This is a genomic window from Bradyrhizobium sp. AUGA SZCCT0182, assembly GCF_018130185.1.
GTDB lineage: Bacteria > Pseudomonadota > Alphaproteobacteria > Rhizobiales > Xanthobacteraceae > Bradyrhizobium.
The window spans coordinates 1-56,434 of sequence record NZ_JAFCLY010000042.1; the positions used below are offsets into that span (position 1 = coordinate 1).

The 56,434-nt window shown below is 61.7% G+C and carries 55 protein-coding genes (1 of these 55 cut by a window edge); 31 read left to right on the forward strand and 24 right to left on the reverse strand.

From position 1 onward, the window contains the following. Positions 1-632: 632 nt before the first annotated feature. The 3 genes from JQ611_RS32265 to JQ611_RS32275 form a co-directional block, all read right to left on the reverse strand. Entirely contained in the window at positions 633-1,385 is a 753-nt protein-coding gene (locus JQ611_RS32265; RefSeq protein WP_212467735.1) for a hypothetical protein, read from the reverse strand. Between the two features lie 137 nt (positions 1,386-1,522). Next, positions 1,523-2,329 (reverse strand): lytic transglycosylase domain-containing protein, encoded by an 807-nt coding sequence (locus tag JQ611_RS32270; RefSeq protein WP_212263093.1) that lies wholly within the window; start codon positions 2,327-2,329, stop codon positions 1,523-1,525. A 249-nt stretch (positions 2,330-2,578) separates the two neighbouring features. Then, complete coding sequence (locus tag JQ611_RS32275; RefSeq protein ID WP_212467736.1) at positions 2,579-3,382, reverse strand: lytic transglycosylase domain-containing protein; 804 nt, start codon at positions 3,380-3,382, stop codon at positions 2,579-2,581. A gap of 128 nt (positions 3,383-3,510) precedes the next feature. Between JQ611_RS32275 and JQ611_RS32280 the strand changes: the two genes are divergently transcribed. From JQ611_RS32280 to JQ611_RS32290, 3 genes are all read left to right on the forward strand, one after another. Beyond that, on the forward strand, positions 3,511-4,452 hold the full coding sequence (locus JQ611_RS32280; RefSeq protein ID WP_212467737.1) for an OmpA family protein: 942 nt from the start codon (positions 3,511-3,513) through the stop codon (positions 4,450-4,452). Between the two features lie 148 nt (positions 4,453-4,600). Further along, positions 4,601-5,329: a hypothetical protein gene (locus tag JQ611_RS32285; RefSeq protein ID WP_212467738.1), complete on the forward strand. Its 729-nt coding sequence runs from the start codon at positions 4,601-4,603 to the stop codon at positions 5,327-5,329. Positions 5,330-5,609: 280 nt separating this feature from the next. Beyond that, positions 5,610-5,846, forward strand: a complete 237-nt coding sequence (locus tag JQ611_RS32290) for a hypothetical protein (RefSeq protein ID WP_192736715.1) — start codon at positions 5,610-5,612, stop codon at positions 5,844-5,846. A 346-nt stretch (positions 5,847-6,192) separates the two neighbouring features. On the opposite strand, the gene rpoD is transcribed toward JQ611_RS32290, so the two are convergent. After that, positions 6,193-8,322, reverse strand: a complete 2,130-nt coding sequence (gene rpoD, locus JQ611_RS32295; protein WP_192736716.1) for an RNA polymerase sigma factor RpoD — start codon at positions 8,320-8,322, stop codon at positions 6,193-6,195. A 251-nt stretch (positions 8,323-8,573) separates the two neighbouring features. Then, positions 8,574-10,610, reverse strand: coding sequence for a DNA primase (gene dnaG / locus JQ611_RS32300; RefSeq protein WP_212467739.1), 2,037 nt, complete (start codon positions 10,608-10,610; stop codon positions 8,574-8,576). Positions 10,611-10,862: 252 nt separating this feature from the next. Between dnaG and JQ611_RS32305 the strand changes: the two genes are divergently transcribed. Next, complete coding sequence (locus JQ611_RS32305; RefSeq protein WP_212467740.1) at positions 10,863-11,429, forward strand: chlorite dismutase family protein; 567 nt, start codon at positions 10,863-10,865, stop codon at positions 11,427-11,429. 52 nt (positions 11,430-11,481) lie between these two features. Here the strand turns inward: JQ611_RS32305 and JQ611_RS32310 are convergent, their stop codons facing one another. From JQ611_RS32310 to JQ611_RS32320, 3 genes are all read right to left on the reverse strand, one after another. Then, a complete protein-coding gene (locus JQ611_RS32310) occupies positions 11,482-11,880 on the reverse strand; it encodes a gamma-glutamylcyclotransferase (RefSeq protein WP_212390176.1) in 399 nt (132 codons plus the stop codon). Between the two features lie 133 nt (positions 11,881-12,013). Next, positions 12,014-12,826: a transglutaminase family protein gene (locus JQ611_RS32315; RefSeq protein ID WP_212467741.1), complete on the reverse strand. Its 813-nt coding sequence runs from the start codon at positions 12,824-12,826 to the stop codon at positions 12,014-12,016. A 2-nt stretch (positions 12,827-12,828) separates the two neighbouring features. Then, positions 12,829-13,728: a transglutaminase family protein gene (locus JQ611_RS32320; protein ID WP_212263103.1), complete on the reverse strand. Its 900-nt coding sequence runs from the start codon at positions 13,726-13,728 to the stop codon at positions 12,829-12,831. Positions 13,729-13,827: 99 nt separating this feature from the next. Here JQ611_RS32320 and JQ611_RS32325 point away from each other — a divergent pair, with 99 nt between their 5' ends. Further along, the gene (locus tag JQ611_RS32325) at positions 13,828-14,631 is read left to right on the forward strand and encodes an N-formylglutamate amidohydrolase (protein ID WP_212390178.1); all 804 of its coding nucleotides are present in this window, start codon (positions 13,828-13,830) and stop codon (positions 14,629-14,631) included. Positions 14,632-14,732: 101 nt separating this feature from the next. Here the strand turns inward: JQ611_RS32325 and JQ611_RS32330 are convergent, their stop codons facing one another. The 3 genes from JQ611_RS32330 to JQ611_RS32340 all read right to left on the reverse strand — a co-directional run bounded on the left by JQ611_RS32330 (position 14,733) and on the right by JQ611_RS32340 (position 17,230). Continuing rightward, complete coding sequence (locus tag JQ611_RS32330) at positions 14,733-15,461, reverse strand: tetratricopeptide repeat protein (protein ID WP_212390179.1); 729 nt, start codon at positions 15,459-15,461, stop codon at positions 14,733-14,735. A 110-nt stretch (positions 15,462-15,571) separates the two neighbouring features. Beyond that, positions 15,572-16,546, reverse strand: a complete 975-nt coding sequence (locus JQ611_RS32335; protein ID WP_312012298.1) for a DUF3592 domain-containing protein — start codon at positions 16,544-16,546, stop codon at positions 15,572-15,574. A gap of 66 nt (positions 16,547-16,612) precedes the next feature. Next, positions 16,613-17,230: a LysE family translocator gene (locus tag JQ611_RS32340; protein WP_192736723.1), complete on the reverse strand. Its 618-nt coding sequence runs from the start codon at positions 17,228-17,230 to the stop codon at positions 16,613-16,615. 198 nt (positions 17,231-17,428) lie between these two features. Here JQ611_RS32340 and JQ611_RS32345 point away from each other — a divergent pair, with 198 nt between their 5' ends. The 3 genes from JQ611_RS32345 to JQ611_RS32355 all read left to right on the forward strand — a co-directional run bounded on the left by JQ611_RS32345 (position 17,429) and on the right by JQ611_RS32355 (position 20,930). After that, positions 17,429-17,743 carry a helix-turn-helix transcriptional regulator gene (locus JQ611_RS32345; RefSeq protein ID WP_212263105.1) on the forward strand — a complete coding sequence of 105 codons (315 nt, stop codon included), beginning with the start codon at positions 17,429-17,431 and terminating at the stop codon, positions 17,741-17,743. A gap of 39 nt (positions 17,744-17,782) precedes the next feature. Next, the gene (locus JQ611_RS32350) at positions 17,783-18,295 is read left to right on the forward strand and encodes an SRPBCC family protein (protein WP_212467742.1); all 513 of its coding nucleotides are present in this window, start codon (positions 17,783-17,785) and stop codon (positions 18,293-18,295) included. A gap of 409 nt (positions 18,296-18,704) precedes the next feature. Further along, complete coding sequence (locus JQ611_RS32355; RefSeq protein WP_212467743.1) at positions 18,705-20,930, forward strand: ATP-binding protein; 2,226 nt, start codon at positions 18,705-18,707, stop codon at positions 20,928-20,930. Between the two features lie 130 nt (positions 20,931-21,060). Here JQ611_RS32355 and JQ611_RS32360 read toward each other — a convergent pair whose 3' ends face one another. From JQ611_RS32360 to JQ611_RS32385, 6 genes are all read right to left on the reverse strand, one after another. Beyond that, a complete protein-coding gene (locus JQ611_RS32360) occupies positions 21,061-21,498 on the reverse strand; it encodes a hypothetical protein (protein ID WP_212414987.1) in 438 nt (145 codons plus the stop codon). Between the two features lie 19 nt (positions 21,499-21,517). Continuing rightward, positions 21,518-21,871, reverse strand: a complete 354-nt coding sequence (locus JQ611_RS32365) for a nuclear transport factor 2 family protein (protein ID WP_212467763.1) — start codon at positions 21,869-21,871, stop codon at positions 21,518-21,520. 94 nt (positions 21,872-21,965) lie between these two features. After that, positions 21,966-22,436 carry a MarR family winged helix-turn-helix transcriptional regulator gene (locus JQ611_RS32370; RefSeq protein ID WP_212467744.1) on the reverse strand — a complete coding sequence of 157 codons (471 nt, stop codon included), beginning with the start codon at positions 22,434-22,436 and terminating at the stop codon, positions 21,966-21,968. Between the two features lie 31 nt (positions 22,437-22,467). After that, positions 22,468-24,078: an acyl-CoA synthetase gene (locus tag JQ611_RS32375; RefSeq protein WP_212467745.1), complete on the reverse strand. Its 1,611-nt coding sequence runs from the start codon at positions 24,076-24,078 to the stop codon at positions 22,468-22,470. 161 nt (positions 24,079-24,239) lie between these two features. Then, entirely contained in the window at positions 24,240-24,695 is a 456-nt protein-coding gene (locus JQ611_RS32380; protein WP_192736730.1) for a GatB/YqeY domain-containing protein, read from the reverse strand. A 120-nt stretch (positions 24,696-24,815) separates the two neighbouring features. Next, on the reverse strand, positions 24,816-25,517 hold the full coding sequence (locus tag JQ611_RS32385; RefSeq protein WP_211998758.1) for an alpha/beta fold hydrolase: 702 nt from the start codon (positions 25,515-25,517) through the stop codon (positions 24,816-24,818). 222 nt (positions 25,518-25,739) lie between these two features. Between JQ611_RS32385 and carA the strand changes: the two genes are divergently transcribed. The 3 genes from carA to JQ611_RS32400 all read left to right on the forward strand — a co-directional run bounded on the left by carA (position 25,740) and on the right by JQ611_RS32400 (position 28,189). After that, complete coding sequence (gene carA / locus JQ611_RS32390) at positions 25,740-26,930, forward strand: glutamine-hydrolyzing carbamoyl-phosphate synthase small subunit (protein ID WP_212467746.1); 1,191 nt, start codon at positions 25,740-25,742, stop codon at positions 26,928-26,930. 168 nt (positions 26,931-27,098) lie between these two features. Next, positions 27,099-27,593, forward strand: a complete 495-nt coding sequence (locus tag JQ611_RS32395) for a PaaI family thioesterase (RefSeq protein ID WP_212467747.1) — start codon at positions 27,099-27,101, stop codon at positions 27,591-27,593. 68 nt (positions 27,594-27,661) lie between these two features. Beyond that, positions 27,662-28,189 (forward strand): hypothetical protein, encoded by a 528-nt coding sequence (locus JQ611_RS32400; RefSeq protein WP_212467748.1) that lies wholly within the window; start codon positions 27,662-27,664, stop codon positions 28,187-28,189. Between the two features lie 117 nt (positions 28,190-28,306). On the opposite strand, the gene JQ611_RS32405 is transcribed toward JQ611_RS32400, so the two are convergent. Next, a complete protein-coding gene (locus JQ611_RS32405; RefSeq protein ID WP_212467749.1) occupies positions 28,307-29,416 on the reverse strand; it encodes an HlyD family secretion protein in 1,110 nt (369 codons plus the stop codon). 236 nt (positions 29,417-29,652) lie between these two features. On the opposite strand from JQ611_RS32405, the gene JQ611_RS32410 reads away from it, so the two are divergent. The 7 genes from JQ611_RS32410 to JQ611_RS32440 all read left to right on the forward strand — a co-directional run bounded on the left by JQ611_RS32410 (position 29,653) and on the right by JQ611_RS32440 (position 39,621). Further along, the gene (locus tag JQ611_RS32410) at positions 29,653-31,095 is read left to right on the forward strand and encodes a DUF1254 domain-containing protein (protein ID WP_212390188.1); all 1,443 of its coding nucleotides are present in this window, start codon (positions 29,653-29,655) and stop codon (positions 31,093-31,095) included. A 99-nt stretch (positions 31,096-31,194) separates the two neighbouring features. Beyond that, positions 31,195-32,637: a DUF1254 domain-containing protein gene (locus tag JQ611_RS32415; protein ID WP_212467750.1), complete on the forward strand. Its 1,443-nt coding sequence runs from the start codon at positions 31,195-31,197 to the stop codon at positions 32,635-32,637. A gap of 105 nt (positions 32,638-32,742) precedes the next feature. After that, positions 32,743-34,185, forward strand: a complete 1,443-nt coding sequence (locus JQ611_RS32420) for a DUF1254 domain-containing protein (RefSeq protein ID WP_211998751.1) — start codon at positions 32,743-32,745, stop codon at positions 34,183-34,185. A 108-nt stretch (positions 34,186-34,293) separates the two neighbouring features. Next, the gene (locus JQ611_RS32425) at positions 34,294-35,724 is read left to right on the forward strand and encodes a DUF1254 domain-containing protein (RefSeq protein ID WP_212467751.1); all 1,431 of its coding nucleotides are present in this window, start codon (positions 34,294-34,296) and stop codon (positions 35,722-35,724) included. 124 nt (positions 35,725-35,848) lie between these two features. Then, positions 35,849-36,772: a formylglycine-generating enzyme family protein gene (locus JQ611_RS32430; protein WP_212467764.1), complete on the forward strand. Its 924-nt coding sequence runs from the start codon at positions 35,849-35,851 to the stop codon at positions 36,770-36,772. Further along, positions 36,769-38,484 (forward strand): arylsulfatase, encoded by a 1,716-nt coding sequence (locus tag JQ611_RS32435; RefSeq protein ID WP_249133630.1) that lies wholly within the window; start codon positions 36,769-36,771, stop codon positions 38,482-38,484. Before JQ611_RS32430 ends, JQ611_RS32435 begins: the two co-directional genes overlap by 4 nt. Positions 38,485-38,577: 93 nt before the next feature. After that, positions 38,578-39,621: an HAD family hydrolase gene (locus JQ611_RS32440; RefSeq protein ID WP_212263120.1), complete on the forward strand. Its 1,044-nt coding sequence runs from the start codon at positions 38,578-38,580 to the stop codon at positions 39,619-39,621. 78 nt (positions 39,622-39,699) lie between these two features. Here the strand turns inward: JQ611_RS32440 and JQ611_RS32445 are convergent, their stop codons facing one another. Beyond that, entirely contained in the window at positions 39,700-40,002 is a 303-nt protein-coding gene (locus JQ611_RS32445; protein WP_212263121.1) for a hypothetical protein, read from the reverse strand. A gap of 278 nt (positions 40,003-40,280) precedes the next feature. Between JQ611_RS32445 and JQ611_RS32450 the strand changes: the two genes are divergently transcribed. Continuing rightward, positions 40,281-41,378 (forward strand): mandelate racemase/muconate lactonizing enzyme family protein, encoded by a 1,098-nt coding sequence (locus tag JQ611_RS32450; RefSeq protein ID WP_212467752.1) that lies wholly within the window; start codon positions 40,281-40,283, stop codon positions 41,376-41,378. A gap of 159 nt (positions 41,379-41,537) precedes the next feature. On the opposite strand, the gene JQ611_RS32455 is transcribed toward JQ611_RS32450, so the two are convergent. Further along, positions 41,538-42,068, reverse strand: coding sequence for a Dps family protein (locus JQ611_RS32455; RefSeq protein WP_212467753.1), 531 nt, complete (start codon positions 42,066-42,068; stop codon positions 41,538-41,540). A gap of 125 nt (positions 42,069-42,193) precedes the next feature. Here JQ611_RS32455 and JQ611_RS32460 point away from each other — a divergent pair, with 125 nt between their 5' ends. From JQ611_RS32460 to JQ611_RS32485, 6 genes are all read left to right on the forward strand, one after another. Next, entirely contained in the window at positions 42,194-42,895 is a 702-nt protein-coding gene (locus JQ611_RS32460; RefSeq protein ID WP_212467765.1) for a class I SAM-dependent methyltransferase, read from the forward strand. Positions 42,896-43,316: 421 nt separating this feature from the next. Next, complete coding sequence (gene carB / locus JQ611_RS32465) at positions 43,317-46,781, forward strand: carbamoyl-phosphate synthase large subunit (protein WP_212467754.1); 3,465 nt, start codon at positions 43,317-43,319, stop codon at positions 46,779-46,781. Between the two features lie 222 nt (positions 46,782-47,003). Beyond that, positions 47,004-47,477 carry a transcription elongation factor GreA gene (greA, locus tag JQ611_RS32470; protein ID WP_192736743.1) on the forward strand — a complete coding sequence of 158 codons (474 nt, stop codon included), beginning with the start codon at positions 47,004-47,006 and terminating at the stop codon, positions 47,475-47,477. A gap of 130 nt (positions 47,478-47,607) precedes the next feature. Next, on the forward strand, positions 47,608-47,889 hold the full coding sequence (locus JQ611_RS32475; RefSeq protein ID WP_249133631.1) for a hypothetical protein: 282 nt from the start codon (positions 47,608-47,610) through the stop codon (positions 47,887-47,889). A gap of 298 nt (positions 47,890-48,187) precedes the next feature. Beyond that, entirely contained in the window at positions 48,188-48,583 is a 396-nt protein-coding gene (locus JQ611_RS32480; protein WP_212265653.1) for a DoxX family protein, read from the forward strand. Between the two features lie 11 nt (positions 48,584-48,594). Continuing rightward, entirely contained in the window at positions 48,595-49,002 is a 408-nt protein-coding gene (locus tag JQ611_RS32485) for a DoxX family protein (protein ID WP_249133632.1), read from the forward strand. 160 nt (positions 49,003-49,162) lie between these two features. Here JQ611_RS32485 and JQ611_RS32490 read toward each other — a convergent pair whose 3' ends face one another. Next, complete coding sequence (locus JQ611_RS32490; protein WP_212467755.1) at positions 49,163-49,642, reverse strand: Lrp/AsnC family transcriptional regulator; 480 nt, start codon at positions 49,640-49,642, stop codon at positions 49,163-49,165. Between the two features lie 310 nt (positions 49,643-49,952). Here JQ611_RS32490 and trxB point away from each other — a divergent pair, with 310 nt between their 5' ends. The 5 genes from trxB to JQ611_RS42595 all read left to right on the forward strand — a co-directional run bounded on the left by trxB (position 49,953) and on the right by JQ611_RS42595 (position 54,269). After that, on the forward strand, positions 49,953-50,918 hold the full coding sequence (gene trxB, locus JQ611_RS32495; protein ID WP_212265652.1) for a thioredoxin-disulfide reductase: 966 nt from the start codon (positions 49,953-49,955) through the stop codon (positions 50,916-50,918). A gap of 32 nt (positions 50,919-50,950) precedes the next feature. Then, complete coding sequence (locus JQ611_RS32500; RefSeq protein ID WP_212032642.1) at positions 50,951-51,844, forward strand: LysR family transcriptional regulator; 894 nt, start codon at positions 50,951-50,953, stop codon at positions 51,842-51,844. Positions 51,845-52,548: 704 nt separating this feature from the next. Next, positions 52,549-53,469: a 4-hydroxy-tetrahydrodipicolinate synthase gene (dapA, locus tag JQ611_RS32505; protein ID WP_212467756.1), complete on the forward strand. Its 921-nt coding sequence runs from the start codon at positions 52,549-52,551 to the stop codon at positions 53,467-53,469. Between the two features lie 382 nt (positions 53,470-53,851). After that, positions 53,852-54,001 (forward strand): hypothetical protein, encoded by a 150-nt coding sequence (locus JQ611_RS32510; RefSeq protein ID WP_212265650.1) that lies wholly within the window; start codon positions 53,852-53,854, stop codon positions 53,999-54,001. 133 nt (positions 54,002-54,134) lie between these two features. Continuing rightward, complete coding sequence (locus JQ611_RS42595) at positions 54,135-54,269, forward strand: hypothetical protein (protein WP_283813432.1); 135 nt, start codon at positions 54,135-54,137, stop codon at positions 54,267-54,269. Positions 54,270-54,433: 164 nt separating this feature from the next. Here the strand turns inward: JQ611_RS42595 and JQ611_RS32515 are convergent, their stop codons facing one another. The 3 genes from JQ611_RS32515 to JQ611_RS32525 form a co-directional block, all read right to left on the reverse strand. Further along, positions 54,434-55,114 (reverse strand): ParA family protein, encoded by a 681-nt coding sequence (locus JQ611_RS32515; RefSeq protein WP_212265649.1) that lies wholly within the window; start codon positions 55,112-55,114, stop codon positions 54,434-54,436. Positions 55,115-55,305: 191 nt separating this feature from the next. Further along, complete coding sequence (locus JQ611_RS32520; protein WP_409363320.1) at positions 55,306-55,599, reverse strand: hypothetical protein; 294 nt, start codon at positions 55,597-55,599, stop codon at positions 55,306-55,308. Positions 55,600-55,713: 114 nt separating this feature from the next. Continuing rightward, the gene (locus JQ611_RS32525; protein ID WP_249133633.1) at positions 55,714-56,076 is read right to left on the reverse strand and encodes a hypothetical protein; all 363 of its coding nucleotides are present in this window, start codon (positions 56,074-56,076) and stop codon (positions 55,714-55,716) included. 35 nt (positions 56,077-56,111) lie between these two features. Between JQ611_RS32525 and JQ611_RS32530 the strand changes: the two genes are divergently transcribed. Then, positions 56,112-56,434, forward strand: partial view of a hypothetical protein gene (locus JQ611_RS32530; RefSeq protein WP_212467757.1) — the 5' end (the start) only. The gene runs 628 nt beyond the window's last position; the window shows 323 of its 951 coding nt (coding positions 1-323); its start codon is at positions 56,112-56,114; its stop codon lies off the right edge, out of view.

Genomic DNA, 56,434 nt, shown 5'->3' on the forward strand with positions numbered 1-56,434 from the left:
CGCCAATGCCGTAATCAGGTCCGGACAGCCTTGGAAAGGCGCTAACGCCTCTTGACAGCTAACACGGTAGATCCCGGATCGCGCTTCGCTTGTCCGGGACGACGACTAAGAACACACCTTCGCGATCTCGCGACGCGATGCGCCCGAGGTTTGCAAGAAATCTCTTCCGCCCCAATTCAGAGGGCGCAGGGAATGCCGGATGCGCGCTGCACCCGCGGTCTCATGTGCGACTGTGCATAAGAATGCTGCACATGAGCATACAGGGCAGCGGAGAACATCCGACATTCCCTGCGCAGTGGCTTTACGGCTTATGACGCGCTCTCCCCGGTGAGACGGCCTCTATTGCCACCGTCGCCCCTCGGAAGCGTTGGCTCCCGAAAGACTTGACGCCGTTACGGGCGCCAGGACCACACGCTTTCGCCGTACGCTTCAGCCGCGACCGTCAATCGCCACATCAGCGTCCACCGCATCCCCGCCCCTCGTCATGACGACGGCCGACGCCCCTCTGAGTGGGACGGGATGAGTGAGAATGTGCCGGTGATTTGGCTCGAAGGAAAGGGAAAAGTTTTTGATTTTCGGAAATTTCTGACTTGACACGATTTCTGACAATCAGAACTGATTTGCCCGTCGGGTTATTTTGTCGCGGGATCGGATTGAAGCGCGTCCGCCGCCATGATCGCCGCGGCGGCAACCAACACGATGCACGCGCCGGCCAGCACGACGGAGAGCGAGAGTGCACCGTGCAGCCCGCCCGCCATGATGCCCCAACTGGGCCGCGGCGGCTCTAGGCCGAGGCCGATCGCGTCCAACGCGCTGACCGGCACGATGAGCCAGCCGAGCAGCAGCAAGCCGAGGCGTGCGAGCGATGGCGGGGCCGTAACCCGCAGATAGGCTACGGCGACGGAAAACATCATTCCGAAGCCGACGATGCTCCTGCCGTGTCCGGGACCGAGCCAGGCGATGCCAGCGATGACAGCAAGAAAGCCCGGCAACAACGATGCAGCGCCGAGAGCTGCGAGCATGATATGGCCGATGGGCGAACGCCCGAGCAGGAATTTCGGCGCCACGAACAGGGCGCGCGCGAGAACAATGACGACGCGTTCGAACCGCCGCGTCAGGAGACGCACCATCAGGCCGGTCGCCAGAGCGAACGCTGCCGTCGCCAAGGTTTGCCCCAGCGTATAGGTTGCGCCGGCGAGCAGTCGGCTGAGCGTATCGCGGCCGAGCTCATCGCGGCCGAGCCAGTTGGCGAAGTCGGGCACGGCGAACCGCATGGGAAGGTTGACGCCCAAATAAGCGTCCGGAGACCGCAGCGCGCCGCCGATCGCCATTGCCGCACCGGTCACGAGGATAGTTGCGCCGACAGTCAAGCGGATTGAAGCCACGGCACCCACCCTTTGCTTTCATGGAGTCGGGTAGTCGCGTCCAGGCCGCGTTGCGTTCAGGGGCACGGTGCCACTTCACGGAAGCGGTGGGTTACGCTGCGCTAACCCACCCTACGCAGTTGCGATTGCCGATGGACTCAGCGCCCCGCCAGCTGATCCGCAAAATAGCCGATCGTCTTGCGATAGATCGTGGCTCTGTTCCACTCGCGCATCGCCTCGAAATTCGGCGTGCCTTCGCTGTAGGGCGCGCCGGGCTTGAAGCCGGAGACGTGCAGCAGATTGGCGGTCGAGGCGAGCACGTCGGGGACGCTGTGGCGCAGATCGACGTGGCCGTTGCCGTCGAAATCGACGCCGTATTTGATGTAGGACGACGGCAGGAATTGCGTCTGGCCGATCTCGCCGGCGAAGGCGCCGATCATATCGCGCAGCGGCAGGTCGCCGCGCTGCACGATCTTGAGCGCCGCGATCAGCTCGCCCTGGAACAGTTCGGTGCGGCGGCAATCATGCGCCATGGTGGCGAGCGTGCGGACGACCGGCATCTTGCCGACGTCGCCCTTGCCGAAATCGGATTCCAGCCCCCAGATCGCGACGATGATCTCCGGCGGCACGCCGTACTGCTTCTCGATCCGCGACAGCAGCGAGGCGTGCTTCAGCAGCATCTGGCGTCCCATCTTGATCCGCCCGGGCCCGACGCGGGTCGAGACATATTGCTCGAACGTCTTGTTGAAGGTGCCGCGCTGGCGCCGGTCAAAGGCCAGCACCGCGGGATCCTGCGTCACCCCCGACAACGCCTGCGAAATCACGCCCTGCGAAACGCCGGCGGCGGCGGCCTCCTGCGAAATCGCCGCCACGAAGGCATTGAAATCGCCGCCGCAGCGGGCGGCGTGAGCGGGGCTGGCGGCGATGACGGCGCCGAACAATACGGCCAAACAAAGCTTACGCATGCGAATCCCTTGTAACGTCCAGGTTGTGTCGATCATGCCATGAGATGAGGGCGCGGAGCTAATTTTCGTCGTCCCGGCCTTGAGCCGGGACCCATACGCCGCGGCTCCCGTTGTAGGAAAAGGAAGATAACGACTGGCGTGTAACCCAACTATCGCCTGTGGTTATGGGTCCCGGGTCAAGCCCGGGACGACAGTTTGTTGTGGCTCAAGCCCGGGACGGCTTTATTTGTGGTTCACACCACACCAACCTCACTCGCTCCCTCCGTCGATCTGCCGCCCCATCAGCGCGATCGCCTTCTGGTAAACGCCGGCGGCGTTCCAGGCCTGGATGGCGGCGAAGTTGGGTTCGCCGGGCTGGTAGCCGGCGCCGGCGCGCCAGCCATGGGCTTTGAGGAAATTCGCGGCCGAGCTCAGCGCGTTGGCGGAGTTCTCGAGATTACCGGTGCCGTAGGCCAGGATGGCCTTGGGCATGAACTGGGTCTGGCCGACTTCGCCGTGCATGGAGCCGCGCTGGTTCGGCGACAGCACGCCGCGATCGATCAATTGCAACGCCGCGTAAAGGTGCTCGGTGAAATAGGCGGTGCGCCGGCAGTCATAGGCCAGCGTCGTGATCGAGGAGAGCATGTTCTGGTTGCCGCGCACGGCGCCGAAGCCGGTTTCCATGCCCCAGATCGCGAGCAGCGGCCCCGGCGGCACGCCGTAACGCTGCTGGATGGAGGAAAACAGCGCGGCCTGCGAATTCTTCAATTGACGCCCCTTGGCGACGATCGCATTGGCTCCGCGCTTGGCGAGGAATTGATCGAGCGACAGCTGAAAGCTGCGCTGGCCGCGATCGGCGTTGATGGTCGCCTGCGCGTAATTCGTCGCCATCATGGCCTGGATGGTCGCGGCGCTGATGCCCTTGGCCCGCGCCTCGCCGGCGAACGACTGCTTCCAGGCCTCAAAGCCGGCGGCGGAGTTGCCGCATTGCGCGGCATTGGCTTGCGGGAGGGACGTGAAGAAAACGGCAAGAACAAGGGAGCAGAAGGCAAAGGCATGGCGAAAGAAGTGCATGGGGAAACCATCTTCAGTGTGGGTGCCGGAATATCAGGTCTGCTTCTAGCACGTCTGCCGCCGCGCTTCGAGCGTTGCGGCAAGGCCGCTTGGCCGGTATCTTTCCTAAAAATGCAGAGATTTTCCGAATGGCCCTTCCCCACGCGATCATCAAGCCGCTCCTCGTCCTGCTCGCCTTGTCGCTCATCCCGGCCGCGGCCCTGGCGCAGACCCGCGATGTCGTGGGCTCAAAGGATTTTCCCGGCATCGGCCGTTTCGCCGGCAGCGTGATATCGGGACATCAGGTGAAGAATTTCGATGTCGCGCGGATGCAGGCAGCCGTCTTCAAGGACGGCAAGCCATCGGATACGCCGCGCCTCGAAGGCCGCATCACCCGCATCGCCTATCGCACCAGTCCCGGCCCCTCGATCACGGAGGTATCACGGAATTTCGAGACGCAGCTGACAAAGGCCGGATTCGAGACGCTGCTGAGCTGCGACACCGAAGCCTGCGGTGGCATTCCCTTCACCGAGGCGATCGAGGCGCTGCCGATCCCGCAGATGTGGGTGGACGGTTTCAACTATCGTTACTTTTCGGCGCACAAGCGCGAGAACGGACGCGAGACCTATGCCAGCGTCATCGTCAGCGAGAACAACCGCGATATCTACGCGCAGCTCACGATCGCCGAACTCGGCGCGATCGAGAACAAGATGGTGGATGCCACTGTCATGGAAAAGGGCCTGCGCGAGACCGGCCGCGTCGCGCTCTACGGCATCTACTTCGACACCGACAAGGCGATCATCCGGCCCGAGAGCCGCCCCACCCTCGAACAGATCGCAAAGCTGCTGGCCTCGCAGGTCGCGCTCAGCGTCTTCATCGTCGGCCACACCGACAGCCAGGGCCCCTACACCTACAACCTCGACCTCTCGCGCCGCCGCGCCGAAGCGATCGCCGAAGAGCTGGTGAAGAACTATCATATCGGTGCGCCGCGGCTGCGCACCGCGGGCGTAGCGCATCTGGCGCCGGTGGGGTCGAATGCGAGTGAGGCTGGGCGGGCGTTGAATAGAAGGGTGGAGTTGGTGGCGCCGTAGGGGGGAGCCACGTTAACGATAAGTTAATATCTTGGGTTCTCAACGTCGGAAATAGACGCCCCCACCTTGCCCGCAACAGTTGAGTTGGGCAGAGTGAGTGGTGGGGGAACACATGGCATCGAGTTGGAGGAAGGCTCGGATTAAGCCGTTGGACATCGCACTTGATCGCGACAACCCGCGCATCAACGTCGAGCCCAACGACAAAGAATCCGACATCATTCGCAAACTAATCAAATACGAAGACGTATTGGATTTGGCGCGCAAGATCGCGAAAGTCGGGCTGCTGCCAGGCGAGCGCATCATAACCGTGCAAGAAAGCGGCCAGTGGGTTGTCTTGGAAGGCAACCGCCGAATCTGCGCGTGCAAGTTGCTGCTCAGCCCTAACCTTGTCCCGGCAGAATACCGCAAGACATTTCCGAAGATAACCACGGCCTCTGAAATCGCATTGATAGAAAAGGTCGACGCCGATGTAGCGCCCGATCGAAGGTCAGCTGAACCGATCCTTACGCTGCGGCATACCGAGTCCGGTGTCCGCAAGTGGAAGCCGGTCGCTAGGATGCGCCGAGTTCGTCGGCTTCTAGACGAGGGCTTTTCGGTAGAGCAAATAGCCACCGAAACGAATTCGTCAGTCGGCGGAATTCGAAAGACAATCCGTGAGTATCGCTTGCTGCAGCTGGCCATAGATTTGGCGGGCTTGACGGTTGCGGAACAAGCGAAGCTTGAGGATCCTGACCTAAAGACAAACCCTTACCCCCATGAGCATTTGTTTGCACCCGTACTTCAAGATGCGGGCAACCCAAATACTCGGCCTCAGTTTCGAATCGAACATAGCCATTTGGGTCGCAGAGTGCGCCGGGAAATCGCTCCAAGCGATTAAACCAGGTGCCATCGCGATGATAGAAGGCCTGCGCGGCACCAATTCCCCATTCTTCGTTACGAATGCGTCCTATCGGTGCTGCCATTGCCACCTCCCAATCATCTAGGAATCACCAAAAATTACGCGATCAGGGCGGATGCTTCAACTTCCGCAGCGATTTCGCCCTGAAGCTGCCTGATGCGTTCTCTGGTCACCGAGAACTGCCGGCGAGCGCAAAGCAAGCCGCTTCAAGACCCGCAATTTTCTTTGACTCCAGCCCCCTTATCGACCAAAAGCCCGCATGGCCAAGAAACCCGGGACCAATCCCAAAGGCGAGTTTGCCTTTTTCAACGTCGTCTATGAGGACGACTCGCAGCGCTCCAACCGGCGCGTGCCTGCCGAATTGCTCGGCGGGCTCGACGGCGACGAGCCGGCGCGTGCGTTCATCCTCGAGCAGGACCGCGAGATCGCCGAGAAATCCGGCCGCACGCCGCTGGAGATCAAGAGCATCAGCCGGGTCGGGGCGAAGAAGAAGTAGGGTTTTCGTCATGGCCGGGCTCGTCCCGGCCATCCACGTCTTTCTTGATTATTTGAAGCCAAGACGTGGATGCCCGGGTCAAGCCCGGGCATGACGATTGTGAATGCTGGACGAGCTTGACTCGTGGCGACACCCCCACCCCGCCCTCCCCCGCAAGCGGGAGAGGGAGCGCACCGCTGGCGCGGAGGCAGCGTGATCCGGTCTCATCGCGGCGGCAGCTTAATTCGAGGCGCATGCACGCGCGATCGCACACTAAACAAAAACGGCGAGCCTTGGCCCGCCGCTTTGTTTTTGGATGGATTGCCGGGTCAAGCCCGGCAATGACAGTCAATACTGACTTACGAAATCAATTATCCAGGAAGCTCCGCAGCTTCCTTGACCGGCTCGGATGCTTCAGCTTGCGCAGCGCCTTGGCTTCGATCTGACGGATACGTTCGCGGGTGACCGAGAACTGCTGGCCGACTTCTTCCAGCGTGTGGTCGGTGTTCATGCCGATGCCGAAGCGCATGCGGAGCACGCGTTCTTCGCGGGGCGTCAGCGAGGCCAGCACGCGGGTGGTGGTTTCGCGCAGGTTGGACTGGATCGCCGCGTCGATCGGGAGGATCGCGTTCTTGTCCTCGATGAAATCGCCGAGATGCGAATCTTCCTCGTCACCGACGGGGGTTTCGAGCGAGAGCGGCTCTTTCGCGATCTTCAGGACTTTTCGAACCTTCTCCAGCGGCATGCCGAGCTTTTCGGCGAGCTCTTCCGGGGTCGGTTCGCGGCCGATCTCGTTCAGCATCTGGCGGCTCGTGCGCACGATCTTGTTGATGGTTTCGATCATGTGCACGGGAATGCGGATGGTCCGCGCCTGGTCGGCGATCGAGCGCGTGATCGCCTGCCGGATCCACCATGTCGCATAGGTCGAGAACTTATAGCCGCGGCGGTATTCGAACTTATCGACCGCCTTCATCAGGCCGATATTGCCTTCCTGGATCAGGTCGAGGAACTGCAGGCCGCGGTTGGTGTATTTCTTGGCGATCGAGATCACGAGACGCAGATTCGCCTCGACCATTTCCTTCTTGGCCTGGCGGGCTTCGCGCTCGCCCTTCTGCACGCCGTGCACGATCTTGCGGAATTCGCCGATCTCAAGCCCGGTCAAAGCGGCCAGCGACTGGATCTCGTGGCGCAAATCCTTGATGCGGTCCTTTTCGTGATGGACGAAATTCTTCCAGCCTTTTGCCGAGAGTTTCGAGACACGGTTGAGCCAGCGCGGATCGAGCTCCGAGCCCTGGTAGTTGCGCAGGAAGTCTTCGCGTGCGACGCCGTGGCTGTCGCCGAGGCGCAGCAGGCGGCCTTCGAACGAGACCAGGCGCTTGTTGATGTCGTAGAGCTGCTCGACCAGTGAATCGATACGGGCCTGGTTGAGCCGCAGCGACTTCACCTCGACGATGATTTCGTCCTTCAGCTTCTTGTATTTGCGCTCCTGCGAGGGCGACAGCGTCTCGCTCTGCAGCTGGTTGGCGATGTCCTGCTCCTGCAGGCGGCGCAGCTTCTTGTATTCGGAGGCGATCTTGTCGAAGGTCTCGACGACCTTCGGCTTCAGCTCGGCCTCGATGGCGGCGAGCGACATCTGGTTTTCGAACTCGTCGTCGTCCATGTCGCCTTCGGCGGCGGCCTCAGCCGGATCCTTTTCCTCGGTGTCGCCACCGGGTGCGGATGCGGGTGCTGCGCGGAACGGCGTCGCCGACGGCGGGGCGGCCGGCGGCGCGACATGCGCAGGTGCGCCATTGCCGTTGGCGGCGGGCAGCGGCTGGCCATCCGGGCCAACGGGTGCTGCCAGCATCGCCGGGTTCATGTTGTTCTTGGCATCGGGGCCGGCGTAGGTGGCTTCGAGATCGATGATGTCGCGAAGGAAGATCTTTCCTTCGTTGAGCTCGTCGCGCCAGATGATGATGGCCTGGAAGGTCAGCGGGCTTTCGCAGAGGCCCGCGATCATCGCCTCGCGGCCGGCCTCGATGCGTTTTGCAATCGCGATTTCGCCCTCGCGCGACAGCAGCTCGACCGTGCCCATCTCGCGCAGATACATGCGGACGGGATCGTCGGTGCGCTCGCCGGGCTCGGATTTCTTGACCTCGGTGACGGCCTTCTGCGTGACCTCGACAAGCTCGTTGTCGGTCTCGTCGTCGGCCTCTTCCTTCTCGTCCTCGCTATCAGCCTCTTCGGCCTCGGACACGTTGATGCCCATGTCCGACAGCATCGACATGATGTCTTCGATCTGTTCGGGCGAGGTGGTATCGGAAGGCAAAACTTCGTTGAGCTGATCGAAGGTCACGAAGCCGCGCTTCTTGGCCTGCTTGATCATCTTCTTGACGGCGGCATCCGACAGATCGAGCAACGGCGACGGGGCGTCCGGCGAGTCCTTCTCGGGGGCGTCCGCTGCCTTGTCGTCTTTTTCCTTGTCTTTAACCTGCAGCGTCTTTGCCTTGGTGGCCATTCATCAAGCTCCCGAAACGCGCTCATGCAGGATGCGGCCGCCGCACCTGCAATACGAAAAGTAAGTCACGACGCGGAAAGGGCGGCGCAGACTGTCGCCACCCCGAATCCCCGTTTCGCCGGTTATGTCTACTAGCCGTAAGGCTCTTAAGCTTCGCTTAACCCTGTTTTTGCAGCCAAACCATGGGTTTGGCGAGTCTTTTAACGGCTCCGGCACGAACCGTCCGCATCATTTTTTCATCTGACGCTTAATCAGACGCTTTGCCGGAATCGGCCTGAAAGCTCGCCAAAACCCTCAATCAGGGCCTCGGTGCCGTCCAGCGACTCCAAACGGGCGCTGACGTCCTTTAACCACGCCAGATTGGCCTCGCTGGACTCCTCGCCCAGGGCCAGCTCGGCATCCTTCTTTTCCCTAAGTAAGGCGTGTGTTTTCTGATGCAAGGCAACGAGTTGCTGCCAGGTGGAAAGAACGTCTTCCCGGGCGGCGCCGATCTGCACGCCCCAGACCGCCCCGGTCGTGATCGCGCTGCCAACCCTTTGAAGAACTTGCGAAAATCCGCGCGCTTCGAGATCGGCGCGCATTTTCTCGGCCTGTTCTTCGACATCGGGGGAATGGTGATGATCGCCGGCGAAGGCTGCAATAATACCGGCGCGGAGCTTGTTGGCCTCCGGATGGGCCAGTTCCAGGGCCGCCACCTCCTCCAGATGGTCGTGCAGCAGCCAAGGGTGGTTGATCAGGGATTGCAGAATCAGCGCCTCGCGGCGGGACATCGCGCTGCGCTGGCCGCGCATGATCGGGCTATTTGCAAGCTGGGGACTGGCGGCCTGGTAGGGACCACGGTTGATGGTCTGGCTGGCGGAGTTCGCCTGCCCGCGGCCGCCATAGGGGGCCGCCCGGCCCGCAGGGCCCGGGGTGAAGGAGGCGCGGGAGGCAAAACGGCGGCCTGATTCGCCGGGTCGTCCTCCGCCGAAATTGCCGCCGCCGAAATTGCCGCGGCCATAGCCGCCGCGGCCGCCTTCGGGGGCAAAGGTGTTGCGAAGCCGCTCGGAGAGATCCTGGCGATAATAGCGCCGCACCACTTCGTCGCGGATGCCGTTCGAGAGTTCGCCGATCCGCGCTTCCAGCGCCGCGCGCCGCTCCGGCGTCGCAAACGTGCCGCCCTCGATCTCGCGTGACCAGACGATATCGGCGAGACCGCGCGCCGCCGAAATCACTTCCTCGATCGCGGCGCGGCCGCCGGAGCGCGCGAGGTCGTCGGGGTCCTGTCCCTCGGGCAGCAGCGCAAAGCGCAGGCTCTTGCCGGGCTTGAGATGCGGCAGCGCGAGGTCCGCGGCGCGCCACGCGGCTTTCTTGCCGGCCTTGTCGCCGTCGAAACAAAGGATCGGCTCGTCCGCCATCTTCCACAGCAGCATCAGCTGATTTTCGGTCAGCGCGGTGCCGAGCGGCGCAACGCTGGCCTTGAATCCTGACGTGACCATCGCGATGACGTCGACATAGCCTTCGACCACGATCAAGGACGCGCCGTCATGCGTGGCCTGCCGCGCGGTGGCGAGGTTGTAGAGATTGTCGCCCTTGTGAAACAACGGGGTTTCCGGCGAATTCATGTATTTGGCGGGAACGTCCTTTTCCAGCGCCCGGCCGCCGAAGGCGATCACACGATTACGGACATCGGTGATGGGAAACATCACGCGGTCGCGGAATTTGTCGTACGGCACCGGGATATCTTCGCCGCCGTTGAGCAGCCCGGCCTCGACCATGTCCTCGGTCGGGATGCCCTGCGCACCCAAAAATTCCTTCAGCGCAAAGCGTTCGCCGGGCGCGTAACCAATGCGAAATTGCAGCTGCGTCGCCGGCGAAATCGCGCGGTCGGCAAGATAGCCGCGCGCCTTGGCGCCGCCCGGCGAAGCCAGCGTGTCGGCGAAGAATTTGGCGGCGAGCTCCATCACGTCATACAGCGTCCTGCGGCGCTGCTCGTGCTTTGCCGCATCCGGCGTCACCGCCGGGAGCGCCATGCCGGCCATCGAGGCGAGGCGTTCGACCGCCTCGGTAAAACCGACGCCCTCGGTCTCCATCAAAAACGAGATGATGTCGCCATGCTTGCCGGAGGAGAAGTCGTGGTAAAAACCCTTCTGGTCGTTGACCGTAAAGGACGGCGACTTCTCCTGCTGGAACGGCGACAGCCCCTTCCACTCCCGCCCCGCCTTCTTCAGCTTGACGCGCCGCCCCACGACTTCGGAGACCGGAAGCCGGGCGCGCAGTTCTTCGAGGAATTGGGGCGTAAAGCGCATGGGTGAATTGGGGCCTTGAGTCGCTGGTCCGGATTCTAGCACGTTGGCCAACCGGCCATGGATATAGGGACGCGCCGGTAAAATACGAAGCTAATTGGCTTTCTCGCCGCTATTCACAGCCTCCCTCCCCGTCATTCCGGGACACGCGCAGCGTGGACCCGGAATCTCGAGATTCCGGGTTCGATGCTCCGCATCGCCCCGGAATGACGAAGACATCTTGCCCCCCGCCCGGTTCCACGCTTCCATGTCGCCATGTTCACGACCTTCAGAGGCGGGCAAAGCGGGGCCTGGCAGGTGGTGTCGCAGGCCGCGGTCAAGGGCGCGGGGCTGTTGCGCACGCCGGCGCTGTCGATCGTCCATTCCTCTTCGATCGCGCTGCCGATCCTGCCCTCGCAGGCCTCCTGGCGGCTCGCCGGGGTCGCGAGCCATGTGCGCTATACCGAGCGCGCCGAGAAAACCCAGCTGGTGGCGGTGCAGGCCGGGCTCGGGCGTCCCGAAGCGACCCGCGCGGCGCTGATCCCGATCAAGAAAAACGCCGCGTGGTGGGACCTGACGCAGGAAGAGCGGCGCGGGATTTTCGAGGACAAGTCGCAGCATATCGCCGCCAGCCTGAAATATCTCCCAGCGATCGCCCGCCAGCTCTATCACTGCCGCGACCTCGGCGAGCCCTTCGATTTCCTGACCTGGTTCGAATACGACCCGGCGAATTCAGCGCTGTTCGATGAACTCGTCGCGATACTGCGCGAGACCGAGGAATGGACGTATGTCGAGCGTGAGGTCGATGTACGGCTGGAGCAGGAACGGCTGGATGCGGAGTAGCTGGTCCACTCCCTCTTCCGCAAGCGGGAGAGGTAAACGCAACACCGGTTGGCTACTGCTCCAGAAACTTCCCCGAAGCGATGCGCGGCAGGCCGGTGACCGGCCAGTTGTAGACATACGTCCACGCCTCGCTCGCGCTGCCGTCGGCGAGCGTGACGTTCAGCATCTGCCTGACATATTCGGTCGGCGCCTGAAAGCCCGGGCCGCAGGCCTCGTACATGTCGAACTCACCGAGCAACGCATCGCGGTCGCGCAGGCGATACAATTCGCCGGACACGATGTCATCAGACTCATTCGAGAGCACCAGCCCGGGATAGTGCTTGATGAGATAGAGCCGGCCGCGGCACGTGGCCTCGCCGATGAAATCGGCGCTGCGCGACAGCAGCTTCGCCATCGGATGGTCGAAGCCGCGCATCAGGGTGCCGTAGACGAAGAGACGGTCTGAAATCATGGGCTGCTTATAACCGTCATTCCGGGATGGTGCGCAAGCACCAGACCTCAGGTGCGCCAATTGCGCACCGGGGAATCTCGAGATTCCGAGTTCGATGCTTGCGCATCGCCCCGGAATGACGGGGCGTCGACAATCAAGCCACCACCACCTCGTCGCTGACGACGACGAATTTGACGAGATCCATGCGGCCAAAACTCGTGGTCAGCGCGACGTCGGCGGCGTCGCGGCCGGTGCCCATCAGGATGCGGCCGATCCGCGGGTGATTGTGCCGGGCGTCGAAGGTGTACCACTGGCCGGACAGGTAGACCTGAAACCAGCCGGAGAAATCCATCGGCGCGGGATCCGGCGGAATGCCGATATCGCCCATATAACCGGTGCAATAGCGCGCCGGGATGTTCATGCAGCGGCAGAAGGTCAGCGCCAGATGGGCAAAATCGCGGCACACGCCGGCGCCCTGCTCGTAGACGTCATGCGCCGACTTCATGTGATGCGCATGCTGGTAGCCGAACGTCACATGGTTGTGGACGAACTCGACGATCGCCTGCACCCGCGCCCAGCCCTCGGGCGTGCTACCGAATAGCGACCAGGCGATATCGGTGAGCTTGTCGGTCTCGCAATAGCGGCTCGGCATCAGATATTGCAGCACCTCGTCGGGCAACTGGTCGATCGGGATCTGTTGCGCGGTCGGCATCACAATATCGGGCAATCCGGAATCGCGAACCAGCGCGCTGCCGCGCAAGGTCACGCCGCCGCTGGGGGCCACCAGCCGTCCGCAGACATTGCCGAAGATGTCGCGATAAAAACCGATCGGCACGTCAGGCTCGGCGACAATGCTTTCCGTGCCGACGATGTCGGAAAAACGCGACGGATGGATCGAGAGCATGATCACCATCGGCGTCGGCTGCACGGCCGCATAGGCGATCTCGAAGCCGACCTTGATCTCCATGATCAGACCTTTTCCGCCTGCGCTTCGTCAATGACGGAGACGACGTTGATATTGACCTCCATGCCGACGAAGGCGTCCGCCGAGCCGAGATATGCGCCGTGCAGCGGGATAGCCTGGCGCGGATCGCGCGCTACCGCGACACGAATGAGGTCACGGGTGCCGATGATGCCATTGGTCGGATCGAACTCGATCCAGCCCGCGCTCGGCAGATAGACCTGCACCCATGCATGCGTCGAGCCGCCGCCGACATAACCATGCGCACTGTCGCCGGGAATGAAGAGATAGCCGGACACGAATCGCGCGGCGATGCCGAGCCGCCGCAGCGCCTCGATCATGAACAGCGCATAGTCGCGGCAGGTGCCCGACTTCGTCTGCAGCGTATCGAGAGGATGCTGCGTGCCCTGCTCGTGACGCTTGCGATAGGTGAAAGCTTCGCGGATGCCATGGGTCATGCCGCTGAGAATGTTGTAGGTCCGCGTCGGCCCGTCGGATTCGAGAAATCCCCGCGCCCAGAACGACAGATCCCCGTTGGGATCGCCATATTGCGGCGTGATGAACTGCACCAGATCGGGAAACTCTTCATCGTCGTACTGGAAGGGATAGAAGTAGGCCGGGTCATCCGCGGTCAGCGCGAATTCTTCCGCCGGGTTGTGCTCGATCGTAGCCATCGAAGTAAACGACAGCGTCTGCGCGCGCTCGTCGAAGGTCGCGATCGCGACGCTGTTGCCAAACACGTCATGGATCCAGCGCAGCTGCATCGGCTGCGGCTCGATCTCGAGGCTGCCGGACAGCACGCGCAGATCATGGCCGTCGCGCGGACGCAGCATGATGCGGTGTTCGCCGAACGCCACCGGGTGCGTGTAGCGATATACGGTCTTGTGGTGAATCGTGAGTAACGGCATCGTCAAACAATCATCGTGATTTTGGGCCGGCTAATCTATACAAAAACCTGCTCATTTGTAGACCGATATGCCGCTTCGATAGGCAATACGTAAGGAAAAATGGCATTGAATCGCGTCGGCGACACATCATTACTCCTGGGGCCTGCGGATGTTCCCCCGGTCCGCGAATATAATGATTCGGGACGCTCGCCGTTTCTGCTCACTTGTGACCATTACGGACGGCTGATTCCGCAAGCGCTCGGCGATCTCGGATTGCCGGAAAGCGAACTCGTGCGGCACATCGCCTGGGACATCGGCATCGCCGGGGTCGCCGAGATGCTGTCGAAACATCTCGGCGCGCATCTGATCGTGCAGCGCTATTCGCGGCTGGTGATCGACTGCAACCGCCCGCCTGATGTCGCAAGCTCGATCCCACTGATCAGCGAAACCACGACGGTCCCCGGCAATGAAGGCATCGCGCGAGAAGCCGCGGAATTGCGCCGAACGCAGATCTTCGATCCCTATCACCGCCGCATCGGCGAGATCATCGACGCGCGCCGGCAACGGAAGATGCCGACGATACTGGTCTCGCTGCACAGCTTCACGCCTGTCTATGCCGGCATCGCGCGTCCCTGGCACATCGGCACGCTCTATCAGCGCGACAAGCTATTGCCGCCGCTGCTGCTGCAATTGCTGCGCGCGGAGCCTGATCTGGTAGTCGGCGACAACGAACCCTACGCGGTCAGCGATGACACCGACTACACCATCCCCGTTCACGCCGAGGCGCGCGGCCTGATGAACACGGGAATCGAAATCCGGCAGGACCTGATTTCGGATCAGGCCGGTGAGAAAGCGTGGGCCGACCGGCTGGCGCGGATTCTTGGTGAGGTCGAGACGATTTTTCGGTCGCGTCAGGTAATTTAGATTCACGGATCAATCGCATGACCCTTACCCTCCCCTGGAGGGGGAGGGTGAAGCAGCGCTGCCGAACCGTGAATCGTTATGAGGCGGGTATCGAAGCCGACCTATGGCGTGCCCAATTTATCTAGCCGCTCGCGGGCTTCTTGCTGCCGCTGACGTTCGGCGTCGGTTTTCGCGGGCAGTTCGATACACTTTCGATAGTCCGCCGCGGCCCGTTTGGAGTTGCCCATCTCCTCGAACGATGCGGCACGGCCGAACCATGCCAAAGGCCAGCCGGCATTGATGTCTATCGTGCGATCGAAGGCAGCAATGGCTTCGCCGTGATGCCCGATAGCTCTCAACTGATTGCCTCGCTGCATATACAGCGCGGCCACCATCATTCGATCGAGGCGCATGGCACTGTCCATATCGACGGTCGAAAGTTCGCGTTGACCGACGGCTTGATGGGCCATTGCCCTGCCGAAATGCGCCTGCACCAGATCGGGGTCGCGTCCTATGGCTTCGTCGAAATCGCGTATCGCAAGCTGGTGTTCACCTTTGGCGTCGTAGGCCAGGCCCCGTTCCAGATACAGCCCGGCAATATCGGGATTGATGCGGAGCGCGGCGTCGAGATCGGCGATGGCGCGGTCATACTCGCCGCTAACCCTGAGCCCGATGCCTCTGTTGGCGAGCGCATTGAAGTCTGCGGGATTTGACTGAAGGATTTGCGTGCATGAATCGATCCGGCCGGACTGGCAATCTTTTCTGATATCAGCCGCCACGCAGGTCGTTGCGCTGAAAAGGATCAGCAGAACTGTCAGGGATCGGCGGCTAAGGATCTGCGAAGGTCGCACGGGATTTTCTCTTGTGATGAGCGGCAAGAGTACGACAGGCCAGGCGTGCTCACTGTGATTGCGCTCACAGACCTTGAGGGAGAAGCGACATCGAGGGCTCTTCAGGCAACCTAGCCGTGGAGGGCGACGTAATAGGTCAGCCCCGCAAACCCCAGCACCAGCAGCCAAAGGAACCACACGAACGACGCGCGCGGCTCCAGTGTCGCTTCGGACGGATTGGCGGGATTGACCCAGACCTTGACCCTGGCGCCGTCCTGATAAGGCGGCGTGAGTTTTCGCGTCAGCCAGTCCGAGCTCGACGCGACGTTGCTGGAAAGGGTTGCGTGCGTGCCGGTGTAGGACTGGTCGTTGTAGGTGTACGTGTAGAGCACCTTGCGCTGATACATCATCAGCCCGCGCGCCCCGCCGTCGGTTCGCGCGGCGCGGTATTGCTCGAGACCGGACAGCTTGATGATGCCGGATACGACCGGCCATTTCCCGGCGAGCCGTGCCTGCCGGTGCATCGCGAGCGCGAACAGCGCGATCACACTGCCGAACGCGCCGAAGGCAATGACCAATGGCGACGCTGTTGGATGGGCCAGCTTTGTCGAGACGAATTCGCTCAGTTTGTTCAGCCCGATCGCCGAGCCAAACACGATCACGAGCGTGATCGCGGTGCCGATGCCGAGACAGCCCCACAAACCCTTGGGCAGGTCGCGTTCCAGCACCGCTTCCTTTGGATTCCGCGGATTGTAATAGACTGTCACGTCGGCGCCGACCGGATATCTGGCGATGGTCTCGGCGACCTCGAAATTGCCGAGGTCCTCGCCGATGCTGACGCGGTTGTTGCGCAGCGTTTTGCCGGCCACGGAATATTCGTAGATGATGTTGGCGAAGTTGCGCTGCTCGGTGCGATAGCCGCCTTCCCGGTTGCTATCGATCACCCTGACCTCGCGCACCTGGGCGTGCGAGGCCACGATCTTGCCGGCGGCCGCCGGCCATTCGCGGGCGGCGCGCACCTGCAGCGTCTTGTAGACGGCGGCGCCCAGCAGCAGCCCGAGCGGCGCGAGCAGCATCGCAAAGACGAACCAGGGCAGATCGGGCACGGAGATTTTCCTCAGACGACGGCGCGTTGCATTAGACGCGCCATCGCCGCCCGCGGTTCAAGCGTGCTATTTCGCCCGGGTCAGCGCCAGCCAGATGCCGCCGCCGATCATGAAGCCGCCTGAGATCCGCGACACCAGCCGTGTGCGCTCCGCCGAGAAGAAAAGCCGGGCCCGGCCGGCGAGCAGCGCATAGACCGCGTCGGTCATGGCGGCAGTCACCATGAACGTCGCGCCGAGCAGCGCCACTTGCGGGAAGTGGTCCTGCTTCATGTCCATGAACTGCGGAATGAAGGCGCCGAAGAACACCAGCACCTTGGGGTTCGAGAGCAGCACCAGGAAGCCCTGTAGGAAGAAGCCGCCGCGCGGCGGCGGTGGCGGTTCGTCTGACTTGATGCCCTCCACCGGCTCACGAACCAGCTTGATGCCGAGCCAGATCAGATAGGCCGCACCGGCGAAACGCACCCAGTCGAACCAGTAGCCCATCGTCGCCATCAGCGAGGTCAGGCCGACCGCGACGATGCCGATCACGATGGCAAGGCCGACCTGGGCGCCGGCGACATTGATCAGCGCCGCGCGGGTGCCGTGGCGCAGGCCGTTGGCGATGATGAGCGTGACCACCGGACCCGGCAGCAACGCCAGCGCGATGCAGGCAGCGACGAAAGCGAGATAGACCTGGAGGGACATGGGGAACTCGGGGTGGGAGGGAGCTTACGCCATTTATGCACGTGAACGGGGGAGATGGAAGCGGTGCAATTCTTCCTTCTCCCCTTGTGGGAGAAGGGAAGAAGAGCAACCTGACCATCCCCCCCATCGCAACCTCCAACCAACGCGCCAAAACCACGCCCTTGACATGCAACCATTTGGTTGCCTATTATCCCCACCATGGATGAAGTCTTCCGAGCGCTTGCCGACGCCTCGCGACGCGCGTTGCTGGACAGGCTTCATGCCAGGAACGGACAGACACTGAGCGAACTGTGCGACGGCCTCGCCATGACGCGGCAGGCCGTGACAAAGCACCTCGGGATTCTCGAAGCGGCCAACCTCGTCACCACGCTCAGGCATGGCCGCGAGAAGCTGCACTATCTGAATCCGGTTCCGATCCATCAGATCGGCGAACGCTGGATCAGAAAATTCGAGCGCAACAAGCTCACCGCGCTCAGCGAATTGAAACGGCAACTGGAGAAGCGTGATGAGTAAGGTGGAATTCGTCGCCCGCCTCGGCATCGAGGGCGTGCCATGAACATCGACAAATTCAAACCCGCGATCGTCTACACCATCTACATCGCTGCCACGCCGGAGAAGGTTTGGCAGGCGCTGACATCGGCCGAGCTCAGCCGGCAGTATTTTTCCGGCTTTGCGATCGAGGCCGACCTGAAGATCGGCGGCGCTTTCATCGCCCGCGCGCCTGACGGTTCGGTGCATATCAGCGGCGAGGTGATCGAATGCGATCCGCCACGGAAATTGACCGTAACCTGGAACGTCAACTGGCCGGCACTGGTGGAAAAACTCGGGCCCACGCTCGTGACCTACGAGATCGAGCTGTCGGGCGAGGTGGTGAAGCTGACGATGCTGCAATCGCACGACCGCGCCATCAGCGACGACATCCTCTCCGGCGGCCGCCAGGGCTGGCCGGCGATCCTCTCCAGCCTCAAGAGCGTGCTGGAGACGGGTCAGCCGCTCGCGATCAAGATGGCGCCGCCGCAGCGCATGCTGGACGCGCTGAAGGCGATGGGGATCGGGACGCCGTAGTGCCGGCACACAATGTCGTCGTCCCCACGAACTTCCTTTGTCGTCCCGGCGAACGCCGGGACCCATACGCCGCGGCCGTTGTTGTTAGAAAGGGAAGATAACAACCACCGTCCAGAATAATGATCGCCGGTGGTTATGGGTCCTGCGTTCGCAGCGACGACGGTGGAGTTTGGCGCTATCCTGGTGCCACACCACACGCCCTCCCCCATCACCCGCCCTGATTGCGATAGCCGAACAGAGTCTGTAGGGTCGCTCCGAGGGATTCCCATAGAAGCCATTTGAAAACTGCCGGCCCGGCTTGTCGCAAGGGGCATTTGCCATCCCTCCGGCGGACGGAGCGGCACACGATTACCGCACATTACTAGTTAAAAATGAAACTGTCTGATTCGAGCGCGAAAATTACGGACCGATGAGCCTGCGCACCCGGCTACTGATACTCGTTATCGCGGCCATGCTGGTGCCGGCCATCCTCGTGGGACTGCGCTTCGCCCAAAATCGCACCAGCGAGATCAACGCGGCGCTCGCCAATTTGTCGGCTACGGCCGACGATATTTCCAAGGATCTGGACGAGAAAATTCAGGGCACGGCGCAGCTTCACTATGGCCTGGCCCGCGCCCGCGACCTCGACACGTCAGACAAGGTGGCGTGTTCGGCCTTCCTCTCCGCGGTGCGCGAGGAATACCCGCAATTCACCGGCATTCTGACCATCACGCCTGACGGCGCCCTGTTCTGCGACTCGCTGCGGACCAACCGCACCCTCGACTTGCGGGACCGCGCCTATTTCAAGCAGGCCCTGACGGCGCACGGTATCGTCACGCTGGAGCCCGTATTCGGCCGGCTGACCGGGACCTCCGTGTTGCAGATCGCGTACCCCACTCGCACGGAATCCGGCGAGCTGAAATTCATCCTGCTCGCTTCGTTCAACTTGCGCAAATTCGCCGAATACGACACGCGCCTCCTGAACGGCAAAGACGTGTTGCTGGTTGACAGGAAAGGCACCGTCCTGGTTGCCCCGCAGGGGAAGGGATGGACCGAGCCCGCCGGTGCATCGATCGCAAACTCGGATCTGTTCCGGTTTGCGGCCGCAGCTGACCGAGGGCCGTTCCACGAGATGAAGGACGCTGAGGGCCGGACGCATGTGTGGGCCATCGCCCGCTCGCCTTCGACCCGGGATGCCGGCCTCTATATCATGGTGGGATTACCCAAGGACGGCCTGTTTGCCACCGCCAACCGCCGCCTCTACGAGGATCTGGCGATGCTTGCGGTGGCCTCGCTGCTGCTGCTTGCCGGCGTATTGCTGCTGGCGACTTTGGGTGTCGGCCGTCAGGTCGGACGGCTCGCCGGGATGGCGCGGAGGCTCGGACTTGGCGACTTGAGCGCGCGGATTCCCGAGCCGCATCCAGGCGGCGAACTGGGCGGGCTGATGACGCTGCTCAACGGCACCGCCGAGTCGCTCGAGCGGCAGCGCGCCGCCATCGACGAGCTCAATCAAAAGCTCAGCCAATCCCAGAAGATGGAGGCGATGGGTCAACTCACCGGCGGCGTCGCGCACGATTTCAACAATCTCCTGACCGTCATCCTGGGCAACGCGGAATACCTCGCCGAGAAGCTGGCCGCGAACCGGGAACTGCACAGCATCGCCGACAGCATCGCAACCGCCGCCGAGCGCGGCTCGGACCTCACAAGGAGCCTGCTCGCCTTCGCCCGCAAGCAGCCCTTGACGCCGCAGGACATCGACATCGGCCAGAAAATTCTCGGCATGGAACAGTTGCTGCGGCGGACCCTGGGTGAACATATCGAATGCGAATTCCTGCTCGATCGGGACTTGTGGCGCGCCAGCGTCGATCCCGGTCAATTGGCGTCCGCGCTGCTCAATCTGGTGCTCAACGCGCGCGATGCGATGCCGCAGGGCGGCAAGCTGACGGTCGAGGTCCGCAATATCGCGCTCGAGGAATCCGACCTCGACGTCAATGGCGAGGCCCGGCCCGGCGAGTACGTCAAGGTGGCCGTGACCGATACCGGCAGCGGCATGATTGCCGAAGTGGCCAGCCGCGCCTTCGAGCCGTTCTTTACCACCAAGGAGGTGGGCAAAGGCACGGGCCTCGGCCTCAGCATGGTCTATGGGTTTGCAAAACAATCCGGCGGCGCGATGCAAATACGCTCCGAGCCGGGACGTGGCACCGCCGTCAGGCTTTTCTTCCCCCGCATCAATGCGCCGCACAGAGGCGCCGCGCCGCCCGCTGACCAGCTCGCCACGCATGCCGGCACCGAGACCATTCTCGTTGTCGAGGACAATGATCTGGTGCGTGCGTATGTTGCAAAGGAGCTGAAGGAGCTTGGCTATCGCGTCATCGTGACACGCAACGGGCGCGAGGCGCTGGAGGTATTGCGCCAACGCAGCGAGATCGATCTGCTGTTTACGGATGTCGTGATGCCCGGCGGCATGTTCGGACCGGAGCTTGCCAGGGAAGCATCGCGGCTGCGGCCCGAACTCAAGATACTCTTCACCTCCGGCTACACCGAACATCCCGTCCAGCCGCTCGACGGCCTCGACAGTGAAGCGAAAATTCTGAACAAGCCGTACCGGCGAAACGACCTGGCGCTGATGCTGAGGTTGGTGCTGAAGGGGGGTTGAGCGGCTAGAGCATGATCCGGAAAAGTGGGAACCGGTTTTCCCTCGCGACAAACGCGCAGCGTTTGCGCGGAGATCATGCTCAAACAAAAAGCTAGAGCGGGATGATGAAGCGAAGAGAAATCATCACGCTCTAGGAGGACAGCAGCAGGAAGACCACGACAAGATTTGCCACGAACAGTATCGCGTCGATGACAAAGATCCGGAGCATCGGGCCCTTCAACACGGGCCAGTATGCCACCCCGACGCGTCCCCCGCGCATCAGGACCGGAAGGTTATAGGCGAACTGACTGAAGTGACACGCGGCAAAGAACAGGAATAACGCAAGCTGCGCGTCAGTGGCCCCAAAGAAGGGCGGCCGGGCCAGCAGATACAGCGACAAAAGGGCGATTGGCAGATTGATCCCGCCCAGGAACGCCACGCTGGCCGACAAGGTCGGCGCGATCGGGTTTCCGCGCTCCTCCCGGGGCAGCAGTATTTTCAGCGTATTGCTCTGGGCAATGCTGAACTGGATGAAGGCGCCGCCGAACCAGAGTGTGTTGAGAAGCAGAACGAAATCCGAAAATCGCATCGTTACTTTCCGTACATGGCTATTTTCCGTAGAAGGCCTCGCTGCGCACCACACGGCCGGCAGCGTCGAAGTCCATGAACTCGCTGGCGCGCGTGTCGCCCAGTTGCCACCAGACCGTCAGGCGCGCGATCGTGTCGTCCCAGCTCCAGCTCAGGATTTTCAGATCCGCGCTCTCGATGTGTCCGTATGCCTTGCGCCAATAGGCGCGAATGTTCTCAAGCCCCGCGACCACAGGGGAATCCGTCAGTTTGATCGCCAACGGGGAGCGCATCTCCGCGTTGTCGGCAAAGTGCGACACGACAGCGTCGATATCAACCTTGCACCAGTTGGCGCACCACGCCTCGACAAAGCGTCCGGCGGCTGCCCGGTCCATCGTCTGTTTGCTCAAGCTCCCGCACCTCCCCGGCATCACTGCAGAGAAAGTTGTCACGGCACGATCTTCAAGTCAACTATGTTGACCTTAGAAATCAATTGTTGTCGGCGATAGCCCCCATGACGGCCATCCATGCGGCAGCGCCACGCGGGCCAACACGATCAAACGCCTCGCTCACGACCTTGCGCTCGTAGTCCGATGCCCGTTGTTCCGTGCGTTTTCCCGCTTCGGTCAGCCGCAGCAGCTTGGAGCGATGCTGCTCGGGCGACCGCCTCGAGGTCAGCATCTTGCGCTCCAGCAGCAGGTTGAGCGGCCGGTTCAAGGCTTGTTTGGATATGCCGAGAATCTCGATCAGCGAGCCGATCGAGACGTCGGGCTGCCTGGCAACCACGTAGAGAATGCGGTGGTGCGGGCGTGACAGGCCAAGGGTCGCAAGATACTGATCGGCGGAAAGCGTCATCCCGCGCCAGCCGTAGTACATCAGCTCCAGCGCCGCGTCCAAATCATGGAGCTTCTTGAGCGAGGCGCGGTGCAAGCCCGCGGCGTGAGGCACAGTTTTTTGCATTTTCCTACCGCATGGAATTGATCGAACAGACTTACCCCAACGCCCTTAGTTCGCGTCGCAGCACCTTGCCGGTCGCGGTCATCGGGAGGCTTTCCGCGAACTGCACGAAGCGCGGATATTCGTGGGCGGCGAGTTGTACCTTGACGAATTCCTGGATCTCACGGGCCAGCGCGTCGCTGGGCGCAAAGCCCGGACGCAGCACGATCCAGGCCTTGATCGACTCGGTGCGGATCGGATCGGGAATGCCGACCACCGCCGACATCGCCACCGCCGGGTGCTTCATCAACGTGTGCTCGATCTCCGACGGCCCGACGCGATAGCCGGCCGTGGTGATGACGTCGTCCTCGCGGCTGACATACCAGAAGTAACCGTCCTCATCCTGCACGCCGAGATCGCCGGTCAGCAGAAATTCGCCGGCGTATTTTTTCGCGGTCGCTTCCGGATTGCGCCAATATTCGATCATGGTGCAGGGACAAGGCTGGCGAACGCCGATGACGCCGCGGGTACCACGCGGCAGCTCCTCGCCCTGGTCGTCGACGATGCGCACGTCAAAACCGGGCGTCGCCCGGCCCATTGAACCCGGCCGGATCGGAAACAGTTTGGAATTGCTGCCGATCACGAGATTGCATTCGGTCTGGCCGAACACTTCATGGGCATCGACGCCGAAAGTCGCGCGCACCCAGTCGAGCAGTTCGCCGCCGAGCGACTCGCCGCCGGTGAAGATGCTGCGAAGGTTTACGCCCGGATTCTTCACGCCGGCCTGCCGCATCAGTTTCAGCGCCGTCGGCGGCAGGAACACGTTGCGGATGCCGTGCTCGGCCATGACCGCCATCGCCGCCTGCGGTTCGAATTTGCGCGCGCGGTGCCCGACCAGCGGCACGCCGTGATACCAGAACGCAAACAGGCCGTTGATCAGCCCGCCGATCCAGGCCCAGTCCGCCGGCGTCCACATCAGGTCGCCGGGTTTCGGAATGAAGTCGTGGCACATCTCGACATTGGGCAGATGGCCGAGCACAACGCGATGCGCGTGCAGCGCGCCCTTGGGATTTCCCGTGGTGCCCGAGGTGTAGATGATCAGGCCGGGATCGTCGGCCGACGTATCGACGGTCGTAAAATCCGGTGATGCGGCTTTCAACGAAGACCAGAACGGCTTGGTGCCCGCGGGCGCACGGTCGCCGATCACATAGATGGTCTTCAGCTCGGGCAGACGGTCGCAGATCTTTGCGAGCTTGTCCCAGCCGGCCTCGTCGGTGATGACAGCTTTGGCCTCGGAATTGGAGAGACGAAATTCCAGCGCGTCCTCGCCGAACAGCGCGAACAGGGGAATCGAGATCAGGCCGGAGCGAAACGCCGCCAGATGCGCGATCGGCAATTCCAGCGATTGCGACAGGAACACCGCGACGCGGTCGCCGCGCACAAGGCCATCGGCGTCAAGCACATTGGCGAAGCGGCGCGACATGTCCGCGACCTCGTCGAACGAGGTCCGCGTCGCTGTGCCGTCCTCGTCGATATAGATCAGCGCAAGGCGGCCAGTGCCATCGGCATGACGGTCGCAGCACGCGGTCGCGATGTTGAACCGCGCCGGGATGTCCCAGCGGAAGTTGCGGTAGAGCTCGTCATAGGTGGCGGCTTCGGTGAGCATGATGGAGAGCGGCCCTCGAATTTTTCGTCGTCCCGGCGAACGCCGGGACCCATACGCCGCGGCGGGTATTGTTGGAGAAGGAAGACAACGACCAGCGAGTTAAACAAATACGGCCGGTGGCTATGGGTCCCGGCTTTCGCCGGGACGACAGCCAATGACACTCACCCCGCGAGCGCCGCCTTCACCAATCCGCTGGCTTTACCAAAATCCATCTGGCCGGCGTATTTCGCCTTCAGCACCGCGATCACCTTGCCCATGTCCTTCATGCCGGCGGCGCCGGTTTCAGTGACCGCGGCCGATATCGCCGCCTTGACGTCGTCCTCCGACATCTGCTTCGGCAGGTAAGCCGAGATGACCGCGATCTCCTCGCGCTCCTGCGCGGCGAGTTCGGCGCGGCCGCCCTTGTCGTAGAGCTCGACGGATTCCTGGCGCTGCTTGATCATCTTCTGGAACACGCCGAGCAGGTCGGCATCGCTGAGCGGCGGCTTGCCCTCCCCGCGTGCGGCGATGTCGGCGTTCTTGATGGTCGAATTGACCATGCGCAGCGTGGACAGCTTGCGCTCGTCCTTGGCCCGCATCGCGTCCTTGACCGCATTGTTGATGTCGTCGCGCAGCATGTTCGTATCCTTTGGCTTTCAGAGCCCTGATCTAGGCGTTTCGCGCCGGCAGAACAACCATAGCGTTTTCGAGCGAAGTGGAGACCGGTTCGCGTCAAGAGAACGCGTCAAAACAAGAATCTAGTTCCGCAGCCATTCCGTCAGCGCGTCGGCCGTCTCCTGCGGCGCTTCCACCTGTGGCAGGTGACCGCAATTGGCCAGCACCACCAGTTTGGCCCCGGGAATGCCGCTCGCCATCTCCATCGAGAGCGAGTTCGGGATGGTGTTGTCCTGGTCGCCGGTCAGCACCAGCGTCGGACATCTGATCCACGCCAGCGTGGGGCGCGAATCCGGCCGCCCGATCACGGCGGTCTGCTGGCGGACGAACGCCTCCGGCCCGATATCGTCGCCCATGTCATGGACAAGCTGGCGCAACGCGGCATCGCCCTGCCGCGACGGATGCACAAAGCCGGGAAACAGCTCGTCGAGCACGGCGCGGTATTCGCCGCCTTTTGCACGGGCGATCATGCCCTGGCGGCGGGTCGTCGCCTCGCCGGTGTCGGGCCGCGCCTGGGTGCTGATCAGCGCCAGCTTCGCCACCCGCTCGGGCGCCTGCCGCATGATCTCGAAGGCGATGTAGCCGCCCATGGAATGCCCGGCGAGCGCAAAGCGCGGCGGCGCCTCGGCCAGTATCCGCCGCGCGATCGCGCCCATATTGTCGTCGCGCTTGTGATTGGCGACCGTCACGGGTCCCAACTGCCACAGGGCCGGCACCACGGGCCCAAACAGCCGCGGCGAGCATGCAAGACCCGGAACGAGCAGGATCGGCATCGTATTGTCCATGCGGACTCCTGATTGGGCGCCTTGGGGTGAAAAGCGGCCCTAGCTACTTGTTTTGACGCGTTTTCTTGACGCGAACCGGCGTCCACTTCGCTCGAAAACGCTGTGAAATGGGAACTCCAGATTAGGCCGGTGGCACAGCCTGTCAAATATGCAGTGAAACGCGTGTGAATCCGCGTTTTTGGGGGTTCACGCGGCCGGGTACGCCGACTATGTAATGCGCTCATGACAATCCCTGAAAACTCGTCAGCCTGGCCGGACCTCAAACCGACCGCGCTCCTCGTGCTCGCCGATGGCACCGTGCTGGAAGGCTTTGGCCTCGGCGCGGAAGGCCAGGCCGTCGGCGAAGTCTGCTTCAACACCGCGATGACCGGTTATGAGGAGATCCTCACCGATCCCTCCTATGCCGGGCAGCTCATCACCTTCACCTTCCCGCATATCGGCAATGTCGGCACCAACGACGAGGATATCGAAACGGTGAACATGGCGGCAACGCCGGGCGCGCGCGGCGTCATCCTGCGTTCGGCCATTACCGATCCCTCGAACTACCGCTCGGCCAAACATCTCGACGCCTGGCTCAAGGCGCGCGGCATCATCGGCCTTTCCGGCATCGACACCCGCGCGCTGACCGCGCTGATCCGCTCCAAGGGCATGCCGAATGCCGTGATCGCGCACGCCAAGGACGGCAAGTTCGACCTGCACGGCCTCAAGGAAGAAGCGCGCGAATGGCCCGGCCTCGAAGGCATGGACCTGGTGCCGATGGTGACTTCCGCCCAGCGCTTCACCTGGGACGAGACGCCGTGGGCCTGGGAAAAGGGCTTTGGCCGCCAGACCGCGCCCGAATTCAACGTGGTCGCGATCGATTACGGCATCAAGCGCAACATCCTGCGGCTGCTCGCCGGCGAGGGCTGCAAGATCACCGTGGTGCCGGCGACGACATCAGCCGAAGACATTCTGGCGATGAAGCCGGACGGCGTGTTTCTCTCTAACGGCCCCGGCGATCCCGCCGCGACCGGCAAATACGCGGTGCCTGTGATCAAGCAGGTGATCGCTTCGGGCACGCCGACCTTCGGCATCTGCCTCGGCCACCAGATGCTGGGCCTCGCCGTCGGCGCCAGGACCAAGAAGATGCATCAGGGCCATCACGGCGCCAATCATCCGGTCAAGGACGAGACCACCGGCAAGGTGGAAATCACGTCCATGAACCACGGCTTTGCGGTGGACGAAAAGACCCTGCCGAAGGGCGCCACCCAAACCCACATCTCGCTGTTCGACGGCTCCAATTGCGGCATCCAGCTCGACGGCAAGCCGGTGTTCTCGGTGCAGTACCACCCGGAAGCCTCACCCGGCCCGCGGGATTCGCATTATCTGTTCAAGCGGTTCGCCGATTTGATGCGGGCGAACAAGAAGGCGTAGCCCGCACTCCCCTTTCCTTCATCATCATGCCCGGGCTCGTCCCGGGCATTGTTTTTTGTGAGTGCGAGGATGACTCGGGGCATGACGAGATATCATGTGACGAATGGCCTGTTGCCGCGCTATCTGCTATAGTATGATCATCGACATTCAAAGTAAGGAATGAGCACCATGGACAGCTCCGCCGCCCCCAAGGTCGAATACGGCGTGACGCCGACTGATGTGATGGCGTCGATGACGGGTCTTGAGTTCGTCCGCGCGATCTTCGAGGGCAAACTGCCGGCGCCGCCGATCATGGAGAATGTCGAGCCGTTCGATTCCACCGCCGAGAACGGCGTAGTGACCTTTCACAGCGTGCCGGGCTTCCGGCACTACAACCCGATCGGCTCGGTGCATGGCGGCTACGCCGCGATCCTGCTGGATTCCGCGATGGGGCTCGCCGTCCACACCACGCTGCCGGCCGGCACCGGCTACACCACGCTGGAATTCAAGATCTCCTTCATCAAGGGCATGACCAAGGATACCGGCCCTGTGAAGTCGGAAGGCCGCACGCTCAGCGTCGGCCGCCGCGCCGCCACCGCGGAAGCGCGCATCACCGATTCCAAGGGCCGCCTGCTCGCCCACGCCACCACGACCTGCCTGGTGTTTGAAATCCCGACAGCATGAGCCAAGGGAACGCCGGGCGCTGACAGCGGTTGAATCCCGACGTATGGTTTGTACGCGGGAGAACGATCATGTCCGTCGTCAGCGAAGACCTTCAGCCGCTCACCTTCGACTTCGTCGATGACGGCCTGGTGCCGAACAGCAAGATGCCGTTCCTGGTCTACAAGCGCGCGATCGACGTCGACAACGACCATCCCGAAAAGACCATCGAGGGCCTGTTCGGCGCCAATGGCTGGGGCGCGATGTGGCGCAACGGCGTTTATGATTATCTGCACTACCACGCCACCGTGCACGAAGTGCTCGGGGTCGCCCGTGGCAACGCCATCGTGCGGTTCGGCGGCGACAATGGCACGGACCTCGCGATCGCGGCCGGCGACGTCGCGATCCTGCCGGCCGGCACCGGGCATCAATGCCTGTCGTCGAGCGCTGATTTTTCAGTCGTCGGCGCCTATCCGCCCGGCCCGCCTGCAGAAATCACGCGCGCGACGCCGGAGAACCACGCCAAGGCGTTGAAGACAATTCCAAACGTGAAGCTGCCGAAGTCCGATCCGGTGATGGGGGCAAATGGTCCGCTGGTAAAACTGTGGAAGCGCGGGTGATACTGCGGTTCGAACGGGATTGCGACGATTTGTCCTGTGTCGTCTGGGGTACGATTATCTGGCACAAAATGCATAGACGGTGCGCGCCACCGTTCGCGAAGACGCAGATCGGCGCAGCTAGAGATACGCCGTATAGGAACTGATCCACACCAGGATCGACGCAAGAAGGCCGATCACGCCCGCCTTCTCGGAAAATGCAGTTGCACTGCCGGACATTCCCAGACGAAGCGACTCCCGGCTCATCCCGTCAGGGATCGAGATCTCCGCCGGAAACACCGTCGCCCCGCCGAACGTATTGGTGCGCGCCAGCGTTCCCGACACAGCGATCTGCCCCTGGCCGATGCCCCTCGGAATGGCGGTGATCTTCGCGTGATAGATGCGTCCCGGGACGTTGTCGAAAACGATATCGACAGCGGCGCCCTCCTTGATGGTCTGAAAGCCGTTCTGAGAAAACATTCCAACCAGCGTGATCTCCTTCTCGACGATGAACGACATCGCCGAGTGCAACTGCAGCGCGCGATCACCGACGGTCAAGGCGACGACGGTGACATAGCCGTCGGCCGGCGCACGAATGGTCGTCTGCGACAATTCCCAATTGGCGTTATCGAGCTGCGCCTGTAGCTGCGCCACTGACGTGTTGACGCCGCCGATCTCGGAATCCATCGCGAGCTTGGCGCTCTGCTGCGCGGCCTTGGCGGCGCCGAGCTGCGCCGACACGGTTTCGTACTGGACCTGCTTGTCCTGCGCCTGAAACTGCGAGTTGGCATCATCAGCGGCAAGTGTCTGGATATCGTCGAGCCGCTTCTTGTTGTAGGCGACCTGCGTGGTGAGCCCTGCGACATTCGCCGTCGCTTGCTCGTAATTCGCTTTCAGTATCTCGGTTTGCTGCTTTGCAGCAGCGAGCGACGCCTGCAACTGCGAGACCTTGTATTGAAACGGCGCCGGATCGATTTGAAACAGCACATCGTTGGCTTTGACCGGCACGTTCGGCCTGACCGGAATTGCAACGATTTGTCCTGTCACATTCGGTGTCACTTCCACCACGCGGCCGGTGACCGTCACGCGCCCTGACGGCGTCAGATAATTAAAAAGCGCGAGAAATGCCGCGAGAAGAAATATTCCGACAACGATCGAGACCGTCCCGGACAACCAGCCCCAACGCACCAGTTTGAATTTCGAGAACAAGGCCCACAGCGCGACGAGGTAGAGGCACAAAATAATGACCATGGCTGGTCCTCATTATTGGTTTGTGCTAAATTTGCTCCCGGAGGTAGCTGAAGACACGATTCAACCGTTAGCTTCATTGCTCCTGTTTTTCCAGCATCTTGTTTTGATCCTGCATACGCCGCGAGGCGTTTTATGCAGCCATGCAGCACGTTCTCCCGCATACGCAATCTCTTGCACACGCAATCTCTCTCGCTTCAGAGCGAGAATGCTTTCAAGCCGAGATAGGAGACAGCACCATGTTGACGAAACGCGACCTGCTTCGTTCCGCAGCGCTAGCTGCACTGACAGTTACGACGATGACGCCCATCCCGGCCAATGCGCAGGCCAAAGCCGAATGGCCTGACATCCGCGAGGCCAAGGCCATCGCCGAAGAAGGCTTCATCTATGGCCTTCCCATCGTAATGAACTACGCTGTCATGTACGAGTATTCGGTCGACAGGAATTCGGGGCAATTCAAGGCACCGTTCAATCAGATTAAAAACGAGGCGCGCGTCTTTACCTACAAGGACACCTCGATCGTCACCCCCAACAGCGATACACCCTATTCCTTCCTCTGGATGGATCTGCGCGCGGAGCCGATGGTGTTGTCGGTGCCGGCGGTGGAAAAGGGCCGCTACTACGCGGTGCAACTTGAAGACGGCAATACCTACAATTACGGCTACATCGGCAGCCGCGCGACCGGTACCGAAGCGGGCGACTACATGGTCGCCGGCCCGGGTTGGAACGGTACGCCCCCGCCTGGCATCAAGAAGGTATTTCGATCCACGACGCAGTTCTCGGTCGCGGGGTATCGCACCCAGTTGTTCGGTGCGGACGATATGCCCAACGTTGAGAAGGTCCAGGCGGGCTACAAGGCCCAGCCGCTCTCGGCCTATCTGAAGCAACCAACGACGACTGCGGCGGCCGCTATAGACTTCCCCAAGGTCGACAAGGAATTGGTGAAGAAAAACTTCTTTGAGTATCTCGACTTTTCCTTGCAGTTCGCGCCGGCGACGCCGGACGAAGCGGAAATCCGCGCCAAGCTCGCGCGCATCGGCGTCGGCCCCGGCAAGACCTTTGATTTCAAGGACCTCCCGATCGCGCACAAGCTCGAGATCGGCCTTGGCATGAAAGACGGCGAGGAGAAGGTCGACAAGTACCTCGAGAACGGCTTCAAGAATATCAACGGATGGAAGATCGGATCGTTCTTCGGAGATCGCGAGTTTTTCAACGGCAACTGGCTGCTGCGGGCGGCGGCCGCCAAGGGCGGCATCTATGGCAACGACGCCGTGGAAGCCGTGTACCCCTTCACCAAGAATCTGGCCAACGGCGACGTCCTCGATGGCTCCAAGCACAAATACGCGATCACTTTCCCCGCCGGTCAGCTTCCGCCTGTCAATGCGTTCTGGTCGGTGACCATGTACGACGGCAAGAGCCAGTTGCTGATCGAAAACCCGATCAACCGCTACCTGATCAACTCGCCGATGCTATCAGGCATGAAGAAGAATGCCGACGGGTCCCTCACGCTGCATGTTCAAAAGGACGCCCCCGGCGCCGACAAGGAATCCAACTGGCTACCGGCGCCGAACGGACCGATTTACCTGGTGATGCGGCTGTACTGGCCGAAGACCGAAGCGCCGTCCGTCCTGCCCCCGGGCAACGGCACATGGCAGCCGCCAGCGATCGTGGCGACGCAGTAGCGTTGCGGCAGAAAGGCCGCGTGGGACTCGTTGTCACCGTGATCCCGCGCGTGCCCCCGAAACAATCAGCCCAAGCGGTGAAGACAGAGGAGTGTTCACATGATCACGAAACGCGATCTGCTCCGTGCCGCAGCGCTGGCTGCGATGACAGTTACCACCATGACGCCGGTTCCGGCGAGCGCGCAGGCCAAGGCGGAATGGCCCGACATCATCGAGGCCAAAAGAATTGCTGAGGAAGGCTTCATCTATGGCCTGCCGATCGTGATGAACTACGCTGTGATGTACGAATTCTCCGTGGACACGAAGAACAGCCAGTTCAAGGCGCCGTTCAATCAGATCAAAAACCTGGCGTATGTCGCGACGTACAAGGACACCGCAGTCGTGACGCCCAACAGCGACACGCCATACTCCACGCTTTGGTTCGATCTGCGCGCCGAGCCGATGGTTGTTTCGGTGCCGGCCGTTGAGAAGAGCCGCTATTACACGGTGCAGCTGATCGACGGCAACACCTTCAATTTTGGCTATATCGGCAGCCGCGCGACCGGCAGCGACGCCGGAGACTACATGGTCGTTGGGCCGAACTGGCAGGGCGCCACTCCGCCCGGAATCAAGAAGGCCTTCCAGTCCTCGACCCAGTTTGCCTTCGCGGCCATTCGCACGCAGCTCTTCAATCCGGAAGATATGCCGAATGTCGTGAAGGTCCAGGCCGGCTACAAGGCGCAGCCGCTATCGGCCTATCTCAAGCAGCCGGTAACGACCGCTTCGGCCGCGATCGACTTTCCCAAGGTCGATGCGGAGCTGGTGAAGAAGAACTTCTTCGAATATCTCGACTTCGCGCTGCAGTTTGCGCCGGCGGGCCCGGAAGAACGCACCATTCGCGAGAAGCTCGCGCGCATCGGCGTCGGCGCGGGCAAGACCTTCAACTTCAAGGATCTTCCGCTCGAACACAAACTCGAAGTCGGGCTCGGGATGAAGGAAGGCGAGGAGAAGGTTGAAAAGTATCTCGCTGGTGGACAGAAAGACGTCAACGGATGGAAAATCGGATCGCTGTTCGGTGACCGGCTGTTCTACAGCGGCGATTGGCTGAAGCGGGCCGCAGCTGCAAAAGGCGGCATTTATGGCAACGACGCCGCGGAAGCCGTCTACCCCATGACCAAAACGCTTGCCAACGGCGAAGTGCTCGACTCTTCAAAGCACAAATACACAGTCACTTTTCCTGCCGGACAGTATCCGCCGGTCGAGGCGTTCTGGTCGGTGACGATGTATGACGGCAAGAGCCAACTGCTGATCGAGAATCCGATCAACCGATATCTGATCAATTCGCCGATGCTGCCCGGCATGAAGAAGAATCCGGACGGCTCTCTCACGCTGCATCTCCAGAAAGATTCACCCGGCGCCGACAAGGAATCCAACTGGCTGCCGGCGCCGAACGGCGAAATGTACCTGGTGATGCGGCTCTATTGGCCGAAGACCGAAGCGCCGTCGATCCTGCCGCCGGGCGAAGGCACCTGGCAGCCGCCGGCGATCGTGGCGCTGCAATAGCGTTGCGCCGAGAGGCAGCGCGGGACCCGTCATTACCGCGATCCCGCGCGTGCCCCGAGATTCAGGATCGAATCCGCGCTCGAACCCAGGCAAGGGAATGTTCACATGATTACAAAACGCGACCTTCTTCGTTCCGCAGCGCTTGCTGCATTCACCGTCTCGACGGCGAATTCCATCCCGGCGCAAGCGCAGACGAGTGCCGAGCGTCCAGGCTTCTTCAAGGCAAAGGACATCGCCGAGGCGGGCTTCATCTTCGGCCTGCCAATCGTGATGAACTACGGCATCATGTATGAATTCGCCATCGATCGCACTTCGAGCCAGTTCAAGGCGCCGTTCAACCAGTTCAAGAACGACCCCAACGTCTTTACCTACAAGGACACCGCGGTCGTGACGCCGAACAGCGACACGCCCTATTCGATCGGGTGGATGGATTTTCGGGCGGAGCCCATCGTCATTTCCGTGCCGGCGATCGACCCGAAGCGCTACTATTCGGTCCAACTCTGTGACGGCAACACCTATAATTATGGCTACATCGGCACCCGCGCCACCGGAAGCGAGGCCGGAGATTATCTGGTTGTCGGCCCGGACTGGAAGGGCGCAACGCCTCCCGGAATCAAGAAGGTCTTCCAGTCGAGCACCCAGCTATCGATCGTCATCTTCCGCACCCAGCTTTTCAACGCTGGCGATATCGACAACGTCAAGAAGGTGCAGGCCGGCTACAAGATGCAGCCACTTTCCACCTATCTGAAACAGCCGACGACGACGGCCGCGACGGCCATCGACTTTCCGAAGATCGACAAGGAGCTCGTGAAAACCAACTTCTTCGAGTATCTCGATTTTGCGCTGCAGTTTGCTCCCGTGCAGGAAAACGAGAAGGAGATCCGCGCCGCGCTCGCGAAGATTGGCGTCGGCCCCGGCAAGACCTTTAACTTCAAGGACCTGCCGCTGGAGCAAAAGCTCGAGATTGGCCTCGGCATGAAGGAAGGCGAGAAGAAGGTCGAGGAAGGCGTCGCCAAGGCCGGCACGACCATCAACGGCTGGCAGGTCAGCGCGTTGCCGGGCGATAACGCCCACTACAATGGCGACTGGCTCAAGCGCGCCGTCGCCGCCAAGGCCGGTATCTACGGCAATAATCCGGCGGAAGCGACCTATCCGCTCACCCGCATCGATGGCGACGGCCAGACGCTCGATGGCAGCAAGCACAATTACACCCTGACATTCCCGCCGGGCCAGGAGCCACCAGTCAACGCGTTCTGGTCGCTCACCATGTATGACGGCAAGTCGCAGCTCCTGATCGAAAATCCGATCAACCGCTATTTGATCAATTCGCCGATGCTTCCGGATATGAAGAAGAACGCGGACGGGTCACTGACGCTCTACATCCAGAACAAATCGCCGGGTGCGGACAAGGAATCGAACTGGCTGCCGGCACCGAACGACACGATCTACCTGGTCATGCGGCTCTACTGGCCGAAGACGGAGTCACCTTCGATCCTGCCGCCAGGCGAAGGCACCTGGAAGCCGCCGGCCGTCGTGGCGGCGAAGTAGCGTTCAGACCGAGGGCACCGCGGGACTCGTCATCGTGATCCCGCGCGTGCGCAGGCTCGGAAGGAAAGTGAAAGCAAACTTGAGTGCCGTTTTGCACGGGAGTGAGTCATGAAAGCTGTACTCACACGAACGCTTTGCGGCGCTGTACTGACTTTTGCATTGACCGCCGTATTCACACCAGCCGGCGCCCAGCAGACAAGCCTGTCGAAATTCTCCACCGAACAACTCGCCAATCGAATGCTGGAACGCCGCGCCGTGGACGCCGTCATCTGGGGCATGCCCATCGTCAGCTTCGACTCGCTGCGGCAAGCCTACTTCCGCGACGGCAAGGCGAAATACGGCGACATCATCTGGTGGCCCAAAGGCAGCACCTGGAAGAACCAGTCGTTCACCGTCAATACAACCCTTCGCTACCTTTTTGCCTTCTTCAACATAAAAGACGATGGGCCGATGGTTCTGGACCTGCCGTCGGCGGCGAATGGGTCCAGCTTCCTGGGCACCATTTGCGATGCCTGGCAGGTACCGCTCACCGACGTCGGGTTCGAGGGCAAAGGCGGCAAATACCTGGTGCTGCCACCCGACTACACGGGCGAGGTGCCGGCCGGCTATATCCCCGTGCGTTCCAAGACCTACAACACATTCGCCGGCCTCCGCTCCATCCTGGAGAGCAACTCGGAAGAGGACGTGCGCAGGGGTGACGCGCTGGTGAAGCAGATCAAGGTCTACCCCTTGGCCGGGGCCAGTAACCCGCCTGCGCCGCGGTTCGTGGATATGACCAACACCCTCTATGACGGCCTCGCGCGATTCGACGAAAGCTTTTACACCAGCCTTGCCCGCATGCTGAATGAGGAGACGGTACAGCCCCAGGATCTGCAGATGATGGGCATGCTCCGACCACTCGGCATCGAGAAGGGCAAGGAGTTCAAGCCCGATGCCGCGACCGTGGCACAGTTGAAGTCCGCCGCGGCGGAAGCCGGTGCCTGGCTCCTCGGACAGCAGTCCAAGATCGGTGAAGACTGGTGGCCGGGCAGCCAGTGGAAATTGCTGGTCCCGCCGATTGGCCCGCAGACGGGATTCAAGTGGGCCGTGCCAAACTATTTCGACGTGGATACGCGCGGCGCTGCTTTCGCCGGCTTCTTCCTGCCTCCCGCGAAGCTCGGCGGAGGCAGCTTCTACCTTGCCGCGTACTTCGACAACGGCGGCCAGCCGCTCCGCGGCGAGAACCCCTATCGACTGCACGTTCCAGCCAATGTTCCGGTAAGTCAGTTCTGGGCTGTCACCATTTACAACGCTGAAACGTCGGCCCTCTTCCTCAACCTGCCACGCCCGACCCTGGATTCATTGGACAAAGGGCTGCGCAAGAACGCCGACGGCTCGGTGGACATCCACTTTGGATCGCAGGCGCCCGCCGGTCGGGAGTCGAACTGGATTTTCACGCCGGCGGGGACGAGCTGGTTCCCCTGGTTTCGATTCTACGGTCCTGAGAAGGCGGTTTTCGACAAGAGTTGGAAGATGCCCGACATCGAACAGGTGAAATGATCTGCGAATAAACGGCTATAGCCCAGTCTCTGCCACTTCCTGAGGACTAGCAGCTTTGAGCACGATTCAATTCGACAACGAAAGCGCTGATGCCAAGGCAGGTGAACATCCTCATCATCCGGGGATGGTCCTGATTCCCGGCGGCACGTTCCGCATGGGATCGGACAAGCATTATCCCGAGGAAGCGCCAGTTCATTCCGTGACAGTCGATGAATTTTTCATCGACCGCACGCCGGTGACGAACAGGGAGTTCAAGGAATTCGTGAGGGCGACCGGCCACGTCACGTTCGCCGAAATCCCGCCCGACCCGAACGACTATCCCGGCGCGCTGCCTCACATGATCTATGCCGGCTCGCTGGTGTTTTCGCCTCCGGCGCAGACCGTTGATCTCCGCGACTGGAGCCGATGGTGGCAATTCATGAATGGCGCCGACTGGCGCCACCCTTATGGCCCGAAGAGCAACATCAACGTGCTCGACAATCATCCTGTCGTGCACGTCGCTTATTCCGACGCGCTCGCCTTTGCGCGCTGGGCCGGCAAGGATATTCCGACCGAAGCCGAGTGGGAGTTCGCCGCGCGCGGCGGATTGGCTGAGGCAGAATATGCCTGGGGCGAGGAGTTCACGCCAGGCGGCCAGCATCTTGCCAATACCTGGCAGGGAGAATTCCCGAAGCAAAATCTCTGCACCGACGGCTTCGAGCGCACATCGCCAGTCACGGCCTTTCCGCCGAACGGCTACGGCATTCACGACATGATCGGGAATGTCTGGGAATGGACGTCCGACTGGTATTCGCAAAAGCACGAAGCAGATGCGCCAAAGGCGTGCTGCATTCCCCATAATCCGCGAGGCGGATCAGAGGCTGCGAGCCACGACTCTCGTCAGCCGAATATCAGAATTCCACGCAAGGTGCTTAAAGGCGGCTCGCACCTGTGCGCCCCGAACTATTGCCGCCGCTATCGTCCTGCCGCGCGTCATGCCGAGCCTATCGACACCTCGACTAGCCACGTCGGCTTCAGGTGCATCATCAGGAAAAGGAGTGCGTCATGAGTAAGGACAAGATTCCGGGAACGTCCGAACCCGGCACAAAGCCGATCGGCGGAGGATTGAAACGCCGCGATCTCTTGTTGAGCGGCAGTTCTCTCATCGCCGCTTCGGCGCTCTCGGCCGTCGGCCTAACAAGCGCTGCGCAAGCGCAGCAACAACCAGCGGCGCCCCCACCTGTTGCGGCCGGGCAGCGGCCCAACATTGTCGTCATCATGGGCGACGACATCGGCATCTGGAATATCGGCGCCTACCACCGCGGCATGATGGCTGGGCGGACGCCGAACCTCGACAAAATAGCCGCCGAAGGCATGCTGTTCACCGATTATTACGCAGAGGCGAGCTGTACGGCGGGTCGTGCCAACTTCATCACCGGCGAGCTGCCGATCCGCACCGGCATGACCACTGTCGGCCAGGCTGGCGCCCCCACCGGCTTGCCGGCGGAGGCCGTGACCATTGCCGCCGCGCTGAAAGGTATGGGCTACGCCACCGGCCAGTTCGGCAAGAATCACCTTGGCGACAAGAACGAGTTTCTGCCGACCGTGCATGGCTTCGACGAATTCTTCGGCTACCTGTACCACCTCGACGCGATGGAAGACCCGGCGCACCCCGCCTACCCGCAGGAGCTGTTGAACACAGTTGGCCCACGCAACATGGTCCACTCGTGGGCGACCAACGTGGACAATGCCACCGTGGATCCGCGCTGGGGCAAGGTCGGCAAGCAGAGGATCGAGGACGCCGGGACGCTTTATCCGAAGCGAATGGAAACCGTGGACGACGAAATCCGCGATCTTGCCTTGAAGTTCATCGAAAAGGCCAAGGCCGACAACAAGCCGTTCTTCCTGTGGCTCAACCCGACCCGCATGCACATCGTCACGCACCTGTCGCCCAAGTACCAGGCGTTACGCAACTCCAAGAACGGCTGGACCATCCATGAGGCCGGCATGGCACAGCTCGACGACGACGTCGGCATCGTGATGCAGAAGCTCAAGGACATGGGTGTCGATGACAACACCATCGTCGTCTTTACCACCGACAACGGCACCGAGGTATTCACCTGGCCCGATGGCGGACAGACGCCATTCGCCCAGAGCAAAGGCACGGTCATGGAAGGTGGCTTTCGCGCGCCGGCGATGATCCGCTGGCCCGGCAAGGTGCCGGCAGGCAAGGTCGAGAACGGCATTATCTCCGGGCTCGATTGGTTTCCAACCTTCGTGGCCGCCGCCGGTAATCCGAACATTGTCGAGGAATTGAAGAAGGGCAAGCACATCGGTGACAGGACCTACAAATGTCATCTGGACGGCTACAACCAGATGGACATGATCACCGGCAAGGGTCCGTCAAATCGGAACGAAATATGGTACTTCGGCGAAAGCGAACTGGGTGCCGTACGCATCGGCGACTACAAGTATCGTTTCATCGACCAGCCCGGCGGCTGGCTAGGTGAAAAGACCAAGCCTGACATACCCTATCTGACCAACCTTCGTCTTGATCCGTTCGAGCGCACGGGCTGGCCCGGTAGCGGGTCCAAATACGGAGCGCAACAATACTTCGACTGGTTCAAGTACGAATTCTGGCGCTTCGTGTTTGTCCAGCAGCAGGTCGAGAAGCTGGCCATGACTGCGATCGAGTTTCCGCCGATGCAGAGGGGTGCGAGCTTTAACCTCGATGCCGTGAAAGCGAAGATCGAGGCCGCCAGAACGGCAGTGGGCAAATAAGGATTTGATGATCGTAATGGCGGACGGCCTGCGTATGGGCCGCCCGCCAAACTCTCTTGATCGTTGCGTTCTTTACTGTGAAAGGAACCAACTATGTCAATGCCGCAAGTTTCCTTCGGCGTCAGCCGCCGCATCCTGCTCTTGGCCTTGGCTTTGCTCGCGGCGCTGATCGGACCGCTGCCTCCCATATCCGTGATGGCGCAAACTCCCGCGATCGATCCGCTGCCGTCATGGAATGATACGGCGACCAAAACGTCCATCGTCACGTTCGTCGAGCGCGTGACGAAGCAAGGCTCGCCAGACCTCGTGCCGCCTGCCGAGAGAATTGCCACCTTCGACAATGACGGCACCCTGTGGGCGGAGCAGCCGATCTATTTCCAGTTTGCCTTCGCACTCGACCGCGTCAAGGCGCTCGCCCCGCTGCATCCGGAGTGGAAGGACAAGGAGCCGTTTGCCTCGCTGCTCAAGGGCGACCTTAAAGGCGCGCTCGCCGGCGGCGAGGCTGCTATTTTCGAAATCCTCACCGTCACGCATTCCGGAATGACCACGGATGAATTCGAGAAGATCGTGAGCGACTGGATCACTACGGCGAAGCATCCAGTCACCAAGCGGCTCTACACCGAGATGGTCTATCAGCCGATGCTGGAACTGCTCGCCTATCTGCGCGGCAACGGCTTCAAGACGTTCATCGTCTCCGGCGGCGGCATCGACTTCATGCGCGTCTTTGCCGACAGGGTCTATGGCGTTCCGCCCGAGCAAGTGGTGGGCAGCAGCGGCAAGCTGAGCTTCGAGCTACGCGACGGTAAACCGGTCCTCGTAAAACTGCCGGAGCTTAATTTCAACGACGACAAGACTGGCAAGCCCATCGGCATCCAGATGCATATCGGCCGGCAACCGATCGCGGCATTCGGCAATTCCGACGGCGACCTGCAAATGCTCGAATGGGCCAAGGGAGGCGGCGGCGTCCGCTTCGCCCTCCTCGTGCACCATACCGACGCCGAGCGGGAATGGGCCTACGACCGCAATTCTTCCATTGGCCGCCTCGACAAGGCGCTCGACGCTGCACAGGCGATGGGCTGGACCGTTGTCGACATGAAGAACGACTGGAAGAAGATATTTCCGTTTGGCAGCAAATGAACATGACGTTCTCGATCTCGCCGATGGCGCCCACCAGCACGGTGACGCCGACGCGCCGAACCATCACGAAGTGACGGATCAACGCGCCCACTGTCCCATCTGGAGGCATGTCTGCAGGCTGACGTAACTTGGCGTGCCGCCAATGCTCTCCTGCGAGACACAACTCGCGCGGCTGGGCGCAGGGAATTTCGACCACTGGCTTCCGAGCTGCTGGCGCGCTTTCTGTTCATCGCTGATGCAAGTCTTGAGCGACTGATCGACGGTGAGTCCGGCGGTAGCGGCGATGTCGAGCTTGCAGTTTCGCGTGATATCGAACTTCGGCACTCCGTCAGCGACGGGCATAACCAATTGCGAACCCAATACGATCATAGAGACGGACATAGGCATTTCCGACCTCCTGCTGCTCTGGCTCGCTTGCATCGTAGCGCAAGCCGGCCGGACCGCTAGTCTTATTTCGCCGCGGCAGACATCCCTTCCCTTCACACGGGGGAGAGGGGAAAGGAGAACGGCCGTCATGCCGCAAAACCACCTCAAGACAATCGAGGCCCCCGCATTGGAGCCATGACGCACGGCGCTGGATCAGCGCCGGCGTTATGTGATTGACTTTGCCCTGTCCGAGATCAGGCCAACATGATCCGGCCAGCACAGGGAAACGTCCGATGACAGCCAACCCAGACATGACCATCCGCGACATCAGGGTGACGATGCTGCGCCTGCCCTGGGCCGACGATCCCTGGCTCAAGGGGCATGCGCTGGGCCCAACGCGCGACATCCTGATCTGCGAGGTCGAGACCGCAGGCGGCGTCACCGGCATGGGCTATCTGTTCGTGTTCCGCCCGGGCATGAAGTCGATCGCCTCCTGTCTCGACGAGTGCATCATCCCGCGCGTGAAGGGCAAGGACGCCACCGCGATCGAGGCGATCTGGCGCGATCTGTGGACGGCGACGATGACCTATGGCCGCGGCGGCATCGCCGCGATGGCGATGTCGGCGATCGACATCGCGCTGTGGGATGCGGTGGGCAAGCGTGCCGGCCTGCCGCTGCACCGGTTGTGGGGCCATTATCGCTCGGAAATCCCGATCTACGGCTCGGGTTGTTTCCGCGGCGCCGGCGGCGACGGCATGATCGAGAAGGCGCTGCATTTCGTGAAGCAGGGCTACAAGGCGATCAAGATGCAGGTTGCGCATGTGCACACGCCCGCGCAGGACCTCGACAATGTACGCCGCATGCGCGAGGCGCTCGGACCCGACATCGACATCATGATCGACGTCAATATGGGCTGGAGCGCCGATGTGGCGATCGAGATGGGGCGCAAGTTCGAGAGTTACGACGTTTACTGGCTCGAGGAGCCGGTGCCTGCCGACGATTTTGCCGGCTACCAGCGCATCGCCGCGGCGCTCGATATGCGTGTGGTCGGCGGCGAGACCCATTTCACGCGCTACGATCTGCGGCCGTTCTTTATCAATCCCTGCCTGCCGATCCTGCAGCCCGACCCGATGCGTGGCGGCATGACGGACCTTCGCAAGATCGCCGCACTGGCGGACACGTTTGGCATCACCATCGCGCCGCATCTGTTTCCCGAACTCAACGTGCACCTCCTGGCCTCGATCCCGAACGGCATCTGGTGCGAGAACATGGGGCTGATCGACGACCTCTGGGTCGATCCGCCTGACATTGCCAACGGCATGATCACGGCGCCGGAGCGGCCCGGACACGGGCTCCGGTTCAAGGACGAGGTGCTGAAGTTCAGGATTTAGTCTCTACCCCTCTCCCCTGTGGGAGAGGGTGGCGCCTCACGTAGTGAGGCGACGGGTGAGGGGTTCTCTCCTCACGGTAAGACGAGATGAGGACAGAGACCCCTCATCGGCGCTTCGCGCCACCTTCTCCCACAAGGGGAGAAGGAAAGAAGCAATCCACTACGCCGCGTTGGCGCTTTCCTGGCGGCTGGCTTCGAACAGGAACCAGGTGCGGCGCTCGGTCTCGTCGACGAACAGTTCGAGCAACTGCGCGGTGCCGGTATCTTCGTGGTCGTCGCAAAGCTTGTGGGCTTTGCGCATGGCGGCCGCCATGTGCTTGTTGTCTTCCATCAATTCGCGCAGCATTTCACGCGGCGGGACGTAACCCTCGTTGTTGTCCTGAATGGTCTGCAGCTTTGCGATCTGCCCGATCGAGCGCAGCGTGACGCCGCCAAGCTTGCGCACCCGCTCGGCGAGCTGGTCGGTGGTACCGAAGATCGCCTCCGCCTGCTCGTCCAGCATCAGATGGTAGTCGCGGAAATGCCGGCCGGAGACGTGCCAGTGGAAATTCTTGGTCTTCATGTAGAGCGCGAAGGCGTCAGCCAGCAGCACGTTGAGCGACGCCGAAATCTTGTCCACCGCGGCCTGCGGCAGATCGGTCGGCGTATCGAGATCGGGGGACACTTTTTCGGATTTGTTGGCTTTGCTCACGTTGAACCTTCCTGTTAGGAAACCGGACAGCGGTGGCCATTGGACATTGGCCGCCGAACACCCTAACGCATCACTTTCCCGGCGGTTCCTTGCCGGAAACCCCTGTTTTGCCGGACGCAGCCCCGATGGACGAATGGATCGACTATTACGATTCCACGCATACGATCTATGCAAGCAAGCTGCACCGGGACCTGCATTTCCAGATCATCGCGCGCGACATCATCGGCTACATCTCATCCCCTGACGCGGTCGTGCTGGACTATGCCTGCGGCGAGGCGCTGTCGGCGGCCAAGGTGGCGGACGCCTGCGCAAAACTCTATCTCGCCGAACCCGCCCCCGGCGTGCGCGGACGGCTGATCGCGCGGTTTGCGCCGAACACCAAAATACGCGTCCGTTCGCTCGATGAGCTCCGGAGTATGGAGGCGCAGTCGGTCGATCTCGCCGTCATGAACTCGGTGGCGCAATACATGACGCAGCAAGAGCTGGATTCCGCATTCGCAATCATTCGCCGGCTGTTGAAGCCGAGCGGGCGGCTGGTGCTGGGCGATATCCTGCGGCCCGAGGTCGGCATGGCCAGGGACGTGCTGGCGCTGTTGAAATTCGCAACCGCCCACGGCTTCCTGACCGACGCGCTCTACGGCCTCGCCTCTACCGCCCTGTCGGACTACCGGCAATTGCGCACCCGCGTCGGCCTGCAACGCTACAGCGAAAGCGAGATGATCGCCAAGCTGACGCGGGCCGGTTTCGCCGCTTCGCGCGCGCAGACCAATATCGGCCACAACCCCTGGAGGATGACCTTCATCGCCCACCACCCATCGGTGCGCTAGTTAGGGTTAATAAAAGGTAAACGTAGCTCACCCGCCCGTGATCGGTAATGATCGCCTTGGCCCGGTGGCGGAAGCGACAACGCGAGAACGGTGCATCGTTCTTTATCCTGGTTCAAATCCAGGCCGGGCCTCCAGCCTTCGCGGCTCCGCCGCTTCGGCTAGGCAGGCCCCTTCGTGGCGAAGGCTGCCTCGGCGTAGCCCGAAGGGCGAAGACGGGCCGCGGCCAGCCTTTCCCACCTCACACCAAGCCGCAGCCCAAATTCCCGCAAATGCCGGTTGATGGCCCGTTTTTGGGGGTTTCGCGGGTGCGGAATCTGGTCTAAAGACCACCCGCGCGCGAGGGTAACCCGCGCTCTTGGCTTAGGGGACGCGCAGCATGCGCGCCCTTTTTTTGTGCCCAAAATCCAGTCCGCGAGACCTGATGCCCAAAAGAACCGACATCTCCACCATCCTGATCATCGGCGCCGGCCCCATCGTGATCGGCCAGGCCTGCGAATTCGACTATTCAGGCACCCAGGCGGTGAAGGCGCTGAAGGAAGAGGGCTACCGGGTCGTCCTGGTCAATTCCAATCCTGCGACGATCATGACCGACCCGGAACTGGCCGATGCCACCTATATCGAGCCAATCACGCCGGAAATCGTCGGCAAGATCATCGAAAAAGAACGCTACGTCATTCCCGGCGGCTTTGCGCTGCTGCCGACCATGGGCGGCCAGACCGCGCTGAATTGCGCGCTGTCGCTCCGCCGTCAGGGCACACTCGACAAATTCGACGTCGAAATGATCGGCGCAACCGCAGACGCCATCGACAAGGCCGAGGACCGCCAGCTGTTCCGCGAGGCCATGACCAAGATCGGGCTGGAGACGCCAAAATCGCGGCTGGCCAACGCCTCGGCGCTGAAGAAGTCCTACCGCGACAAATACCTGGCTGAGCGAGAGAAACTGTCGGGCGAGGCGCTGGAAGAGCTCGAGCGGCAGTGGACCCTCGGCGAGAACGAACGCCGCAAGCGCTATCAGGAGCACGCGTTCGGCGAGGCGCTGATGGCGCTGTCCGAAATCGGTTTGCCTGCGATTATCCGGCCCTCCTTCACGATGGGCGGCACCGGCGGCGGCATTGCCTACAACAAGGAGGAGTTCCTCGACATCATCGAGCGCGGGCTCGACGCCTCGCCGACCAACGAGGTGCTGATCGAGGAAAGCGTGCTCGGCTGGAAAGAGTACGAGATGGAGGTGGTGCGCGATAAAAAGGATAATTGCATCATCATCTGCTCGATCGAGAACCTCGATCCGATGGGCGTGCATACCGGCGATTCCATCACCATCGCGCCGGCCCTGACGCTGACCGACAAGGAATACCAGATCATGCGCGACGCCTCGCTGGCGGTGCTGCGCGAGATCGGGGTCGAGACCGGCGGCTCCAACGTGCAGTTCGGCATCAACCCGGCCGACGGCCGCATGGTCGTGATCGAGATGAACCCGCGCGTGTCGCGCTCTTCTGCCCTTGCTTCGAAGGCCACCGGCTTTCCGATTGCAAAGGTCGCGGCCAAGCTCGCGGTCGGCTACACGCTGGACGAGATCGCCAACGACATCACCGGCGGCGCCACGCCGGCCTCGTTCGAGCCGACCATCGATTACGTCGTCGTCAAGATACCGCGCTTTGCGTTCGAGAAATTCCCCGGCGCCTCCCACACGTTGACCACGTCGATGAAATCGGTCGGCGAAGTGATGGCGATCGGCCGCACCTTCCAGGAGAGCCTGCAGAAGGCGCTGCGCGGGCTCGAGACCGGGCTCACCGGCCTCGATGAAATCGAGATCGAGGACCTCGGCCGCGGCGACGACAAGAACGCGGTCCGCGCCGCATTGGGCACGCCGACACCGAACCGCATCCTGCAGGTAGCCCAGGCGATGCGGCTCGGCTGGTCCAACGAAGAGATCTTCAATTCCTGCAAGATCGATCCCTGGTTCCTCGCCGAGATGCGCGGCATCGTCGACATGGAAGCCAAGATCAAGGCGAACGGCCTGCCCGGCAACGCGTTCGGCATGCGGACGCTGAAAGCGATGGGCTTTTCCGACGCACGGCTCGCCGTGCTTGCAGAGGCCACCGAGGCCGAGGTGACCGCCAAACGCCACGCGCTCGGGGTTCGTCCGGTGTTCAAGCGTATCGACACCTGTGCGGCGGAGTTCGCCTCGCCGACCGCTTATATGTATTCAACCTATGAATCGCCTTTTGCCGGAAAACTTGCCGACGAGAGCGAACCGTCCGACAAGAAGAAGGTCATCATCCTCGGCGGCGGGCCGAACCGGATCGGCCAGGGCATCGAGTTCGACTATTGCTGCTGCCACGCCTGCTTTGCGCTGCATGACGCCGGCTACGAGACCATCATGGTCAACTGCAATCCGGAAACCGTGTCGACCGACTACGACACCGCGGACAGGCTGTACTTCGAACCGCTCACCGCCGAGGACGTGCTTGAAATAATCGCCACCGAACGGACCAACGGCACGCTGCACGGCGTGATCGTGCAGTTCGGCGGCCAGACCCCGCTGAAACTGGCGCGCGCGCTGGAGGCCGCCGACGTGCCGATCCTCGGCACCTCGCCCGACGCCATCGACCTTGCCGAAGACCGCGACCGCTTCAAGCGCGTGCTCGACAAGCTGCGGCTGAAGCAACCCAAGAACGGCATCGCCTATTCGGTCGAGCAGGCGCGGCTGGTGGCGGCCGATCTCGGCCTGCCGCTGGTGGTGCGTCCGTCCTATGTGCTGGGCGGCCGCGCGATGCAGATCATCCGCGAGGAAGAGCAGCTCAACAATTATCTGCTCGGCACGCTGCCCGAGCTGGTGCCGGCCGACGTCAAGGCGCGCTATCCCAACGACAAGACCGGGCAGATCAACACCGTGCTCGGCAAGAACCCGCTATTGTTCGACCGCTATCTTTCCGACGCCACCGAGATCGACGTCGACTGCCTGTGCGACGGCAAGGACACGTTCGTCGTCGGCATCATGGAGCATATCGAGGAAGCCGGCATTCACTCCGGCGATTCCGCCTGTTCGCTGCCGCCGCATTCGCTGGATGGTGCGATGATCATTGAGCTCGAACGGCAGACCCGCGAACTCGCGCTCGGCCTCGACGTGGTCGGCCTGATGAACGTGCAATACGCCATCAAGGACGGCGATATCTACGTGCTCGAGGTCAACCCGCGAGCGTCGCGCACCGTGCCGTTCGTCGCCAAGGTGGTCGGCACGCCGGTGGCGAAGATCGCGGCCAGAATCATGGCCGGCGAGAAGCTTGCCGACTTCAATCTGAAGAAGCGCAAGCTCGGCCATGTCGGCGTCAAGGAATCGGTTTTCCCGTTCGCGCGCTTCCCCGGCGTCGATACCGTGCTCGGTCCGGAGATGCGCTCGACCGGCGAAGTGATGGGCATCGACCGTTCGTTCGAAGTCGCCTTCGCCAAGAGCCAGCTCGGCGGCGGCACCCGCGTGCCACGCAAGGGCACCGTGTTCGTCTCGGTGCGCGAGAGCGACAAGACCCGCATCGCGGACGCCGTGCGGCTGCTGCATTCGCTCGGCTTCAAGGTGATGGCCACATCGGGCACCCAGCGCTTCCTCACCGATTCCGGCGTACCGACCGAAAAAGTGAACAAGGTGCTGGAGGGCCGGCCGCACATCGTCGACGCCATCACCAATGGCGACATCCAGCTCGTCTTCAACACCACCGAGGGGCCGCAGGCGCTGGCCGACAGCCGTTCGTTGCGACGGGCTGCCCTCTTGCATAAAGTGCCATATTACACCACTCTTTCGGGTGCTGTGGCGGCCGCACAGGGCATCCGCGCCTATCTGGGCGGAGACCTTGAGGTCCGCACGCTGCAGAGTTACTTTTCCGAAAACTGATCGTTCGCCGGGCCAAATTGCCCGCTAAACGATTGGCAACAAGGCCGTATGGCTGGAACCCACCGCTCGTTTGGTAGTTGTATCGGCCCTTGACGGGGCCGAAAATTAATAGGCTGGCGGGCTCGCGTTTCGGGCCCGAATGGCTCCGAATCGAAATCGAAAGACTGCTTCGTGCGCGCAACTTCTAGGAGCGGCTCGCACGGGCGAAGGACGGAAGAGATGATGGAAAAGGTTCCGATGACCGCCGGCGGCTATGCCGCTCTCGAGGTCGAGTTGAAGAAGCGCCAGTCGGAGGACCGGCCGCGCATCATCGAGCACATCGCCGAGGCGCGCTCGCATGGCGACCTTTCGGAAAACGCGGAATATCACGCCGCCAAGGAAGAGCAGTCGCATAATGAAGGCCGCATCGCCGAGATCGAAGACAAGCTCGCGCGCGCCGACATCATCGACATTTCAAAGCTCTCCGGCGACACCATCATGTTCGGCGCCACCGTCACGCTGGTCGACGAGGACACCGAGAAGAAAGCGGTGTGGCAGATCGTCGGTGAGCCGGAGGCCGATGCCAAGAAGGGCCGCATCTCCATCACCTCGCCGCTGGCCCGCGCGTTGATCGGCAAGAAGAAGGGCACGACCGTCGAGGTCATGGCGCCCGGCGGCGCCAAGGCCTACGAGATCACCAAGGTCGAGTGGCGCTAGGCTGGAGCTAGGTTTGCCCCGGCGGGCACTGCCCGCCGGCCCGGGACCGGAACGTGCCTTCGCCGCACTTTGGGATTTCGCCGCACTGGGAAACCCAAAATTGGGGAAAGCCGCACTTGGGGAAGACCGCATGCAACGAACTCATATTGTCGTTGCGCTTCCAGTTCTCACGCTGATGCTTTTCATTGGCGGTTGTCACGCTGCCGCGGCAGCCGAGCTTTCGATCCCGCCGCGCATCGCTCCCAAGGAGAACCTCAAGCAAATCTCGATCCGGACCGGTCCGCCGAATTGCAGCCGCTGGACCGACGACTGCGTCAACTGCACGCGCGGCGCCAAGGATGAACCCGCGACCTGCTCCAACATCGGCATTGCCTGTCAGCCCAAAGCCATCCGCTGCCTCGGCGCGCAGTGATTCCAGTGCTTGCTTCCCGCTTGGGTTGGACGGCCTCGCGGTTCGCGACGCACGCCTCGCCGCCCCCCACCATGAGGGTCTCAGACCTCAGGTCGCTGAACCGGATCACGCTCTAGCGGCAGAGTGCCGCAGCGAAGTCACCTGCAAGTAACCTCGCGCGAGACGCGGCAAACACGCAGCGCGCCGCATAATTCCTTTTCTGCTCGCCAAAACGTCATCGAATTCCGGCCGCCGCGCGCTTTTCCTCCAGGCCGCGACGCGATACCAAGTGGAACTCGATCCAACTTGGGGGACTCTCATGACAGAAGCACTCGCGGCGTGGACGCCGCGCGTATTGAGCCTATTGCGCATCATCACCGGCCTTTTGATCATCCAGCACGGCATGGGCAAGATCATCGGCTTCCCGGTCTATCCGATGTACGCGAATGTGCAGCCGTTCTCGCTGGTCGGCGCCGCCGGCTTCATTGAGCTGATCGGCGGTGCACTGCTGATCATCGGCCTGTGCACACGCCCGGTCGCCTTCATTCTTTCCGGTATGATGGCCTTCGCCTATTTCATCGGCCACTTCCCGAAGGGCTTTCATCCGTTGATCAACGGCGGCACGCTGGCGGCCCTGTACTGCTTCACCTGCCTATATCTGTCGACCGCGGGCGCAGGTCCGTGGAGCGTCGACGCAGCAACCAAGCGGGCTTGAGGGAGCGGACAATGGACAAGTTCAACAAGATGCTCGCAAGCGGCGAGCCGATGGTTCTCAGCGTCTTCCGTTTCATCATCGGATTGCTGCTGTTTCAGTATGGCGTCGCCAAGCTGTTCAAATATCCGCCGGTGCCCATGTTCGCCAAGGTCGAGCTGATGTCGCTGTACGGCGCGGCCGGTTCGCTCGAACTGGTCCTCGGCGGCCTTCTGATGATCGGTCTTCTGACCCGGCCCGTGGCCTTCATACTGTCAGGTGAAATGGCGTTCGCCTATTTCATGGGACACTATCCCAAGGGCTTCATCCCGCTGATCAATGGCGGCAACGCCTCGATCCTGTTCTGCTTCGCCTGTCTCTATCTGTTCTTTGCCGGCGGCGGACCGTTCAGCGTGGATGCAATGATGGGAAAGAAGCGGTAGGGGAGCGCGAGTCGCTTCAGCTAACGCCGTCATTCCGGGATGGTCCGCAGGACCAGACCGCAGGTGCGCAATTGCGCACCGGGGAATCTCGAGATCCCCCGATGCGCAATTGCGCATCTGAGGTTCGATGCTTCGCATCGCCCCGGGATGACGCGTCGCGTTATCCCGTCACCTTCAAATCGAGCGGCACCGCCGCCTCGTATTTCGAATTGTGCAGCACCAGCGACGTCCTGACATTGCGCACATGGGGCGCCGACGTAAGGTGGGTGACGAAATCCTGAAACGTCGCCATGTCGGGCGCCACGCATTTCAGGATGAAATCCACCTCCCCCGACAGCATCCAGCATTCGCGCACCAGGGGCTCGGCGCGGACAAATTCCTCGAATGCGCGCAAGTCCGCTTCGGCCTGGCTCGACAGGTGCACGGAGGCAAACACGGTGACGTCGAAGCCGAGCCGGCGCGGATCCAGCATGCCGCGGTAGCCCTGGATGTACCCCTCTTCCTCCAGCGTCCTGACCCGGCGCAGGCAAGGCGGCGGCGAGATGCCGACCCGTTTGGCCAGTTCGACGTTGGTGATTCGGCCATCGGCCTGGATTTCGGAAAGAATTCTAAGGTCGATCTCGTCGAGACTCTTCGACACGCGGTCCGGTTCCTTTGGGTTCCCTAGGTTCTTTGGGGCTGGCTGGGCTTGGGAAGGTGTTTACCGGCAACACTCTTAGCGCAGCTGCCATCGATTGCGCAATTTTATTGCGCGTGCACTGCGCCATTTTGCGTGAATCGGGAGAAAATACCGCAGTTCCGGGGAAAATTCGCTTATTTGAATTGCAAATCTTGCATGGCTACCCAGATATCATAGACTTGGATTTGACACTTTTAGCGCCGCGCGACGCATTTCCCGGCGCTTCCCGCACAAGTCCTCATCAAAATCCTCCAAAGAGAGGGAATCGCCGATGCCCGCGCCTATCCATGCCAAGGTCGTCATTATCGGTTCCGGCCCTGCCGGGTACACCGCAGCGATCTACGCCGCGCGGGCGATGCTTGAGCCGGTGCTGATCCAGGGCATCCAGCCCGGCGGCCAGCTCACCATCACCACCGACGTGGAAAACTATCCCGGCTTTGCGGATGTCATCCAGGGTCCGTGGCTGATGGAGCAGATGGAAAAACAGGCGGCCCATGTCGGCACCAAGCTCGTCACCGATCTCGTCACCAAACTCGACACCACGCAGCGGCCCTTCCGCCTGACCTGCGACAGTGGCGACGTTTATCTCGCCGAAACCGTGATCCTTGCCACCGGCGCGCAGGCGCGCTGGCTCGGCATGCCGTCCGAAGAGAAGTTCAAGGGCTTTGGCGTTTCGGCCTGCGCGACCTGCGACGGCTTCTTCTATCGGGCTAAGGAAGTCATGGTGGTCGGCGGCGGCAATACCGCAGTCGAGGAAGCGCTGTTCCTCACCAACTTCGCCTCGCAAGTCACCGTCGTACATCGCCGCGATCATTTCCGCGCCGAGCGCATCCTGCAGGACCGCCTGTTCAAGAACCCGAAGATCAAGGTGGTCTGGGACAGTGCAATCGACGAAATCTGCGGCACCGAAAACCCGGGCAAGGTCACCCATGTGCGCCTGAAGAACGTCAAGAGCGGCGCGCTGACGGAGGTGCCCGCTGACGGCGTCTTCATCGCCATCGGCCACGCGCCGGCAACCGAACTCGTCGCCGGCCAGGTCAAGCTGAAACCCTCCGGCTATGTCGAGGTGGCGCCGAACTCGACGGCGACGTCGGTGCCCGGCCTGTTCGCCGCCGGCGACGTCGCGGACGAAACCTGGCGGCAGGCGGTCACGGCCGCGGGCCTTGGCTGTATGGCGGCCCTCGAGGCCGAGCGCTTTCTCGCTGTGCGTGCGAGTGATCGGGCGGCGGCAGAATGATTACGCGTCGAACACGGGACGGATTCACGGACATGGATTGGGACAAGCTGAAGGTGTTTCACGCGGCGGCGGAAGCGGGCAGCTTCACCCATGCCGGCGAGCAACTCGGGCTTTCGCAATCGGCGGTATCGCGGCAAGTCTCGGCGCTGGAGCAGGAGCTTGCGGTATCGCTGTTCCATCGCCATGCGCGCGGGCTGATCCTCACCGAGCAGGGAGACCTCTTGTTCCGCACCGCGCATGACGTGTTCATGCAGCTGCAGGCGGCGCGCGCCAAGCTCACCGACAGCCGCGAGCGGCCGTCAGGCGACCTCAAGATCACCACGCCGCCGGCGCTCGGCATCAACTGGCTGATTCCGCGGCTGGACGAGTTCACCAGCCTCTATCCGGATATCCGCATCTCGCTGATCGTGACCGACGAGGATCTCGATCTGTCGATGCGCGAGGCCGACGTCGCGATCCGGACCCGCAAGCCGACCCAGCCGGATCTGATCCAGCGCAAGCTGTTCTCGATCGGATTCCATGCCTATTGCTCGCCGGAATACATCAAGCGCTTCGGCACGCCGCGCACGCTCGACGACCTCGACTCGCATCGCATCATCATGCTCGGCGATTCCCAGGTGCCGCCGCATCTGCAGAACCGCAGCTGGCTGATCGACGCCGGCCGCAACGGCTCGGGTCCGCGCGAGGCTTATTTCAAGGTCAACAACATCCTTGGTCTTGTCAGGGCCTGTCAGCAGGGGCTCGGCATCGCCGCCCTGCCCGACTACCTCGTCGAGGAGAACAACCGTCTGGTGCAGCTGTTCGGCGAGACCGACTCGATCCAGATCGACACCTATTTCGTCTATCCCGAAGAGTTGAAGACGGTGGCGCGGGTGCAGGTGTTCCGCGATTTCGTGGTGAGCAAGGCGCAGCGCTGGCCCTCCTAGCATTTCGATTGGGACTGGAATTTCGGTTCTGATTGAATCAGAACCGGAGCTCTAGATTCTTGTTTTGACGCATTTTCTTGACGCGAGCCGGTATCGATCCCGCATCACGTGCGGCACAGGCTTCGCTCGAAACGCTTTCGCAGCGGCTGACGTTTCCCGCCTTCCGGATTAGCGGCTCTTATAAAGCCCCCGGTCTCCGCATGTCAGACATGCGGCTTAACCGGTTTACGCAAGCCGCATATGGGGATCATAGTGCTTACACGCTGAGCGATCGTGTCGCGCATATGTCCCCCTCCTCCAGTGGCGCGGGCGCTCAGTAATCCCTCTTGGAAGGTGATTGTGTCGGCCTCACGTGGCCAATACCTTAAGCCGGGCTCTTTTGGGCCCGGCTTTTTTTCTTCTCCGGATCGCTTCGTCTGCAGATGATTTGAGCTGAACCTTCTTCGTCTCCAGATCTTTTCTTCTCCCGTAAAACAAACGTCATCGAGCGTGCGCGGATTGACAGCGCGCCGTTGCGCCATCATCATCGAGACATGATCACGAATTCGTGCGCCGCTCTGTCGTCGAAAAAAGGTCCCCACCCGGGGACCCGAGATCGACGCGCGCGATAGATCAACCGCCAAGCCGATCCCGAAACCCCGCCGTCTGGACGGGGTTTTTTCATGTGTCCCGTCTCCGGCAAAAGCCTTCAAGGAGATGGAACCATGTCTACCGATCCGCAAAACCGATTGCAGGGCCTGTGGCTGCCCCTCGTTACACCGTTTCGCAACGGCGAACTCGACGAGCCGTCGCTGCGTCGCATGATCAGGCACTACGCCAATAGCCCGGTCGACGGCTTGATTCTCGCCGCCACCTCGGGCGAGGGCATGACGCTCGACCAGGGCGAGCTCGAGCAGCTGGTGTCGGTGACCCGGGCCGAGATATCGGGCAGCGGACGCTATATTCCGATCTGTCTCGGCCTGTCCGGCGCCAGCACGCGCAAGATGCTGGATACGCTCGACGAGACCGCCGCCTGGCCGATCGACTTCTATCTGATCGCCAGCCCCTATTACACGCGGCCGTCGCAGCGCGGCCTGCTGCGACATTTCACTGAACTCGCCGATCACGCCTCGTGGCCGATCGTGCTCTACAACATCCCCTACCGGACCGCGGTCAATCTCACCAACGAGACCCTGCTGCAGCTCGCCGCACATCGCAACATCGTCGGCATCAAGGATTGCTCTGCCGACCGCGCCCAGTCGATCGAGTTCCTCGCGCGGCGGCCGAAAGGTTTTCGCGTGCTGACCGGCGAGGACGCGCACTACCACGAGGCGCTGGTCGATGGCGCCGACGGCGCCATCCTGTTGTCGGCGCATCTGGAGACCGAAGCGTTCGCCTCGGTGCGGACGCTGATGCAGCAGGGCGACCACCAGGGCGCACAGGCGTGCTGGGACAATCTTTCCGAACTGACGCGGCTGGTGTTCGCCGAACCCAGCCCGGCGCCTGCAAAATACTGGCTGGCGCAGAGCGGGCTGATCGACAGTGCCGAGGTCCGGCTGCCGATGGTGGAAGTCAGCGCGGAGCTCGCGGCGCGGCTCGACGCGGAGCGGGAACGGCGCGCGCCGGCCCTGTTGCGGCGAGCGTAGCAAGGCGTCGCAGCCGGGGCCCTCCCGCTTGCGGGAGCGTTGCGTACAAAAAAAGCCGCCGCACGCGGAAGACCGCGGCGACGGCTTTTCTGTCGCTCCACACCGGCTCGGATGATGCGGAGGCGCATAAGGTGACCGGAATATCTTCCAACACCGTGGACGCCGGCCAGAAAAATTGCCTGACCGCGTTGGCGCAATGTTAACCGCATTCGCCCGCGGTCGCCTCAGCCGATCGCCGCGTCACCTTTGCAAACGCGGCGGCCTTCCGGAACGCTGGTTAACGGTTGGTGAGGGCGGCGCTTCAAAAGCGTCCAAAGCCTTGCCGTCAACTTTAAAATCTCGGGCGTATTGATGTCCTCATTGAGAAAACGGGGGACATCACATGATCGACCACACCAGTGACAATTGGAAATTTCCGACCTGCGAACGCGTCCAGCGAATGCAGGACGTTCTGCTGGTTTCGTCCTTTGCCTTGTGGGCGACGCTGATCGGTTTCGCGCCGGTCGTGACCTGGCGCCTGCTGATCGCTTGAAAGAAAACGCAGCGGCTGCCGTGGTTAATCGGCGGTAGCACCTGCGGTCAAATGCGAGCGAAATTGCGACCGGGATTTTAAAAGCGGTCGCGTATCAAGCTCGTCACAACGGAAAAAAACGCGGGGGCGCGTCGTGGAAATCGAAAACAATACTCTCCCTGATCAACAGGGCTTTACGACCGAGGACGTTCTTTGGGCGGTCGGCATCTGGTCGGTGATCCTGACCATGTCGCCGGTCGTCGTGTTCTACATGCTGATGGTGGCGTGAGCAGACTTGCTCCGTCCGTCATTCCGGGGCGCATCGAAGATGCGAACCTCAGATGTGCAATTGCACATCGTAGTTCGATGCTGCGCATCGCCCCGGAATGACGACATACAATAGAAAAACGCGCGGAGTCCCGCGCGTCTTTTTTGAGTCCGTAAGCGGCGTTGTTACGCCGCTTGCTTGTGCATGGCGCCGGAAGCCGACGCGTTGCCGCGGATGGCCTTGATCGAACGTTCGATCGCAGCCCACAGCCGGCTGATTTCCGCAGCGGCCCGGCCTTCCGCGTAATATTCGCGGGCGCCTTCGCCGTTACCAAGCGCCAGTAACAGATCGGCACGGTTGGTGATCTGACCGCTCCACACCGGCGCACGGAATTTGATCAGTGCTTCACGCGCGATGGTGACGATGCGGCTTTCAACGCTGTCCCGGCTCGCGGGGGCACCGTTGATGACGACCGCATAGGGCTTGCGCGCCGCACGGCAGGTCTGAATGGTTTCCTGCACGGCATTGACGTCAAACACGCCGGGCCGCGCCGGAATGATCACCATCGTGGCGTTCTTGATGGCGTCGTCGACGACGGCCGACAAATTCGGCGGCGTGTCGATGAACACCCATTCGATGCCGTCGCGCTTGGCGGCGGCGATAATTCCGCTGACCGAATTTACCGCGGCCTTGATCGGCGGCTCGTTCGTTCCACGCAATTTGTGCCAGAGAGTAAGCGATCCCTGCGGATCAGCATCAACCATCAAACAGGGCTTCGTCGACTTATGGACATGCGCAGCAATGTGGGCAGCCAGGGTACTTTTTCCCGAGCCCCCCTTACGCGAAGCAAAAACTATGACGTTCATACCTTGGCCTCCAGATTGACCCCAGAAGCCGAAAATGAATCAGCGCACTGATTCGTGAAAGAAAAATTTGCTGCTTATTGCGAAGAAGCCACTGATTAGCCAATAAAGTTGCTTTTTGAGTCACACTGCGTGCGACGCCGCAATCCGTGATGAAATCGCAAAAATGGAATCGCCAGAGTGACTTGATCGATTCAGCGCATGCTTTTTGCGCGCTGTCGTTCGATCCACTTGCGCTCGATCCATCCGAGCAGCTTCGCCATCGGCGTCTGCAGAAACGGGACGTCCTGCGCGAACAAAAGGAGTCCGAGCGGCAGCATCCAGAGTCCAAGCACCGGCAAGATGCTGAAAATGCCGCCGAGGATCAGCAGAATAGCGATCGGAATCCTGACGTAGCGCGACGACGGCTTGCGCAGCCAGGCGACGAATCTGGCCGGGCCGGCCGGCAGCTTGGCTTCGAACCAGGCAAAATGCCGGTCGAGCTCCATTTGCGATTCTTTGCTCAATTAATCTCTCCTCGTGCTGAAGAGATGTTGACTCGCGGCTGGAGTAACAAGGCGTCAGTCTGTCGCGCGAAGGGGGCTTGAAATGGCATGCCGCGCTCAGGTCCGGGCTGGTTTTGCCGATTTCTTGGGCTTACGCGCCTTGGCCGCGGATTTGCGCGGGGCCGCCGGCTTGATCGCCATTGGCCTGCCGGCGGGCGCTGAAGCGGCCCGGCTCGGTTCGGGACCGGATCTGAATTGCGCCCGACAGGGCGGCGAAAGCTGTGACTTCTTGGCGACCATGCAGGCCGTGACGCGCTCGACATTGGGGATTTCGGAGCTGCAAAGCCGGAAAGCGTCGCTGGTGCAGGCCTGTTCCTGTTCAGGGGTGTAGCTCTGACCCGAAGCCGGCAGCGATGAAAATGCGAGCGCCGTCGTCAACACCAAACCAAACCCGAAATTGCTGATCCGAAAAGTCGCCATGAATCCCCCCGAGGCAATGATTCCACGAATTGTGGGTGAACCGCCCGGGATTGGCAAGCAGGGGTGGACAACAGGCCACAGCACAAGTGCGGCGACCAGCGCTGACTTCACCGGCTGGACGGGCGGCAGAATGGGCGGTGAATTGGGGAATTGGCAAGCTGGGCAACGCAATGACCTTTTCAGAAGGGCCTGCTAACCGCATAGCTTGCCGCGATCAGTTCGCGGAGCCGAAGGATAAATCGTTGGCCGACCAACCTGACCTATCCTTCGGGGCCACCTTCCGCTCGGTGTGGAATGGCATGCTCGACGTGTTTGTTCGGCTGCGCTTCCTCTCCCTGGTCGGCCTGCTGATCTATCT

Excerpts from the sequence above, each read along its gene's own strand:
- JQ611_RS32355 (WP_212467743.1), top strand. The coding sequence starts at position 18,705 with ATGAGCCTGCGCACCCGGCTACTGATACTCGTTATCGCGGCCATGCTG.
- JQ611_RS32460 (WP_212467765.1), top strand. The coding sequence starts at position 42,194 with ATGGACGAATGGATCGACTATTACGATTCCACGCATACGATCTATGCA.
- JQ611_RS32400 (WP_212467748.1), top strand. The coding sequence starts at position 27,662 with ATGTCCGTCGTCAGCGAAGACCTTCAGCCGCTCACCTTCGACTTCGTC.
- JQ611_RS32435 (WP_249133630.1), top strand. The coding sequence starts at position 36,769 with ATGAGTAAGGACAAGATTCCGGGAACGTCCGAACCCGGCACAAAGCCG.
- JQ611_RS32430 (WP_212467764.1), top strand. The coding sequence starts at position 35,849 with ATGGTCCTGATTCCCGGCGGCACGTTCCGCATGGGATCGGACAAGCAT.
- JQ611_RS32440 (WP_212263120.1), top strand. The coding sequence starts at position 38,578 with ATGTCAATGCCGCAAGTTTCCTTCGGCGTCAGCCGCCGCATCCTGCTC.
- JQ611_RS32340 (WP_192736723.1), bottom strand. The coding sequence starts at position 17,230 with ATGTCCCTCCAGGTCTATCTCGCTTTCGTCGCTGCCTGCATCGCGCTG.
- JQ611_RS32315 (WP_212467741.1), bottom strand. The coding sequence starts at position 12,826 with ATGGAGATCAAGGTCGGCTTCGAGATCGCCTATGCGGCCGTGCAGCCG.
- JQ611_RS32380 (WP_192736730.1), bottom strand. The coding sequence starts at position 24,695 with ATGCTGCGCGACGACATCAACAATGCGGTCAAGGACGCGATGCGGGCC.
- JQ611_RS32500 (WP_212032642.1), top strand. The coding sequence starts at position 50,951 with ATGGATTGGGACAAGCTGAAGGTGTTTCACGCGGCGGCGGAAGCGGGC.
- JQ611_RS32360 (WP_212414987.1), bottom strand. The coding sequence starts at position 21,498 with ATGCGATTTTCGGATTTCGTTCTGCTTCTCAACACACTCTGGTTCGGC.
- JQ611_RS32405 (WP_212467749.1), bottom strand. The coding sequence starts at position 29,416 with ATGGTCATTATTTTGTGCCTCTACCTCGTCGCGCTGTGGGCCTTGTTC.
- JQ611_RS32525 (WP_249133633.1), bottom strand. The coding sequence starts at position 56,076 with ATGGCGACTTTTCGGATCAGCAATTTCGGGTTTGGTTTGGTGTTGACG.
- JQ611_RS32450 (WP_212467752.1), top strand. The coding sequence starts at position 40,281 with ATGACAGCCAACCCAGACATGACCATCCGCGACATCAGGGTGACGATG.
- JQ611_RS32415 (WP_212467750.1), top strand. The coding sequence starts at position 31,195 with ATGATCACGAAACGCGATCTGCTCCGTGCCGCAGCGCTGGCTGCGATG.
- JQ611_RS32275 (WP_212467736.1), bottom strand. The coding sequence starts at position 3,382 with ATGCACTTCTTTCGCCATGCCTTTGCCTTCTGCTCCCTTGTTCTTGCC.
- JQ611_RS32520 (WP_409363320.1), bottom strand. The coding sequence starts at position 55,599 with ATGGAGCTCGACCGGCATTTTGCCTGGTTCGAAGCCAAGCTGCCGGCC.
- JQ611_RS32345 (WP_212263105.1), top strand. The coding sequence starts at position 17,429 with ATGGATGAAGTCTTCCGAGCGCTTGCCGACGCCTCGCGACGCGCGTTG.
- JQ611_RS32320 (WP_212263103.1), bottom strand. The coding sequence starts at position 13,728 with ATGCCGTTACTCACGATTCACCACAAGACCGTATATCGCTACACGCAC.
- JQ611_RS32350 (WP_212467742.1), top strand. The coding sequence starts at position 17,783 with ATGAACATCGACAAATTCAAACCCGCGATCGTCTACACCATCTACATC.
- JQ611_RS32310 (WP_212390176.1), bottom strand. The coding sequence starts at position 11,880 with ATGATTTCAGACCGTCTCTTCGTCTACGGCACCCTGATGCGCGGCTTC.
- dapA (WP_212467756.1), top strand. The coding sequence starts at position 52,549 with ATGTCTACCGATCCGCAAAACCGATTGCAGGGCCTGTGGCTGCCCCTC.
- JQ611_RS32480 (WP_212265653.1), top strand. The coding sequence starts at position 48,188 with ATGACAGAAGCACTCGCGGCGTGGACGCCGCGCGTATTGAGCCTATTG.
- JQ611_RS32395 (WP_212467747.1), top strand. The coding sequence starts at position 27,099 with ATGGACAGCTCCGCCGCCCCCAAGGTCGAATACGGCGTGACGCCGACT.
- JQ611_RS32375 (WP_212467745.1), bottom strand. The coding sequence starts at position 24,078 with ATGCTCACCGAAGCCGCCACCTATGACGAGCTCTACCGCAACTTCCGC.
- carA (WP_212467746.1), top strand. The coding sequence starts at position 25,740 with ATGACAATCCCTGAAAACTCGTCAGCCTGGCCGGACCTCAAACCGACC.
- JQ611_RS32305 (WP_212467740.1), top strand. The coding sequence starts at position 10,863 with ATGTTCACGACCTTCAGAGGCGGGCAAAGCGGGGCCTGGCAGGTGGTG.
- JQ611_RS32290 (WP_192736715.1), top strand. The coding sequence starts at position 5,610 with ATGGCCAAGAAACCCGGGACCAATCCCAAAGGCGAGTTTGCCTTTTTC.
- JQ611_RS32280 (WP_212467737.1), top strand. The coding sequence starts at position 3,511 with ATGGCCCTTCCCCACGCGATCATCAAGCCGCTCCTCGTCCTGCTCGCC.
- JQ611_RS32365 (WP_212467763.1), bottom strand. The coding sequence starts at position 21,871 with ATGGACCGGGCAGCCGCCGGACGCTTTGTCGAGGCGTGGTGCGCCAAC.
- JQ611_RS32510 (WP_212265650.1), top strand. The coding sequence starts at position 53,852 with ATGATCGACCACACCAGTGACAATTGGAAATTTCCGACCTGCGAACGC.
- greA (WP_192736743.1), top strand. The coding sequence starts at position 47,004 with ATGGAAAAGGTTCCGATGACCGCCGGCGGCTATGCCGCTCTCGAGGTC.
- JQ611_RS32445 (WP_212263121.1), bottom strand. The coding sequence starts at position 40,002 with ATGTCCGTCTCTATGATCGTATTGGGTTCGCAATTGGTTATGCCCGTC.
- JQ611_RS32325 (WP_212390178.1), top strand. The coding sequence starts at position 13,828 with ATGGCATTGAATCGCGTCGGCGACACATCATTACTCCTGGGGCCTGCG.
- JQ611_RS32425 (WP_212467751.1), top strand. The coding sequence starts at position 34,294 with ATGAAAGCTGTACTCACACGAACGCTTTGCGGCGCTGTACTGACTTTT.
- JQ611_RS32385 (WP_211998758.1), bottom strand. The coding sequence starts at position 25,517 with ATGGACAATACGATGCCGATCCTGCTCGTTCCGGGTCTTGCATGCTCG.
- JQ611_RS32420 (WP_211998751.1), top strand. The coding sequence starts at position 32,743 with ATGATTACAAAACGCGACCTTCTTCGTTCCGCAGCGCTTGCTGCATTC.
- JQ611_RS32270 (WP_212263093.1), bottom strand. The coding sequence starts at position 2,329 with ATGCGTAAGCTTTGTTTGGCCGTATTGTTCGGCGCCGTCATCGCCGCC.
- JQ611_RS32485 (WP_249133632.1), top strand. The coding sequence starts at position 48,595 with ATGGACAAGTTCAACAAGATGCTCGCAAGCGGCGAGCCGATGGTTCTC.
- rpoD (WP_192736716.1), bottom strand. The coding sequence starts at position 8,322 with ATGGCCACCAAGGCAAAGACGCTGCAGGTTAAAGACAAGGAAAAAGAC.
- dnaG (WP_212467739.1), bottom strand. The coding sequence starts at position 10,610 with ATGCGCTTTACGCCCCAATTCCTCGAAGAACTGCGCGCCCGGCTTCCG.
- trxB (WP_212265652.1), top strand. The coding sequence starts at position 49,953 with ATGCCCGCGCCTATCCATGCCAAGGTCGTCATTATCGGTTCCGGCCCT.
- carB (WP_212467754.1), top strand. The coding sequence starts at position 43,317 with ATGCCCAAAAGAACCGACATCTCCACCATCCTGATCATCGGCGCCGGC.
- JQ611_RS32410 (WP_212390188.1), top strand. The coding sequence starts at position 29,653 with ATGTTGACGAAACGCGACCTGCTTCGTTCCGCAGCGCTAGCTGCACTG.
- JQ611_RS32475 (WP_249133631.1), top strand. The coding sequence starts at position 47,608 with ATGCAACGAACTCATATTGTCGTTGCGCTTCCAGTTCTCACGCTGATG.
- JQ611_RS32370 (WP_212467744.1), bottom strand. The coding sequence starts at position 22,436 with ATGCAAAAAACTGTGCCTCACGCCGCGGGCTTGCACCGCGCCTCGCTC.
- JQ611_RS32515 (WP_212265649.1), bottom strand. The coding sequence starts at position 55,114 with ATGAACGTCATAGTTTTTGCTTCGCGTAAGGGGGGCTCGGGAAAAAGT.